General features: G+C 59.2%; 47 protein-coding genes and 1 pseudogene (1 of these 48 cut by a window edge). 26 read left to right on the top strand and 22 right to left on the bottom strand.

Going from position 1 to position 47,558, the window contains the following annotated elements; all coding sequences use genetic code 11:
• The first annotated feature begins 332 nt into the window (after positions 1-332).
• The 10 genes from FFS64_RS19745 to FFS64_RS31745 are packed head-to-tail and all read left to right on the top strand — an operon-like array spanning position 333 to position 7,685.
• Positions 333-824 (top strand): hypothetical protein, encoded by a 492-nt coding sequence (locus tag FFS64_RS19745; protein WP_137806798.1) that lies wholly within the window; start codon positions 333-335, stop codon positions 822-824.
• Positions 821-1,051: a hypothetical protein gene (locus FFS64_RS19740; protein WP_137806797.1), complete on the top strand. Its 231-nt coding sequence runs from the start codon at positions 821-823 to the stop codon at positions 1,049-1,051. Before FFS64_RS19745 ends, FFS64_RS19740 begins: the two co-directional genes overlap by 4 nt.
• Before the next feature lie 34 nt (positions 1,052-1,085).
• Positions 1,086-2,018 carry a hypothetical protein gene (locus tag FFS64_RS19735; RefSeq protein ID WP_137806796.1) on the top strand — a complete coding sequence of 311 codons (933 nt, stop codon included), beginning with the start codon at positions 1,086-1,088 and terminating at the stop codon, positions 2,016-2,018.
• Between the two features lie 2 nt (positions 2,019-2,020).
• On the top strand, positions 2,021-5,353 hold the full coding sequence (locus FFS64_RS19730) for a hypothetical protein (RefSeq protein WP_137806795.1): 3,333 nt from the start codon (positions 2,021-2,023) through the stop codon (positions 5,351-5,353).
• Positions 5,354-5,361: 8 nt separating this feature from the next.
• Positions 5,362-5,550: a hypothetical protein gene (locus tag FFS64_RS31445; RefSeq protein ID WP_218571091.1), complete on the top strand. Its 189-nt coding sequence runs from the start codon at positions 5,362-5,364 to the stop codon at positions 5,548-5,550.
• Positions 5,537-5,779 (top strand): hypothetical protein, encoded by a 243-nt coding sequence (locus tag FFS64_RS19725; protein ID WP_137806794.1) that lies wholly within the window; start codon positions 5,537-5,539, stop codon positions 5,777-5,779. Before FFS64_RS31445 ends, FFS64_RS19725 begins: the two co-directional genes overlap by 14 nt.
• Positions 5,772-6,314, top strand: coding sequence for a hypothetical protein (locus FFS64_RS19720; protein WP_137806793.1), 543 nt, complete (start codon positions 5,772-5,774; stop codon positions 6,312-6,314). Before FFS64_RS19725 ends, FFS64_RS19720 begins: the two co-directional genes overlap by 8 nt.
• Positions 6,311-7,276: a hypothetical protein gene (locus FFS64_RS19715; RefSeq protein ID WP_137806792.1), complete on the top strand. Its 966-nt coding sequence runs from the start codon at positions 6,311-6,313 to the stop codon at positions 7,274-7,276. Before FFS64_RS19720 ends, FFS64_RS19715 begins: the two co-directional genes overlap by 4 nt.
• A 12-nt stretch (positions 7,277-7,288) precedes the next feature.
• Positions 7,289-7,552 carry a hypothetical protein gene (locus FFS64_RS19710; RefSeq protein WP_137806791.1) on the top strand — a complete coding sequence of 88 codons (264 nt, stop codon included), beginning with the start codon at positions 7,289-7,291 and terminating at the stop codon, positions 7,550-7,552.
• A 1-nt stretch (position 7,553) separates the two neighbouring features.
• Positions 7,554-7,685, top strand: coding sequence for a hypothetical protein (locus FFS64_RS31745; protein WP_256660493.1), 132 nt, complete (start codon positions 7,554-7,556; stop codon positions 7,683-7,685).
• A 79-nt stretch (positions 7,686-7,764) separates the two neighbouring features.
• Here the strand turns inward: FFS64_RS31745 and FFS64_RS19705 are convergent, their stop codons facing one another.
• The 5 genes from FFS64_RS19705 to FFS64_RS19685 all read right to left on the bottom strand — a co-directional run bounded on the left by FFS64_RS19705 (position 7,765) and on the right by FFS64_RS19685 (position 12,155).
• Positions 7,765-9,213: a hypothetical protein gene (locus FFS64_RS19705; RefSeq protein WP_137806790.1), complete on the bottom strand. Its 1,449-nt coding sequence runs from the start codon at positions 9,211-9,213 to the stop codon at positions 7,765-7,767.
• Between the two features lie 91 nt (positions 9,214-9,304).
• Positions 9,305-9,544, bottom strand: coding sequence for a hypothetical protein (locus FFS64_RS19700; RefSeq protein WP_137806789.1), 240 nt, complete (start codon positions 9,542-9,544; stop codon positions 9,305-9,307).
• On the bottom strand, positions 9,541-9,909 hold the full coding sequence (locus tag FFS64_RS19695) for a hypothetical protein (protein ID WP_137806788.1): 369 nt from the start codon (positions 9,907-9,909) through the stop codon (positions 9,541-9,543). Before FFS64_RS19695 ends, FFS64_RS19700 begins: the two co-directional genes overlap by 4 nt.
• Complete coding sequence (locus tag FFS64_RS19690; RefSeq protein WP_137806787.1) at positions 9,902-11,653, bottom strand: primase-helicase family protein; 1,752 nt, start codon at positions 11,651-11,653, stop codon at positions 9,902-9,904. Before FFS64_RS19690 ends, FFS64_RS19695 begins: the two co-directional genes overlap by 8 nt.
• A gap of 214 nt (positions 11,654-11,867) precedes the next feature.
• Positions 11,868-12,155, bottom strand: a complete 288-nt coding sequence (locus tag FFS64_RS19685; RefSeq protein WP_218571090.1) for an AlpA family transcriptional regulator — start codon at positions 12,153-12,155, stop codon at positions 11,868-11,870.
• Between the two features lie 104 nt (positions 12,156-12,259).
• On the opposite strand from FFS64_RS19685, the gene FFS64_RS19680 reads away from it, so the two are divergent.
• The 3 genes from FFS64_RS19680 to FFS64_RS19670 are packed head-to-tail and all read left to right on the top strand — an operon-like array spanning position 12,260 to position 19,530.
• Complete coding sequence (locus FFS64_RS19680) at positions 12,260-12,886, top strand: response regulator transcription factor (RefSeq protein WP_137806786.1); 627 nt, start codon at positions 12,260-12,262, stop codon at positions 12,884-12,886.
• Positions 12,887-12,894: 8 nt separating this feature from the next.
• Positions 12,895-16,536, top strand: a complete 3,642-nt coding sequence (locus FFS64_RS19675) for a transporter substrate-binding domain-containing protein (protein ID WP_137806785.1) — start codon at positions 12,895-12,897, stop codon at positions 16,534-16,536.
• 48 nt (positions 16,537-16,584) lie between these two features.
• Positions 16,585-19,530: an HD domain-containing phosphohydrolase gene (locus FFS64_RS19670; RefSeq protein WP_137806784.1), complete on the top strand. Its 2,946-nt coding sequence runs from the start codon at positions 16,585-16,587 to the stop codon at positions 19,528-19,530.
• A 7-nt stretch (positions 19,531-19,537) separates the two neighbouring features.
• Here FFS64_RS19670 and FFS64_RS19665 read toward each other — a convergent pair whose 3' ends face one another.
• A complete protein-coding gene (locus FFS64_RS19665) occupies positions 19,538-20,020 on the bottom strand; it encodes a GAF domain-containing protein (RefSeq protein ID WP_137806783.1) in 483 nt (160 codons plus the stop codon).
• Positions 20,017-20,907, bottom strand: a complete 891-nt coding sequence (locus tag FFS64_RS19660; RefSeq protein ID WP_137806782.1) for an ATP-binding protein — start codon at positions 20,905-20,907, stop codon at positions 20,017-20,019. Before FFS64_RS19660 ends, FFS64_RS19665 begins: the two co-directional genes overlap by 4 nt.
• Before the next feature lie 125 nt (positions 20,908-21,032).
• Here FFS64_RS19660 and FFS64_RS19655 point away from each other — a divergent pair, with 125 nt between their 5' ends.
• Entirely contained in the window at positions 21,033-23,396 is a 2,364-nt protein-coding gene (locus tag FFS64_RS19655; protein WP_137806781.1) for a response regulator, read from the top strand.
• Here FFS64_RS19655 and FFS64_RS19650 read toward each other — a convergent pair.
• From FFS64_RS19650 to msrB, 3 genes are all read right to left on the bottom strand, one after another.
• Positions 23,380-23,841, bottom strand: a complete 462-nt coding sequence (locus FFS64_RS19650) for a MarR family winged helix-turn-helix transcriptional regulator (RefSeq protein WP_137806780.1) — start codon at positions 23,839-23,841, stop codon at positions 23,380-23,382. The two genes, FFS64_RS19655 and FFS64_RS19650, sit on opposite strands and share 17 nt — an antisense overlap.
• Positions 23,838-24,323 carry a glutathione peroxidase gene (locus FFS64_RS19645; protein WP_137806779.1) on the bottom strand — a complete coding sequence of 162 codons (486 nt, stop codon included), beginning with the start codon at positions 24,321-24,323 and terminating at the stop codon, positions 23,838-23,840. The genes FFS64_RS19650 and FFS64_RS19645 overlap by 4 nt, the downstream gene beginning before the upstream one ends.
• 195 nt (positions 24,324-24,518) lie before the next feature.
• Positions 24,519-24,914: a peptide-methionine (R)-S-oxide reductase MsrB gene (gene msrB, locus FFS64_RS19640; protein WP_095196767.1), complete on the bottom strand. Its 396-nt coding sequence runs from the start codon at positions 24,912-24,914 to the stop codon at positions 24,519-24,521.
• Positions 24,915-25,140: 226 nt separating this feature from the next.
• Here msrB and FFS64_RS19635 point away from each other — a divergent pair, with 226 nt between their 5' ends.
• Together FFS64_RS19635 and htpX are read left to right on the top strand one after the other, a co-directional pair.
• Positions 25,141-26,352: a pyridoxal phosphate-dependent aminotransferase gene (locus tag FFS64_RS19635; RefSeq protein ID WP_007983502.1), complete on the top strand. Its 1,212-nt coding sequence runs from the start codon at positions 25,141-25,143 to the stop codon at positions 26,350-26,352.
• 317 nt (positions 26,353-26,669) lie between these two features.
• Positions 26,670-27,560 (top strand): protease HtpX, encoded by an 891-nt coding sequence (htpX, locus tag FFS64_RS19630; protein ID WP_077044600.1) that lies wholly within the window; start codon positions 26,670-26,672, stop codon positions 27,558-27,560.
• Between the two features lie 114 nt (positions 27,561-27,674).
• Here htpX and FFS64_RS19625 read toward each other — a convergent pair whose 3' ends face one another.
• Entirely contained in the window at positions 27,675-28,331 is a 657-nt protein-coding gene (locus FFS64_RS19625) for a thiopurine S-methyltransferase (protein WP_137806778.1), read from the bottom strand.
• Between the two features lie 103 nt (positions 28,332-28,434).
• Here FFS64_RS19625 and FFS64_RS19620 point away from each other — a divergent pair, with 103 nt between their 5' ends.
• The gene (locus FFS64_RS19620) at positions 28,435-29,202 is read left to right on the top strand and encodes a class III extradiol ring-cleavage dioxygenase (RefSeq protein ID WP_137806777.1); all 768 of its coding nucleotides are present in this window, start codon (positions 28,435-28,437) and stop codon (positions 29,200-29,202) included.
• A gap of 165 nt (positions 29,203-29,367) precedes the next feature.
• Here the strand turns inward: FFS64_RS19620 and FFS64_RS19615 are convergent.
• Positions 29,368-31,075: pseudogene (locus FFS64_RS19615) on the bottom strand (DEAD/DEAH box helicase).
• Positions 31,076-31,462: 387 nt separating this feature from the next.
• Between FFS64_RS19615 and FFS64_RS19605 the strand changes: the two are divergent.
• On the top strand, positions 31,463-32,254 hold the full coding sequence (locus FFS64_RS19605; protein ID WP_137806776.1) for a crotonase/enoyl-CoA hydratase family protein: 792 nt from the start codon (positions 31,463-31,465) through the stop codon (positions 32,252-32,254).
• 109 nt (positions 32,255-32,363) lie between these two features.
• On the opposite strand, the gene FFS64_RS19600 is transcribed toward FFS64_RS19605, so the two are convergent.
• A complete protein-coding gene (locus tag FFS64_RS19600; protein ID WP_095196772.1) occupies positions 32,364-33,119 on the bottom strand; it encodes a spermidine synthase in 756 nt (251 codons plus the stop codon).
• 151 nt (positions 33,120-33,270) lie between these two features.
• Between FFS64_RS19600 and FFS64_RS19595 the strand changes: the two genes are divergently transcribed.
• On the top strand, positions 33,271-34,617 hold the full coding sequence (locus FFS64_RS19595; RefSeq protein ID WP_095196773.1) for a class II 3-deoxy-7-phosphoheptulonate synthase: 1,347 nt from the start codon (positions 33,271-33,273) through the stop codon (positions 34,615-34,617).
• A gap of 122 nt (positions 34,618-34,739) precedes the next feature.
• Here FFS64_RS19595 and FFS64_RS19590 read toward each other — a convergent pair whose 3' ends face one another.
• Positions 34,740-35,969 carry a winged helix-turn-helix domain-containing protein gene (locus FFS64_RS19590; RefSeq protein WP_137806775.1) on the bottom strand — a complete coding sequence of 410 codons (1,230 nt, stop codon included), beginning with the start codon at positions 35,967-35,969 and terminating at the stop codon, positions 34,740-34,742.
• 64 nt (positions 35,970-36,033) lie between these two features.
• Positions 36,034-36,249: a DUF1127 domain-containing protein gene (locus tag FFS64_RS19585; protein WP_137806774.1), complete on the bottom strand. Its 216-nt coding sequence runs from the start codon at positions 36,247-36,249 to the stop codon at positions 36,034-36,036.
• Between the two features lie 95 nt (positions 36,250-36,344).
• Between FFS64_RS19585 and FFS64_RS19580 the strand changes: the two genes are divergently transcribed.
• Positions 36,345-37,199, top strand: coding sequence for a LysR substrate-binding domain-containing protein (locus FFS64_RS19580; RefSeq protein ID WP_137806773.1), 855 nt, complete (start codon positions 36,345-36,347; stop codon positions 37,197-37,199).
• Here FFS64_RS19580 and FFS64_RS19575 read toward each other — a convergent pair.
• On the bottom strand, positions 37,189-37,938 hold the full coding sequence (locus FFS64_RS19575) for a sulfite exporter TauE/SafE family protein (RefSeq protein WP_137806772.1): 750 nt from the start codon (positions 37,936-37,938) through the stop codon (positions 37,189-37,191). The two genes, FFS64_RS19580 and FFS64_RS19575, sit on opposite strands and share 11 nt — an antisense overlap.
• 111 nt (positions 37,939-38,049) lie before the next feature.
• Here FFS64_RS19575 and FFS64_RS19570 point away from each other — a divergent pair, with 111 nt between their 5' ends.
• The 4 genes from FFS64_RS19570 (at position 38,050) to FFS64_RS19555 (ending at position 41,292) form a co-directional block, all read left to right on the top strand.
• Positions 38,050-39,006, top strand: coding sequence for a LysR family transcriptional regulator (locus tag FFS64_RS19570; protein WP_137806771.1), 957 nt, complete (start codon positions 38,050-38,052; stop codon positions 39,004-39,006).
• Between the two features lie 69 nt (positions 39,007-39,075).
• Positions 39,076-39,540: a MarR family winged helix-turn-helix transcriptional regulator gene (locus FFS64_RS19565; RefSeq protein ID WP_095196857.1), complete on the top strand. Its 465-nt coding sequence runs from the start codon at positions 39,076-39,078 to the stop codon at positions 39,538-39,540.
• 281 nt (positions 39,541-39,821) lie between these two features.
• The gene (locus tag FFS64_RS19560) at positions 39,822-40,241 is read left to right on the top strand and encodes an organic hydroperoxide resistance protein (protein ID WP_137806770.1); all 420 of its coding nucleotides are present in this window, start codon (positions 39,822-39,824) and stop codon (positions 40,239-40,241) included.
• Positions 40,242-40,278: 37 nt separating this feature from the next.
• A complete protein-coding gene (locus FFS64_RS19555) occupies positions 40,279-41,292 on the top strand; it encodes an alpha/beta hydrolase (protein WP_095196779.1) in 1,014 nt (337 codons plus the stop codon).
• A gap of 190 nt (positions 41,293-41,482) precedes the next feature.
• Here the strand turns inward: FFS64_RS19555 and FFS64_RS19550 are convergent, their stop codons facing one another.
• Together FFS64_RS19550 and earP are read right to left on the bottom strand one after the other, a co-directional pair.
• Positions 41,483-42,052: an elongation factor P gene (locus FFS64_RS19550; RefSeq protein ID WP_137806769.1), complete on the bottom strand. Its 570-nt coding sequence runs from the start codon at positions 42,050-42,052 to the stop codon at positions 41,483-41,485.
• Between the two features lie 48 nt (positions 42,053-42,100).
• Positions 42,101-43,258: an elongation factor P maturation arginine rhamnosyltransferase EarP gene (earP, locus tag FFS64_RS19545; RefSeq protein WP_137806768.1), complete on the bottom strand. Its 1,158-nt coding sequence runs from the start codon at positions 43,256-43,258 to the stop codon at positions 42,101-42,103.
• Between the two features lie 124 nt (positions 43,259-43,382).
• Here earP and FFS64_RS19540 point away from each other — a divergent pair, with 124 nt between their 5' ends.
• Both FFS64_RS19540 and FFS64_RS19535 read left to right on the top strand, forming a co-directional pair.
• On the top strand, positions 43,383-43,793 hold the full coding sequence (locus tag FFS64_RS19540) for a hypothetical protein (protein ID WP_137806767.1): 411 nt from the start codon (positions 43,383-43,385) through the stop codon (positions 43,791-43,793).
• A 2-nt stretch (positions 43,794-43,795) separates the two neighbouring features.
• Complete coding sequence (locus FFS64_RS19535) at positions 43,796-44,278, top strand: GreA/GreB family elongation factor (protein WP_137806766.1); 483 nt, start codon at positions 43,796-43,798, stop codon at positions 44,276-44,278.
• A 16-nt stretch (positions 44,279-44,294) separates the two neighbouring features.
• Here the strand turns inward: FFS64_RS19535 and cysB are convergent, their stop codons facing one another.
• The 4 genes from cysB to FFS64_RS19515 form a co-directional block, all read right to left on the bottom strand.
• Complete coding sequence (gene cysB, locus FFS64_RS19530) at positions 44,295-45,269, bottom strand: HTH-type transcriptional regulator CysB (protein ID WP_008057010.1); 975 nt, start codon at positions 45,267-45,269, stop codon at positions 44,295-44,297.
• A gap of 112 nt (positions 45,270-45,381) precedes the next feature.
• Positions 45,382-45,885 (bottom strand): universal stress protein, encoded by a 504-nt coding sequence (locus FFS64_RS19525; protein ID WP_137806765.1) that lies wholly within the window; start codon positions 45,883-45,885, stop codon positions 45,382-45,384.
• Between the two features lie 94 nt (positions 45,886-45,979).
• Entirely contained in the window at positions 45,980-46,885 is a 906-nt protein-coding gene (locus FFS64_RS19520) for a 5'-nucleotidase (protein ID WP_137806764.1), read from the bottom strand.
• Between the two features lie 25 nt (positions 46,886-46,910).
• Positions 46,911-47,558, bottom strand: partial view of a putative 2-dehydropantoate 2-reductase gene (locus FFS64_RS19515; RefSeq protein WP_137806763.1) — the 3' portion only. The gene runs 309 nt beyond the window's last position; the window shows 648 of its 957 coding nt (coding positions 310-957); the start codon falls outside the window, past its right edge; the stop codon is at positions 46,911-46,913.

The following is a 47,558-nucleotide window of genomic DNA, read 5'->3' as shown; positions in this document are numbered from 1 at the left end:
CACATATTCAGCAGTGTAAAGCCGCAGAATTTTTAAAAAATTCTAAGACCGCAGCCCGCTGTGCCATGTGCGGGGCCTGCGCAAGAGTGATAGAGGTTTAACCCAAACCCCTATGCCCTTAATTTCCCCCGTTAAAAATTTATAAATTTATTAGAGGCTTACGTCGCTAGTTTAGGGTCCGCCGAATTAAACAGCTAAGCGCTAAGCACAGCTTTACCAGCCGCCTGTCGGATTGCTCGCCCATACCACAATAAATTCATTTTGGCCAATATCTAAATGGAATAATAGTTCTTATAATGGCACGTACCAGAAAATCACCGGCCGGGGGGTAGGTGAAAGTGGACAAGCCGCAAGCGCCATCACAAACCGAAGTCGTCACCCTGTCGCAATTGGCCGACCTGGCCGGACTCGACCGGACGTTCTTCAGTGAACACCGCCATGAACTCCCCACGACTCTGCCGATCCACGACGGCAACCAGGGTCGCCCACAGCTGTGCTACCAGCTGCAGCAGCTCGCAGAATTCATCTTGAGTCGTACCGGGTTCCTCAGTGATGTCGAGGCGCGACTTCGGTTGAGCCTTGCGCCTGCCGTCTACCGCAAGAGGAAATCGCCGATGGCCCGCTTTCTTGATGCCCACAGCATGCTCGAGATCGACGGTGTGCTCGAAGTAGTGCCCCGCGACCACAGCCTTCTGACGCCCGAGCTGCGCACCCAGGTGGAAGCGCTGATCCGGCAAGAGCAGACAGACCTCGGCAAGCGTCGCAGTGCTCGCCGCCAGGCCCGAACCCACACCCGAACCACGCCACAGGAAACGCAGCCATGACCCTGACCGAAATGTTCGCCCAGCACCCGGAAGCCACCGACACGCCACTCGCGGGCGCCGAGCAGTTCCTCGCTGCTGAGTTCGCAGCGATAGATGCGGGTAAGTACCACCCGGCCGTGCGGCCCGCTTGTCACGCCGCCCCGGACGCTGACCCATCCACAGCGCAGTACGACCGTGCTATCGCGTCACTGACACCGGCAGCGCCGGACAAACCAACTGTGCATTAGAGACCGGGCGTTTGCCCGATTGGGGGAAAAACTCATGGCCACGATTATGGAAATGCTTAACCAAGGGATCGGTGGGCTGAATACGCCGCTCGGTCAGCTCGGCACCCAGTTGCTTGCGAACTCTGGTCCACAGGCCGGCAATCCCAGCGGCGGTGCTCGTATGGGCCAGGCACTCGCGGGTATGTCCGAGATGCAACGCGCGCAAGCTCTGCAGCAGTACCGCGAACAGATGATCGCCGTGCAACAGCAACAGCAACAGATGGCCCTCCAACAAGCCCAGGCCAAGCAAGAGCAAGCCCAGCGTCAACAGGTCGCGTTCCAAGATCCTGCTCTACAGGCACAGCTGGGGCCGATGGCGAAATACCTGGCGCAGGCTGGGATTGACCCGGACACCATCCTCAAGGCCAACAGCAACGAGGCGCTGCAGGCTCACAGGGCTGCGCAATTGCAGCAGCAACAAGCGCACTTCGCCCAGACCCAAGCCCGGATCGGTGCCGGTGGCGGTGGTGGACAACCACCTGGGCCGAAAGTCCCGACCCCGCGTCAGGTGCTCGAGGAACCGCTCGAAAACGGCATGCTGCAGAAGCACATCTTCGACCCGGCCACCAACAGCTACAAACCCTACGGCAAACCTTATCGTCAGTTCGCGCCCGGCAAGGCAGATCCAATGCAGGCGCTGATTGGCGAAGTCATGCCCGACGACAACGTCGGTGCCGGTCCCGCCGTGCCAGGTCTGCCAGGCTCGAACGCCTCGATGACGCCGCCACCGCGTCAGGGCGCTGAATTGCTCACCTACGCCGGAAGCAACCCGATGGCCCGCAAACCCGCCAGCCCGCCTGCTGCACCTACGGGTGATCTGGCCGCTGCGAAAAGCGCGATCGCTGCAGGTAAGTCGCGGCAAGCCGTGGTTGCTCGGCTCACCCAGGCCGGTTACACACCTGCGCAGATCCAGGCGGCGGGGATCTGATCATGGCCCTGTCCTTCGACGATCTGCCAGACGAAGCGTCAGCGCCTGTGCCGAAAGCCCAGGCCGCGCCGCAATCCGGTGGCCTGTCCTTCGACGATCTGCCAGACGAAGCGCCAGCACCGAAAGCCGGTGGTATGGCTGGTGCGTTAATGGCTGCCCAACCTGCACAGCAGGCGCAAAGCGACATTGACCCGATGCAACTGTACTACGGCGCAGCGCGTTCCGTGGATAACATGGGGCTCGCCTTGGGCAGAATGGTCGGCATTCCCGCAGCGCAGACGTTCGATTGGACACGATCACAGTTCACCGACCAGCCGACCCACATCGCGCAGGAATACCTGAACGACAAGCTTGCACAGTTGCAGGCGCGTGCTGATTCGTTGGCGCCCAAAGAGAACGATTCACTGCCGAACAAAATCATGAATGCTACCGGTGGTTTCGGCGGCAATCTGGCGGCAATGGCTGCGACGGGCGGGCTGTCACGCGCCCCAGCGATGGCCGATGCAGTCGCTACTGGAGCGCTGCCCCGTGTGCTTGGCGACGTCGGTCAGGCTACGCGCGCTATGGCCATCCCGGCGACCGTTGATTCAGTCAACACCGGTCATGACGTGTACGCTGAAACCGGTGATCTGCCCGACGCATTGAAGGCCGCTGCTGTAACTGGGGCGGCCAATGTTGGCATGGGCCTGTTACCCGCAGCTTTACCCGGCAATCTGGCGACTCGCCTGATATCCGGCGCACCCATCGGCGCGCTTACAGGTGAAGGTACGCGGCAGCTGCGTAACATGGCTCTGCCGGAAACCATGCAGCAGCCATTCAATGTGCAGGACGCATTGGTCAATGGCCTGACTGGATCGGTGCTGGCCGGCGCCCTTGGCCGCGCTCCAGAGCGACGCGACGTCACCCCGCAGCCAGAACCAATGCAGCAACCTGCGCAGCAACAGCAAGCCATGCCGGCGCCCGCCACTGTGCCCAGCCCCGCGCCAGCCGCCCCACAGGCGCCCACCACCCCTACGCCAACGCCGTTTGCCGGTAGCCAAGACATCAGTCCATTGCTCGACCGGCTTGGCGTACAGGGCGAACAACGCAACACCACGCTCAAGCTGTTGGAGCCTGTCGAACTCAATGCCGAGGATGCTCGTCGCGGCGTACAGACCAACGCTGAACGTGACCGGTTGGCGCAGTTGATCGGCCTGCAAGGCACTGACGCGAAAGTCTTCAATCGCAAGATCGGCGAAGCCCTGAACGCCGAACAGACGGTGGCTGCCGTCACGAATGTACAGGACCACCTCAAAGACGTGCTGGCCTTACAGCAACGCATTGCCACCGGCCAGGCAAGTGACATCGACCGTGCGAGTTTTATTCAGTCCTTGGGTCAACTGCGCAGCACCTTTGCCGACCTCGCAGGCGCACGCGCTGAAGCTGGCCGTGCGCTCTCTGCGTATAAGCGTCAGGCGATGGACTACAACCAGGCTCAAGCTGTGCTCGAAGCGGTCAACGGTGCCGGTGGTGCCGATAATGCCGCCCTGGCGCTGGGCAAGGCCATGCAGAGCGGTGGACTGTCGAACGCGGCGAAACTCATCCGCCAGCCTGAAGGCAAAATGTCCCGACTGCTGGGTTATTACTACCGTGCGGCCTTGCTTAGTGGTGTTCGGACACATGCGGTCAACATCACTTCGAACACCATGACCCTCGGTAACGAGATCATCGAGCGCGGTATCGCCGCTGGCGTGTCGGGTGTGAAAAACGTTTTCAAACCTGGCTCTGGTCAGACGGTTTTTGCAGAGCCTGTCGATATGCTGGTGGGTATGGCGAAGAACACCATGCAGGCGGGTCGCGCAGCGGGCGATGCTTTCCGCACTGGTGAATCACCGATGCTGGGTGGCGGTAAGCAGGAAACGGACACATCCAGCATGAACAGCCCGCGCCCACCTGGCGCACTGCCCACGGCAGCATGGGCCGCAGACCGAGTCGCCTCCCTCCCTTACCGCGCCCTCGGTGCCGAAGACGCCTGGTTCGCCAGCCTTGGCTATGCCGGGGAAATGCGCACACTGGCCCGCCAACAGGCCGTCGCTGAAAAGAAACTTGGCACGCTACCGCCAGGCATGAAACTCAGCCAGCGCATCGATGCCATTGTGCAGAACCCCACGGCCAAGATGATAGAGGCCGCTGGCGAACACGCCCGGACAGTGACGTTCAACAGTCAGGCGGGTGACTTCACCCAGACGATCATGCGCGCCAAGGCCAAGATGCCTTGGCTAAACCTGATCGTTCCGTTCATTCGTACGCCCGTCAACATCGTCAAGTACGGCGCCAAGCGCACGCCGCTTGCGGGCTTCATGCCCTCGGTGCGTGCCGACATAATGGCCGGTGGTGCCAAGCAGGAACGCGCCATTGCCCGGATCTTGTGGGGTACCTCCGTCATGGTCGGTGCTGGTGCGCTCGCTCAAGCGGGTTACATCACCGGTGCCGGACCCGAGGACAAGGAAGAGAAAGCCGCACTCATGGCGACAGGCTGGCGCCCATACAGCATCAAGGTCGATGACACCTACCACGAATACAGTCGCCTCGATCCGTTCAGCCAATGGCTGGGGCTGGCGAGCGACTTAGCCACGATGGATTACCAGCACAAAGACGCCTCCGACTTGGCGACCACCACGCTGTCATCGCTGGTAAACAACACGATCAACAAGACCTACATGCAGGGCGTTTCCAATCTGGTCGAGTTCCTGCAGGACCCTCAACGCAACGGGAAGTGGTACCTGCGCCAGATGGCCGGGACGCTTGCACAGCCCGTCACCCTGGCCAGCAACATCGCCAGCGAAAACGACCCGTATGCCCGTCAAAGCACCTCAGTGCTGGATGCCATCAAGTACCGGATACCCGGTCTGCGCCAGGATCTGCCGGCCAAGCTCGACCAATTCGGCGAGCCAGTGCCGAATCGCACTTACCCAGGTGGTCCGTTCTCCATCGCTGCGCCGATTGCTCAATCGAAAGAAACGACGGATCCGGTACGCCTGGAGGTTGGGCGCCTTGGTTGGGCGCCGGGTAAAGCCCAAGACCATTTCACCATCAAGAAGCAGCGCTACGACCTCAGTGACGAACAGTTGAACGAACTCGAAGAGCTGTCCGGGAAGCTGCTGCGCAAGTCTATGCAGCGCGCCATGCAGTCCAAGGGCTGGGCGGCGTTGGGGGACGACGAGAAACGCGACTTCCTCGATGCCGAGTTGAAGAAGGCCCGCACGGCTGTGCGTCTTGCGCTCATCCCACTGGTAGCCACCGGCAACAGGCGCGCCATCGACAAACTACGTAATGCAACAGGGGGTACGAAATGAGAACCACGATGGAAAGACTGAAGGCGAAAGAGATAGCGACCCTAGCTCTCGGGAAGGTAAGCGGCCTCGTAGAAGCAGCTGACGCGCTGCGTGGTGATGAGCTGCGGCAGGTGGCTCGACATCTTGTGATCGCGCTTCGAGAGCTAAAGGCTGCCAACGAGCACTGTCGGGAGGTGCTGAGTGATGAACACCCATAACCAACTGGCGGCCGATGCTGCCGCCGAAGTCGCGACCGCTCAAGCGAAGCTCACGGAGCTGCTACGCATAGAGCGGCTCTTGGAAACCGAACTGCCCGCTGCCCGCAGTGCGCTTCAGTCAGCGGAAAAGAAACTCCGTGAAGTGACCAGGCCGAGTAAGGCGGCGATTCGCGCAGCCGAGTTGGAAGCTCTCAACCGCAAACTCAACGAGGTCCGAGAAAATGCTTAACCCCGATCTGCAATACATCCGCGAGGATTGCCGGCTTCTCGGCATCGACACGAAGCGCGCCACCATCAGCACCGCTGCGGATGGCTCTTATATCGTGACCTTCGGCGCCCCTTTGGTCGAGCTCGGGAGCGCCTTGCCAGATCCACCCGAAAGCACTCGGTGCCAAAACGCTGCACAGGCCGAATATGAAATGTTGGTGGGCTGCCGCCGCATCCAGTTGGCCGAGCGCAACAAGATCCGCGCCGGACGTGTGTTTGGCTGGTCAGGCAGCGACATCAACCGTCGGGTAGTGACTCTCGAAGAACTGGCGGAATACAAGGCCGACCTTACACACGCGGCGGAGGTGAAACGCCTGACCCGTGAACTGGCCCAGGTAGTCGAGGCGAACGCTACTGCCGCCAAAGCTGCTGCTGGTAAAACCGACCTCGAATCGCGCTACGACCTGAAACCGGCGAAGGCCGAAGCGAAAGCTCAAGCCCCTGTGCCGATGCCGAACGCCAACCCACGACCAACCCGCGCAAGGAGTAAAGCATGAGTACCGAAGATTTGAGTGAAAGCCTCGCAGCGGAGCTGACCGGCTCGCTCGGTGTGCCTGACGACGCCACGACTGACGATGTGCTGCCGAACGACCTGGCCGATGCTGTCGAGGAGCAGGAGCGTCACCTCGCAGAGCGCGACATCGCCGTCAACAACGACGTCGACGATACTCGGGAAGCCGCCGAGCAACGTGAAGCCGAGCAGGCACAGAAGCCTGGCCGTGGGCAGAAGGTACCGCTGGCGGCTCTGCACGAAGAGCGCACCAAGCGCCAGCAGGCTGAGGAAGCGCTGCGAGCCCAGGCCCTGCAGCTGCAGCAGCTTCAAGCGCAGTGGCAGGCCCAGCAGCAGGCACAACTGCAGGCTCAGCAGGAGGCGGCCATCCCAGAATTTTCTACTGACCCTGAGGGCCATATCGAAGCTGTGAAGGCCCAGTTCAAGCAGGAGCTTGAAAACCTGAAAGGTGGCCCAGCGCAACAGCCACAGATCCATCAGGTCGAACAATTGCAGGCGTTGGTCCACCAAGAAATGGCTATGCTGGCACCCTCGGTGCTCGAAGTGGAACAGCGGTTCATACAGCAGCACCCAGACTACAGCGATGCGTTCGCGCACATGCAGGCCATTGTTGACACGCAGCTGCGGGCGCGGCACCCCAATGCCAGCGAAGCTGAGATCCAGCTGGCGCACCAGGCGGAGCTGGTAGGGCATTTACGGAACTGCCAGGCGCGTAACTTGGACCCGTGCGAGGTGGTCTACACTGCCGCGCAAAAGCTGGGGTTCAAGCCTGCCAACCGTGCACCGAAGCCGCATCACACCAGCCTGAGTGACGCCCACGGCTCCACGCACGCGCCCGATGAACGAAGCAGCCTGCACGCTTCGGACATTGCTGAGATGTCCGAGGCCGAGTTCGACAAGTACTGGAACGACATGAAGCGCTCGTCGACCGTGCGGCCGGCGTTCTGATGGGGGTGGATCATGTACGACTACCTGACACGGGAACAGCGAATCGAGGTGCTGCTGCGCCGACTGCAGGTGGAAGCCGAACGCAGCAAATTCACTGGTGAGCAGCGCCGCAGAAACCGGGCGCTGCTGCGTGGGTTTCGGTCGGCGTTGTGGGCATCGCAGTCAAAGCTCAGTGTGGCCGAACTCGGAGCGCTACTGCGTGAAGAGCTGGGGCTGCCTGCTGTGCTGGGGCAAATACAACCTGTGCCAGTCGGCACAGTGACCGAGGACGAATGAAATGATCGACAAACGCTGTGATACGACCAAGAAACCGGTGAAGCAGCAGGAGTATTTCCCGCAGAGCAACCCGGACCGATTGCCCAGGAACGAACCCGGAAAGAGCGACAAGGTGCGGAAGAGCAAGGATTGAATATGTGCAGCACAGACGAGAGGGCGCCCATGGAGAGCGCCCTCTGCTACACCGCTAAATAACTAGGCCGGACTCAGCGTCATTCTTTGCCTTTTTCTTCAGGCTTCCTGTCGAGCACTTTGGTGATCGCCTTGCTGAGCACGTCATACAGAGGGTGCGAGGCCGCCTCTACAGGTTGACCTTTGGCTGGGCTTGTCCGGATTTCCATGAACACTTCGGCCGTGATCTCTTCCTCGTACTTTGGAGCTTGACGCTTAAAGCCATCAACGGACATAGCGAGTGCAGCTTTATGAGCGTACTCACGCTCCAAGTGAAACAGGTCCGCGTAAGATTTGGTGAAGAACGCGGTGCACCATGTTGCAGGTAATAGCAGCATGATCTTTCCAATAATCGCGTACGGGCTGCTAGATGCTGAAGCATCTACGCCTAGCACCCAGCTACCAAAAAGCCCAGGAAGAAGCTGTGCGGCGAGTGGAATAGAAGATAGAATCAGCAGCGCGACCGCGAAGTAAAAACTCCTCCTGGCAGTGTTCATCCGAGTCTCATAACGGGCACGGGCATCTTCCAAGCTTTTAGCCAGGCCTGCGGTTGTCGCACCTGAGATCATGAAATCTGCCAGTTCTGTTAGGCGGGTGATTTCCTTGTCTTTCGCCTTCAGTACTTGCTCTGTCTCAAGCTTCTCTAACTGAAAATTTTTAAAATCCAAATTGCGATCTTCCAGTTGCTTCTGGAAGGCGTCAAACTTGCTCTGGTAATCTGATATTAAGTTCTCCAGGGTCGATGCGTTCGCGCCGGTAGTTTTGATTTGCTCTACAAGGCTAGTGACATTGCCAACATCAGCGTTTGCTTGAGTTAGCAGCGTTCTTAGCGTCGTAACGATGGTGTCGGTTTCGGTTTCGATATCTTTTACTTGCTTCTCGCTGGTTGCCGCACGTTCGGAGCTTGCCTGTGCAGCAGTTGCGGAAGATTGCGCTTGTGCTTTAAACGCCTCTACTTCGAGAATTGCTAGGCCAATAGCCTCCGCTCGTCTAGAAAGGTCGCTTATCCCTTTCGCTTCCGACAGAGGAAGTATCGACGAGACTATTGAAAGTAAGCCATTAGCTAACTCATCAATTCGTTTGAAATGTGAAGAAAGGTCAAAGCTCGTATACTGAACGCCTTCGTCGGTCAAATACACTGAAAAGTCATCGTTGGTATTAGTGATCGTTGTACTCTCGCGCCAGTGCGGCTGTAATTGCGTCATTATTGCTTGAACTTGCCCCAAAAGCTCCACGGCACTGTTTTTTATAACGTTGAAATGGCTACCGACAACCATTGGGGTAACTTCGTCATCTTCCCTATCGGGAAGCAATCCCAGCAAAGTTTCGAAAACCAAGCGAATTTTGCGTGAGAGTACAACAAGTGGCTGGTCATTTAGAGTTGGATGTGGGCGTGTAAAATCGTATTTTCCCCGATTGAGAAGGACAACTAAATTCTCCCATTCCGTTTGGGCTGCAAGCAATTCCGATTGAAGTTTGTTAAAGCTCATAATGTCCCTACGATGAGAAATTTTATGGCTTTACGATACAAGGCGCGGTGGCAATTTGATACGGGCTATGGTGAATACCTCTTCGGTTTCGCTAGCCCTCGAATTCAGGTTCGGCGCAGGCGTCGTCGGCCACCTTCTGCGCACTGCGGATTTCTTGCCGGGTTGCATCCCCCTGCGTCTCGAGGACTTCCACGTAGGACAGCGCCACGTCGCACATAGCGTCCTGCTTCGCGCTCTGCTGCTGTGCCCACCCGTAGATCCCACCGACCACCAGCACAACGAGCGCGAGCTGCATGCCGTTGGCGTACCAGTCGATCCACTTGCCGCTCACTTCACCACCTTCAAGGCGGGTTTTGCGTCGGGGTACAGCGTCAACACAAGCGCCATGGGTGTGAGCCTCACTGCGAATTCGAGCAAGTCTTGGTATGCGTGTAACACCGTCCCGCGTGTTACCCCAGCAGGATGGTTCCTTGCGCACTCTTCGGCTTTTTCAAGAAGCGTCGTACGGATGTCGGGATTGAGGTGCTGCTCTGCCTCTGAAATCCACACCGTATCGACAATATGATTGCCCGTGGCTTTGGCCTCCTTGTACAGCGGGTTGTCACGCGACATCCTCACAAGTTCACCGCGTAGGTACTTAGCCTCGAGGTTCGCCAGCACGCGCTGGGTGTGGCTGGTGGGTTTACCGTTACTCATGATCAGACACCTCAGTCTTCGAGTAGTCATCAGGGTTTTTGCTGTGGTCGATGTGCTGATCCCAATCGTCTGGGCGTTTGCTGCCCCAGTAGGTGGGCCTGCGCCAGCACCAGGCTTTGTACCTGGCGGTAGTTGCGTTGGGGTTGCCAATGCGTGTAGCGCCCAGTGCCTCCATCACGTTGGCGTATCTGTTTGGAGTGAGTCGCCCCGGTACGATGCCATCACAGGCGACGGCGATAGGTCGCGCCATGCTCGCGTATCGGCCAATGTCCCTGTCGAATGGTGCCAGCCCTTTGTCGAGCATCGGGCTGAGGATCTCCACCATCGGATCAACCGATTGTTGCTGCAGCTCCCGCGCGGCTGCTGACTGAGGCGCAGGGCCGTATGCGTCCCAATCATCCGGGAACACCCAATGCTTCAGCACATTGGCCAGCGCAGCAGGGCCAGGACCATCCCGCCACTCAAGGAAGGCGGCGTAGTAGGCGCGATCGTTCGGCTTGCTGGTGCATCGCAACACCGAATAGCGGCGGTCATTCTCCATCAGTTCGATGGCGTCCTTTTTGTTGCCCGTCAGGACGAAGTGCATGATGTTCTTGTGGGTCTGCGAGTTCCGTCCCTTGCTCTCAAAGTTCACGGTGGTGCCGTCGATCCAATCCTTGAGTGTGCCCGAGACGTCGCCGTTTCGGTCGCGCTCCACCTCATTCACCCAGACCAGGCGGCGACCTTCGAGCCGGGTGGTGAACCCCTGTGACTTGATCAAATCTTTGCCGCTCAATTCAGCGCAGAGTGGCGGACCGAACACGGCAGACAGCAGCGGGAAGATCATCGACTTGCCCACCCCGCCCAGCGGGGAGCTGAAGTATGGGGCGACTGGTTGCTTTTTCTTTTCCGGGAACTGGTACATCCAGGCCAGCCAGCACAGGAAGTGCTGCACTCCGGTTTGATCGTTGTCGCTGAGGAATAGCAGGTGATCTTCAAAGATCTTGATATCGGCGCGGGTGGAATGCCCGTCCGGCTCGACCATTGTTTCTTTGAGGATGTGCCAGCGGTTGAACACCTCGGGGTTTTCGTCGGCGTCCTGATGTGCTGACTTGCTGGTAGGCTCCATGACGATGCGACGGACCACGCGACGCATCGGATCGTTCCAGTCCCACCAGATGTCGCCGGCCGGCGCCTCTTTTTCCACTTCGTTGCCGTCCTTGACCACGGTCATCACGACTTTGCCGTAGTGCGACGCGATGAACTGCCTAAAGCCTTCCTTGCCCATTTCATCGCCTGTGGCGACGTGGTACGCCATCAACTTGGAGCCGCTTGCCAGCATCACGAAGTCTTCCGAGATGTACCTCAGGATTTCACGGGATTCGCGGTCGATACCGCTCTTGGGCTGAACCGCTGGGGCTGTGGCCTGATTGGTAGGCACCACCTGCTGGGTGGTGCTGGGTGGTGACAGCAGTGATGCGACTGGCTGCGACCCAAATGGAATCTCGACGTTTGGCACAGGTGACGGCTGGGCTTCCTCGCGGGCGTTCCTGGCCTCAGTAGCTGCTGCTCTAATCGAGCGCTCGCATTCGACGTCACCGCGCTGCTGTGCATCTTCCATGGCCTGCATAGCGAGGTGGGCAAGTGCGTCCTGCTCCTCGCTGTCTTCCGCCTCCAGGGCCGCGTCGAAGGCAGTCAGCCACGTATCCGCATCCCATGCGGTGGGCTCATTGGCCGGTGGCTGCGGATCGACCTTGAAGGACACGGCAGAGCTAGTCGCCGTGCCTGTCACCGACTGTCGAACTTGTGCCTGTGCAGGCGGCACCGTGGCTTGCTTGGCTGTGTACTGGGCGAAGAGGCTGTGGATATCCTCACCCGGCGTGATAGAATTACTCATCGGAAATACCCCCTTAAGCCCTGGTCGAGCGTCAACTCATCGGGGCTTTTTTCTTGCCTGCCCCACCAGTGCCTGAATCTGATTACGCAGGTTGTCTGGCACCGTCGAAGGCAGCCAGCGGGCTGGCCACGGTTCGGGCTGCTGCTCGCGCAAGAATCCATGCGTCTACCTCGCTTTTCAGCCAGGCGACTTTGCCGGCGCTGCCGTTGCGCCGTGGTGGTCCCACTTCAACTGGTGTCGGAAACCAGCCAGCGGCGACGTACTTGTCCAGGGATGTGCGGCTGCTGATACCCGTGGCGTACATCACGTCTTCCGGCGGCATCAAGGTATCGACGGCTTTAACGACTTCTCGGGTGCGGGCTCTGCTCATTTTCAGATACTCCTGCCGGGGTAGCTTTCGGGGTACATCATCGAGCGGCCAGCTGTAGGAGCCTTGTACTAGAGCGCCTGTTCGCACCTGTGCCGCAGTTGATTATGAACTCCGTTTTTATTGTCGACGATCACCCTGTCATCCGACTTGCCGTTCGCATGCTGCTTGAACACGAAGGCTATAAAGTCGTCGGTGAAACCGACAACGGGGTCGATGCCATGCAGATGGTTCGCGAATGCATGCCCGACCTGGTCATTCTTGACATCAGCATTCCCAAACTGGATGGCCTGGAGGTGCTGGCCCGTTTCAACGCAATGAGTACCCCCCTGAAAACATTGGTACTCACTGCACAATGCCCGACACTTTTTGGAATTCGTTGCATGCAATCCGGTGCTTCAGGATATGTCTGCAAGCAGGAGGACCTCAGCGAACTGGTCAGCGCCATCAAGGCAGTATTGTCGGGTTACAACTACTTCCCGAGCGAGGCACTGAATCCGATGCGCGGTGACGAGGTACGTTGCGCCGAACTGGAACTGTTCAAATCTGTCAACGACCGGGAACTGATGGTATTGCAACTTTTTGCACAAGGTCGCACTAACAAGGAAATTGCCAAGGGCATGTTTCTGAGCAACAAGACTGTGAGTACTTATAAAAAACGTCTCATGCAAAAACTCAAGGCCAGATCTCTGGTTGAGCTCATCGAAATGGCAAAACGTAACGCGTTGGTGTGAGAGAGAGGATGCCCAGTCGCTTGAAGGACTTTCTTATACTGACGGCCGTGGGCCTTGGCCTGAGTACCTCATCGCTCGCGGCACCGAGCAGTGATAATTACGCCTTGATGAGCCGCTCGACCGCCGGGCACCTGGAAATCCAGCTGACCCCATCACAAGAGCAATGGCTCAAGAGCAAACAGGAACTGATCCTCGGCACCTCAGCGCCGGATTATCCGCCCTTCGACCTGACCCTCAGCGGTCAAGACTATGAAGGTTTCACCGCCGATTACGCGGGAATCCTCGGCAAGTCCACCGGTTTACCCATCAGGGTTCAGCGCTTTGCATCCCGTGGGGACGCCATTGAAGCGCTTGAAAACGGTGAAGTCGATCTGCTCGGTAGTGCCAACGGTTTCGAAGCGCGCAATGCCAAAATCGTCCTGTCCATGCCGTACGCCGTCGATCAACCGGTCCTGGTGACCCGCGAAGGCGAAACAAGATCCCTGAACGATGGCCTTGCCGGCATGCGTCTGAGCATGGTGTATCACTACTTGCCGCTGGAGGAGGTCAAGGCCTTGTATCCCAAGGCAATCATCACGTCCTATCCCTCTTACCAGAATGCAATCAATGCGGTCGCGTTCGACCAGGCTGACGTGTTTCTCGGCGATACCATCTCCACCCACTACATGATCAACAAGGGGTATCTGAACAACATCCGCATGGCCAACTTCGGCAAACACGAAGCTCACGGTTTCAGCTTCGCGGTGCGCCAGAACAATCCTGAACTGCTTGGCATCATCAATTCGATGCTCATGGCCATCCCCACCAGCGAGCGAGAAAACATCGCCAAACGCTGGAGTGCCGGCAGTGACATCTTGCTCACCGATCATAAACTGGAGCTCAGCTACAACGAGGAACGCTGGCTGGCGCAACATCCGGTGGTACGCGTGGTGGTCAACGAGGCGTTCGCGCCGCTGACATTTTTCGACAGCGCCGGCAACTTTCGGGGTGTTGCCGCCGATCTGCTCGAGCTGATCAGATTGCGCACCGGTTTGCGCTTTGATATCCAGCGCAGCCGCAGCGATAGCGAAATGATCCAGCGGATCCAGAACGGCGAGGCCGACCTGATTGCTGCACTGCTACCCAGCGCCCAACGGGAGACCCTGCTGAATTTCAGCCGTCCCTATCTGCAAAACTCCTATGTCCTGCTGACGCGCAAGGCTGCGGACAGCCCCGGCAACCTGACGCAGTTGCAGGGCAAAAGCCTGGCCATCGCCCAAGGTCATCCACTGATGGCTTATCTGCGCAGCGAGTTCCCACACATAAAGCTCATCGAAACCCCCGACACTTTCAGTGCCGTGGAAATGCTCGCCGAGGGGCAGGTAGAGGGAACGGTGAATTCACTGGTGATTGCCAACTACTTCATTTCATCGCGACTGTTCGAACATATCCTGCAGATCAGTACCACCATCGGGACCGAGCAGGCAGCCTTTTCCCTGGCGACCAATCGTGAGGCCGATGAGCTCCATGACATCCTCAACAAGGCACTACTGAGTATTGCGCCGGAGGAGCTGGGCATCATCAACAGCCGCTGGCGGGGCTACTCGGCGTCCTCGCAAAGCACCTGGCGCAACTATCACCGGCTGTTCTACCAAATCGTCATCGGTGCCAGCGTTTTGTTACTGATCTCCGTGGCCTGGAACGCCTACATGCGGCGCCAGATCAATCAACGCAAGGCTGCCGAACGCGCATTGAACGATCAATTCGAATTCATGCGCTCGCTGGTCAACGGCACGCCTCACCCGATTTATGTGCGTGATCGTCAGGGCTTGCTGCAAAGCTGCAATGACAGTTACCTGCAAGCGTTCAATGCCAGACGCGAAGACGTCATCGGCAAAAGCGCCATCCACGGCACCCTGAGCAACGCCTTCGAAGCCAGGGAATTTCAGGCTGACTACCAGCGTGTCGTAGCCGAGGGCAGGCCGTTGATTGTCGACCGTCCTCTGCATATCGGCGGCCGCCGATTGACGATCTATCACTGGATTCTTCCGTACCGCGACTCAAGCGGTGAAGTGCAAGGCATCATCGGAGGCTGGATCGACATCAGCGAACGCAGGCAACTGTTCGATGACCTGCGTTGCGCGAAAGAGCGTGCCGATGAAGCCAACCGGGCCAAGAGTACGTTTCTAGCCACCATGAGTCATGAGATCCGCACACCGATGAATGCGGTCATCGGCATGCTCGAACTGACGCTCAAGCGAATTGAACACAACCACCCTGACCGCCCGGCCATCGATGTGGCGTACAACTCGGCGAAGGATCTGCTGGAACTGATCGGCGACATACTCGACATCGCACGTATCGAATCCGGGCACTTGAGCCTGAGCCCGGAACGCGTCGACCTGCGGGAAATCGTCGCGTCGGTGGTGCGGATCTTCGATGGCCTGGCGCGGCAGAAAACGCTCGAACTCATACTGGATTTCAGCCCCGCCGATCCGCCCGTCGATGTCCTGCTGGACCCGCTGCGCTTCAAGCAGGTGCTGTCCAATCTGGTCAGCAATGCCATCAAGTTTACCGAGCGGGGTCAGGTGAGGATTGCCGTCGAGTTGCGTCCGACGGCCAGGCCCGATCAGGTGCAGATGCAGTTGCGGGTCGAGGACACCGGCACCGGGATAAGCGCAGAGGATCAACAACGCCTGTTCGAACCCTTCGCCCAGGTCGATAACGCCGGGCAAACGGCTCGCGGTGGCACCGGACTCGGCCTGGTGATCAGCCGCAACCTGTGCGAATTGATGGGCGGCAGCCTGCAATTGAGCAGTCGGCCAGGCGTCGGTACGCAAGTACAGATTTCACTGCTTCTATCGGCACTGCCAGATAAATGCCGGGTTGAAAAAACTGAAACACAGATCCCCGCCGCCACAGCCTCGTTGAACGTGCTGGTGGTCGATGATCATGCGGCCAATCGCTTGCTCATGTGCCAGCAATTGGAGTTCCTGGGTCATCGATTCAGCGTCGCGGCAGAGGGTCAGGCTGGATTCGAGGCATGGAAAGCCGATGTGTTCGATTTGGTGATCGCCGATTGCAACATGCCGGTCATGAATGGATATGAGTTGGCCCGCGCCATACGCCGACATGAAAAACAGACGCAGCAGCCTCCATGCACAGTCCTGGGCTTTACAGCCAATGCACAACCGGAAGAAGTAGAACGCTGCAAGCAGGCCGGGATGGATGACTGCCTGTTCAAGCCCCTGACCCTGACCGCATTGAGCCAATGGGTGGAAGGCGTAGCGCCGACTGCCCTGTCACCAGCCTTCAACCTGGAAGGGCTGCAGCAATTGACCGGTGGCAACCCGGTATTGAACCAGCGTCTGCTGACCGAATTGCTCAACAGCAACCGTCTGGACCGCCAGGCATTGCTGGCGCTCTGCGATTCCACAGACCCACAGGCCTTTATCGACATCGCCCACAAAATCAAGGGGGCCGCCCGGATCGCCCAGGCCACTCGATTGATCGACAGTTGCGAGGCACTCGAAACAATCTGCCGCGACACCTTCCACCCCGACAAAGTGGCCGAATGTTGCTCGGCAGTGGAACGCGCCTTGCTGGAATTGGACCGGGCATTGCTGCAACAAATCGGGCACAACGACGAAAGCAGAACAACAGAGGCTTAACTATGCTTGGACGCTGAGCAGTGTGTTAACCATCACGGAGGGACCTGCATGCCCAGCCCACTGCGTCCGGATCAACGGCGGTTTCCCCTGCACGTTCATATCAGCGTGATGTTTACCTTCCTGCTGTTGCTGACCGGGGTGGTATTGGGCATTTTCAATTATCGGCAAACCACACAAATCATTCTGTCCAGCAGCGAGAAGCTCTTCAATCGCATAGAGCAGGATGTCCGCCTCGATCTGAAAGCGACCTACGAACCGATTCGTCACCTGTTAAGCCTGCAGATCCTCAACCCCGCTGTTCACGCGCCGGACCTTGAGCAACGCCTGGCGCTGCTCAAACCCTTCAGCCAGTCGCTCACCGACAACCCTGATCTGGCGTCGCTGTACCTGGGCTACGGCAATGGTGACTTCTTCATGGTTCGCCCACTGCGGACCGTCGATGTAAAAAACCTGCTCAAAGCCCCCGAGAGTGCGGTTTATCAAGTGTGGAGCATTGAGCGAAACGGCAGCGGCCAGATGCACTCGCAATCTTTGTTTTTTGATCGGAACCTGGCCTTTATCAGCCGCCAGGACAACCCCGACGACACCTACGATCCGCGTAGCCGTATCTGGTTTACCGGCGCCAGCCGCGACAACGATCAGATCACCACCGAACCCTATGTCTTTTTCTCCACCCACAATGTCGGCACCACCCTGGCACGGCACGGTGGCGAACAGGTCGTGATAGGCGCGGACCTGACCCTGGCCGAACTCAGTGCCACCCTGGCCAAACACGTGGTAACGCCCGCCACCGAGATCGTGCTGTTCGATGCCCAAGGCAATGCCGTCGCCTACCCCGACGCCAGCCGGCTGATCATCGACGATCAGACCGCCCATCTGATCAAGGCCGCCGACCTGAGCCCCAGCCTGGAGGCACTGCTCAATAACCCTCTTGAAGGCAATCGCCTGAATGCCGGCGGTCGTCAATGGATCGTGGCCCGCAGCAGCATGCAGGAAGGTGGCCCCACGGGACTGCAATTGGCCTTGCTGGTGCCGGAAGATGAGTTGCTTGTCGATGCCTACCGCATGCGCTGGCAAGGCGCACTGATTACCCTGGCAACGCTGCTGTTGTGCATACCGCTGGGTTGGTTGACCTCGCGAATGCTGGTCAAGCCCCTGCGCGCACTGGTGCAGGAAGCGGATGCGATTCGCAGTTTCGATTTCAATTTTCCGCTGTCCCGTCGTTCTCCGGTGCTTGAAGTCGATCAACTGAGCGTGTCGATGGCGCGTATGAAAGACACCCTGGCGAGCTTCTTCCAGATCACAGACAGTCTGAGTGCCGAAACCCGATTCGCCCCGTTGCTGCAACGGGTGCTGTTTGAAACCGTGAAAATCGGCCAGGCCCAGGCCGGTCTGATCTACCTGCGCGAAGGCGACGGCGATCGCATGGAACCCCACGGCCTGGTCATAAACGATACCGCGCAGGCCCTGTCGTCATTCGACATTCGGGCCCACTCGATTCAAGACCCGCAGAGCCCCGCCTGGCTGCAGCAGTTGTCGAGCGCTGACAATGTCGTCAGCAATCTCGGTTTCGAGCAGGCGGGGGATTTGCAGAAAGTGCTGCTCGCACTGGAATGCCCGCGGGTTCATCTGATCGGTATCCGCTTGCACAATCGCCATAACGACACCGTGGGCCTGCTGGTGTTTCTGCTGGCTGACAGCGGCAACCAGAGTGACCTGGAAAAACTTCGCCCGGACCGCATTGCGTTTTTGCAGGCCGTGTCCGGTGCGGCCGCGGTGAGCATCGAAAGCCAGCGCTTGCAAGACCGGCAAAAACAACTGCTGGACGCGTTCATCAAGCTGTTGGCCGGTGCCATTGATGCCAAGAGTCCCTACACCGGCGGGCATTGTCAGCGTGTGCCCGCCCTGACGCTGATGCTCGCCCAAGCCGCTGCTGCCAGCAAGGATCCGGCCTTCGGCAGTTATCAACCCTCCGATGATGAATGGGAGGCGCTGCACGTCGCCGCCTGGCTGCACGACTGCGGCAAGATCACCACACCGGAATACGTCGTTGATAAAGCCACGAAACTGGAAACCCTCAACGACCGCATCCACGAAATCCGCACCCGTTTCGAAGTACTCAAGCGCGATGCCTGGGTCAGCTACTGGCAAGCGGTCGCCCAAGGTGGCGATGAGCAAGACCTGGCGCAGCGACGTGATGTCACTTTATTGGAGCTGGATGATGATTTTGCTTTCGTTGCCCGCTGCAATCTCGGTGGCGAGACCATGGCCGAAAGCGATCTGCAACGCCTGCGCAGCGTCGGCCAACGCACCTGGACGCGGACCCTGGATGACCGGCTGGGTGTTTCCTGGGAAGAGAGCCGGCGTCAGGCCCGTACCCCGGAAGCGACACTGCCGGTCACCGAATCGCTGCTGGCGGACAAGCCCGAGCACCTGTTCGAACGCGCCGAGGCCGAACTGATCGCGCCCGATAATCCCTGGGGTTTCAAACTCGATGTACCTCGCTACAAGTACAACCGCGGCGAACTCTACAACCTGAGCATCGGTCGCGGCACCCTGACGAGCGAGGAGCGCTACATCATCAATCACCACATCGTGCAGACGATCCTGATGCTCAACCATCTACCGTTTCCCGGCCATTTGCGCAACGTTGCGGAAATCGCCGGTGGCCACCACGAAAAAATGGATGGCACCGGTTATCCCAAACGTTTGAAACGTGAAGAGATGAGCCTGCCGGCGCGAATGATGGCGATTGCCGATATTTTCGAAGCGCTGACCGCTGCCGATCGTCCCTACAAGAAAGCCAAGTCGTTGAGCGAAGCACTGGGCATCATGGCCACCATGTGCCGGGATGCCCACATCGACCCGGAGTTGTTCAGGCTATTCATCAAGGCGCACATCTATCTGCGGTACGCCGAACGCTTCCTCGATCCACAGCAGATCGATGCGGTAGATCCGTCGGGCCTGCTGATCAAGGCTGGCCTGACGGCATGATCTTGAATCAACAGTCGGTCAGGCGCAGGAAAATCGCCGCCAGTTGCTCGATACCGGCCTGATCCTGCACGGTGAACCGCGCCAGTTTCGGACTGTCGAGGTCCAGCACGCCGATCAGGCGACCGTCCTTGACCAACGGCACCACCAGTTCGCTGTTCGACGCACTGTCACAGGCGATATGCCCGGGGAACGCGTGCACGTCTTCGACCAATTGCGTTTGCAAGGTCGCCGCTGCGGTCCCGCACACACCTCGACCGAACGGAATCCGCACACAGGCGATTTGCCCCTGAAACGGACCCAGCACCAGTTCTTCGTTGCGATTGAGGTAGAAACCGGCCCAGTTCAGGTCATCGAGCTGATTGAACAGGAATGCGGAAAACTGCGCGGCGTTGGCGATGAAATCGCGCTCGTCCGCCAACAGTGACTCAAGCTGCGCGTGCAGCATGCCGTAGCCTTCGAGGCCCTGGCCGCTCTTTTGTAAATCGATCATGCCTTGTGCTCCAACAGTTTCAGCCCGACCCAATAGCGGGCAAATTGATACGCGCAACGTCCGTTTCGATTGCCACGCCCCGTGGCCCAGCGCACCGCAAGGATGTCCAGCTCTTCGGTGCGTTGCCATTCGAGGCCGGCCTTGTCGGCCAGTTGGCCGATCCAGTGTTCGACGACGTTGAGAAAGTGTTCCTGGGTAAATGGATAGAACGACAGCCACAAGCCGAAGCGATCCGACAGGGCGATCTTGTCCTCCACCGCCTCGCTGGGGTGCAATTCGCCATCGACCCTTTTCCAATTTTCGTTATCGCTTTCCTTTTCCGGCACCAGGTGGCGACGGTTGGAGGTGGCGTACAGCAACACGTTATCCGGTGCCTGTTCGAGGGAACCGTCGAGTACACTTTTGAGTACGCGATAATCGCCTTCACCCGACTCGAACGACAGGTCATCGCAGAACAACACAAAACGCTGGGGCAGTCTGGCAATCTGCTCGACCACCCGCGGCAAGTCCGCCAGGTGATCGCGCTCGATTTCGATCAGGCGCAGGCCGGCGTTGGCGTGCTCGGCGAGCAAGGCGCGGACCAGCGAGGATTTACCGGTGCCGCGCGAGCCCCAGAGCAAGGCATGGTTGGCCGGCATGCCATCGAGAAACTGTTGGGTATTGCGTCCCAGTTGTTCCACTTGCCGGTCGACGCCGATCAGGTCGGACAGACGCATGTCGAGACTGACCTGCAGCGGCAGCAGAAAACCGCTGCGCCCTTCACGCTGCCAACGTGCAGCCAGGCAGGTTGTCCAGTCGATGGCTTGCCGAGGGGTGGGCAGTAGCGGTTCGATACGGGCCAGAACGGCATCGGCGCGTTCAAGAAAAGCATTCAATCGGGAATCCACGTCTTCTCCTCGGGCACGTTCACAGTAATGATGGCGATACAGCGACAAAACACAGCGTTTGATGACCGGGCCAGGCCCCCGGTACAAGGGCTCGCGAGAATATCGGCATCCGTGCATGATCGGCTATGCTTGAGCAGCGAAGGGAAACGGAAGTGATCCAGCACCCCATGGATATCAAGTTCACCAACCGGCTGTCTTACAAGCAAGCCCGGCTAACCGTGCTGGTCGGTTTTATTCTCGGCACGCTGCTCAGCCTGCTGCAAATAGGCATCGATTATGCCAGTGAAGACGCCTCCATCAACCGTGAAATCCTGTCTTTGCTGGAAATCAGCCACAACCCTGCCTCACGCATCGCCTATAACATCGACGCCGAGCTCGCGCAGGAACTGACCCTGGGCCTGCTGCGTTCACCGGCGATCATCGGTGCGAAACTGACCGACAACAACGGCAACGTGCTGGCCAACGTCAAGCGCCCCGGCCAGCAAAGCGGCTATCGCGTACTCAGCGACCTGCTGTTCGGCGCCGACAGGCAGTTCGAAGACCGCCTCTATCTGGACCATTTGCCAAGCGAATCCCTCGGCACGCTGCAACTGGACGTCGACACTTACTCATTCGGCTACCGGTTCCTGCGTCGCGCCGAAGTGACCCTGCTCAACGGCTTTGCCCGCAGCCTGATCCTGACCGGCCTGCTGCTGGCGCTGTTCTATGTGATGCTGACCAAACCCTTGGTGCGGGTTATTCGCGAGCTCAGTGGCCGCGACTCGCGCAACGCTGAACCGACCGCTCTGGAATGTCCGGCCGGACACGCCAACGATGAAATCGGTGTGCTGGTGAAGGTCGCCAACCAGCAATTTGAAAATGTCGCCACCGAAATCCAGCAGCGACGCAATGCAGAAAACCGCCTGACCGACTACCTCAGCCAACTGGAAAACATCGTCTCGGCGCGCACTGCCGAACTCAAGGCGATCAACGCCCGCCTCAGTCAATCCAATCAGGAGCTGGAGGTCGCTCGCAGCACCGCCCTGGACATGGCCGAAGCGCGCTCGGTGTTCCTGGCCAACATGAGTCATGAAATTCGCACGCCGCTCAATGGCCTGCTGGGAATGATTGCGTTGTCCCTGGACGGTCCGCTGAACGCAGAGCAACAGCAACAGCTGGCCATTGCCCATGACTCGGGCAAGGTGCTGGTGGAGTTGCTCAACGATATTCTCGATCTGTCGAAATTCGATGCCGGCCAGCTCGAACTCGAACACATCCCGTTCGACCTGGGCTCACTGATCGAAGACACCGCCAACCTGCTGTCGCAGAACGCGGCGCCCAGTGTCGAGCTGACCTGCCTGATCGATCCGCAGTTTCCGGCACTGGTGCTCGGCGATCCGACCCGGGTCCGGCAGATCGTCAGCAACCTACTGTCCAACGCGCTCAAGTTCACTCGTTTCGGGCGGGTCGATGTGCGCCTGTCGACATTCGGAGATGGCGTCAGAATCGAGGTCTGCGACACGGGCATCGGTATCCCCCAGGACGCCCAGGTCAAGATCTTCCAGCCCTTCACCCAGGCCGGCGCCGGGATTACCCGGCAGTTCGGTGGTACCGGGCTGGGCCTGGCCCTGACCTACAACCTTTGCGAAGCCATGCAAGGCCGCCTGACCATCAGTTCGGAAGCGGGTTTCGGCAGCCAATTCTGCGCGGAACTGCCACTGCCCCGCCACACCCGCTCCCTGGTCCCTCCGTCCTTGAAGGGCAAGGTCATCGCCATCACCGCCGCCAGCAGCGGCCTGGCGGAACTGCTAGGCAACGTGTTGCCCGCTTGGGGGCTGGACTATCAGCAGCGCGCCATCGACGACTCGTTGATCGGCCTGCATCCCGATATACTGATTACCGACTGCCCTGAATGCCTGTTCAACCTGCGCCCCACCTTCACCGCGCCGATTCTACTGGTGACCGCCTACGGCAGCTTCATGCCCAGCGAACAAGCCAGCGCCCTCGCCCCCTTGCAGCAGCAGGCACGCCCCTTGGCACGCAATGCGCTGCACCAGACCCTTCGCCGCGTCCTGCAACCGGAAATCGCCACCATCGATGACATCCGGATCGATACCCAATCGCCGCAACGCCGCGCCAGGGTGCTGTTGGTCGAGGACAACCCGGTCAATCAACTGGTGGCCAAGGGCATGCTCGGCAAACTGGGATGCGAGGTAACCGTCGCCGCCCATGGTGTCGAGGCACTGGATCAGCTGGAAGAGAGCGAATTCGATTTGGTGTTGATGGACTGCAACATGCCCGTGATGGACGGCTATGAAGCCAGTCGGCAAATCCGCCGCAGCGGACGCTGGCCGCAATTGCCCATAGTCGCCCTCACCGCCAACGCCATGTCCGAAGAACGCGAACGTTGCCGTGCGGCGGGTATGAGCGACTACCTGGCCAAACCCTTTCGCCGGGAAGAACTCGCCGCGCTGCTGGACGTCTGGATTCCCGTTACGACAGTGTCTTGATTTGCCCCAACAGGTGATCCAGTCCGTCGCGCAGCTCATTCAGGCGATCCAGATCCACCCCGCTGTCACACAGCAGTCGTGCCTTCAACGGCCCGACCTGATCGCGCAACGCCTGGCCTGTTGGCGACAGGCTCAAGTGCACCTCCCGCTCATCCCGGGCCGAACGCCGACGCTGAACCAGTTGCAGTTGCTCAAGTCGCTTGAGCAAAGGTGTCAGCGTGCCGGAATCCAGCGCCAGGCGCTCGCCCAGTGCCTTGACGGTCGGCTGCTCCGGCGCTGACGCCTGCCATTCCCACAACACCAGCATCGCCAAATACTGCGGGTAGGTCAGGCCCAGTTGATCGAGCATCGGCTTGTAGGCCCGGATCACCGCCCGGGAAGCGGCGTACAGTTTGAAGCAGAGCTGGCTGTCGAGGTTCAGGGAATCGACGGACAACGTGTTCATTTGAGCAGGGCTTCGATCTCGCGGCTCAGATCCTGCGGCTTGGTCGCCGGGGCGAAACGCTTGACCAGCTGACCGTCCTTGCCGATCAGGAATTTGGTGAAATTCCACTTGATGCCCTGGGAGCCGAGTACGCCCGGTGCACGTTTTTTCAGTTGCACGAACAGTGGATGGGCACCCGCGCCGTTGACCTCGATCTTTTTGAACAGCGGGAAACTGACGCCGTAGTTCAACTCGCAGAACTCGCTGATCGCCCCTTCATTACCCGGCTCCTGCTTGCCGAATTGATTGCAGGGAAAGCCCAGCACCACCAAGCCTTGATCCTTGTAGGTCTGCCACAGCTCTTCGAGACCTTTGTATTGAGGGGTGAAACCGCATTTGCTGGCGGTGTTGACCACTAATACGGCTTTGCCGGCGAAATCCGCCAGGGTCTTTTGCTCGCCCTTGATGGTGGTGCACGGGATGCTTAGCAGCTTGTCGCTCATGGTGAAGGCTCCGAATTCGGGGATATACACCAAACATAGCGAGCAATTGAATTGTGTGCAATTTATATTATCGAACGCCACCTCAGTGTAGGAGCGAGCTCGCTCGCGATGGTCGTCAACGATAACGCGGGGAGCCTGGTGCCCCGCGTTGGTCTCTATTCCATCGCGAGCAAGCTCGCTCCTACAAAGGGCGTGTTATCCGCGCGGTACCAGGTCCAGGCACACCGAGTTGATGCAATAACGCAGGCCGGTGGGCGGCGGGCCATCCGGGAACACATGACCCAGGTGCGCATCGCATTTGGCGCAGACCACTTCGGTGCGGATCATGCCGTGGCTGACGTCACGGATTTCAGTCATGGCGCTGTCGCCAATGGGCGCATAGAAGCTCGGCCAGCCGCAGCCGGAATCAAATTTGGTCTTGGAATCGAACAGCGGCTCGTTACAGCAGATGCAGTGGTAGATGCCGTCGACCTTGCTGTCGTTGTATTTGCCGGAGAACGGGCGTTCGGTGCCCTTGAGCCGGCACACGTTGTATTGCTCGGGGTCGAGCATGGCTTTCCATTCTTCCAGGGTTTTTTCCAACTTTTCCATCATCACACCTCGGCGGCTGAAAAAGCCCGATCTGTACCTTTTCCACGGATCAGGCGGCACGTATGATTGCGCCTCGTCAAACGCCAGTCTGGCAGCCAGACCACGCGCATTCAAACGGATTTATGAGTGCTGCCTCTCAAGGCGTCAGGCCTGTGTGATTACGCAGGATTCCCAGTACGGTTGTTCATACGCCGCCTGGATCGTTCATTTTCGGGAACACATCGCCATGCAGGTCAGCAAATCGAACAAGCTCGCCAACGTCTGCTACGACATTCGCGGCCCGGTGCTCAAGCACGCCAAACGCCTGGAAGAGGAAGGCCATCGCATCCTCAAGCTGAACATCGGCAACCCTGCGCCCTTTGGTTTCGAAGCACCGGACGAAATCCTCCAGGATGTCATCCGCAACCTGCCGACCGCCCAGGGTTACAGCGACTCCAAGGGTCTGTTCAGCGCGCGCAAGGCCGTCATGCAGTACTACCAGCAAAAGCAGGTGGAAGGTGTTGGCATTGAAGACATCTACCTGGGCAACGGCGTTTCCGAGCTGATCGTGATGTCGATGCAGGCCCTGCTCAACAACGGCGACGAAGTACTGGTGCCGGCGCCGGACTACCCGTTGTGGACTGCGGCCGTGAGCCTGTCGGGTGGTAACCCGGTGCACTACCTGTGCGACGAGCAGGCCAACTGGTGGCCGGATCTGGCTGACATCAAGGCCAAGATCACCCCGAACACCAAGGCACTGGTGATCATCAACCCGAACAACCCGACCGGCGCGGTGTACTCGAAAGAAGTCCTGCTGGGCATGCTGGAACTGGCTCGCCAGCACAACCTGGTGGTGTTTTCCGACGAGATCTACGACAAGATCCTGTACGACGATGCCGTGCACATCTGCACCGCCTCCCTGGCGCCGGACCTGCTGTGCCTGACCTTCAACGGTCTGTCCAAGTCCTATCGCGTCGCCGGCTTCCGTTCCGGCTGGATCGCCATTTCCGGTCCGAAGCACCACGCCCAGAGCTACATCGAAGGCATCGACATGCTGGCCAACATGCGCCTGTGTGCCAACGTGCCGAGCCAGCACGCGATCCAGACCGCGCTGGGTGGCTATCAGAGCATCAACGATCTGGTGCTGCCGCCAGGGCGCCTGCTGGAACAGCGCAACCGCACCTGGGAGCTTCTCAACGACATTCCGGGTGTCAGCTGCGTCAAGCCGATGGGTGCGCTCTATGCGTTCCCGCGCATCGACCCGAAGGTCTGCCCGATCCACAACGACGAGAAATTCGTCCTCGACCTGTTGCTCTCCGAAAAGCTGCTGGTGGTGCAAGGCACGGCCTTCAACTGGCCATGGCCGGACCACTTCCGCGTCGTGACCCTGCCACGGGTCGATGACCTGGACATGGCCATCGGCCGCATAGGCAACTTTCTCAAATCCTATCGCCAGTAAGCGGCCTGTCGCCGTGCGACGCTCACACTCGTCGCACGGTGATTCATTCAGCAACATATGTTTGTACGTTGCGGACTCTCGCAGCCTCAGCCCCCGCCCCACCACACAGAAGCGTTTCTCGCCTAGTAACGGCGGGGTCTGCAACACCCATGGGTCCTACAAACACTTCCCTGTTCAATATCAGAAATGCCCTGCAAGCAGCTAAGCTATTGCCGTAGGACACAGTTTGAAATAGTCACCCGGTTGAATACCCCGGTGCAGCACCTTATATACCCCGCAGTACGCTACATCTTTAGCATAAGGAGATTTCTACAACCATGATGCGCATCCTGCTGTTTTTGGCCACTAACCTGGCGGTCGTGCTGATTGCCAGCATCACCCTGAGCCTTTTCGGCTTCAACGGGTTCATGGCGGCCAACGGGGTTGATCTCAACCTCAATCAGCTGCTGATTTTCTGTGCGGTCTTTGGTTTCGCCGGTTCCCTGTTCTCGCTGTTCATCTCCAAGTGGATGGCGAAGATGAGTACCAGCACCCAGATCATTACCCAGCCACGTACTCGTCACGAGCAATGGCTGCTGCAAACCGTCGAGCAACTGTCCCGTGAAGCCGGGATCAAGATGCCCGAAGTCGGGATTTTCCCGGCCTACGAGGCGAACGCCTTCGCCACCGGCTGGAACAAGAACGACGCACTGGTCGCGGTCAGCCAGGGCTTGCTCGAGCGTTTCTCGCCGGATGAAGTGAAAGCCGTTCTGGCCCACGAAATCGGTCACGTGGCCAATGGCGACATGGTGACCCTGGCGTTGATCCAGGGCGTGGTGAACACCTTCGTGATGTTCTTCGCACGGATCATCGGCAACTTTGTCGACAAGGTCATCTTCAAGAACGAAGAAGGCCAGGGTATCGCCTACTACGTGGCGACCATCTTCGCAGAATTGGTCCTGGGCATCCTGGCCAGCGCCATCGTGATGTGGTTCTCGCGCAAACGGGAATTCCGTGCCGACGAAGCCGGTGCAAACCTGGCCGGTACCGCCGCGATGATCGGCGCCCTGCAACGCCTGCGTGCGGAACAAGGTCTGCCTGTGCACATGCCTGACACCCTGAATGCCTTCGGCATCAACGGTGGCCTCAAACAGGGCTTCGCCCGCATGTTCATGAGCCACCCGCCGCTGGAAGAGCGTATTGACGCGCTGGCCCGTCGTCGGGGCTGAGTAATACCGAGGTAAACAAGAAGGCCCGCAGAGATGCGGGCCTTTTTTTGTCTGTTGATTGTCGGGGTGATCACTCTGGCCTGCTCGCGAAGGGGCCGGAATAATCAACAAAAACTACCGGCTGGAAACCCTATAAACCCGCTCTTCAAGCCGCGTGACACCGGCCTCCAGAAACTTCCCGCTCTCGCTCAGCACATCCTGATCCTCCAGAACTTTCAATGCCCACGAAGCCCCGAACAACCGCTGTACTTCATCATCAAGCACGGCGAACGGCGGGCCGGACATTTGATCCTGATCGTAGTCCAGCGTAATCAACAGCCCCTGAGAACCCTTGGGCAGAATCCGATTCAAATGCACCGCATATTCCTCACGCATCGCCGGTGGCAACGCAATCAACGCAGCGCGATCATAAAGCGCGGAGCAATCAGCGACATCGCCAGGCGTCAACGCAAAAAAATCCCCACACCACAGCTCGATGGAACCGGCCCGATAGACATTGAAAGGTCCTTGCTCACTGACAGCCGGATCCAGTTGATGCTCACTGAAGAAATCCTCAACGGCCTTTTCCGACAACTCGACACCCAGCACCTCATGCCCGCAGTGCGCCAGCCATAACAGATCCAGGCTCTTACCGCACAACGGCACCAGCACCCGCGCACTGTCTTCCAGGTCCAGCTGTGGCCAGAACCGTTGCAGATAAGGGTTTACCTGCGGCAGGTGAAAGCCGATCTGATTCGACGCCCACTTCTTGTGCCAAAACTCCGGCTGCATAAATAACCCCAAAAATTCGATCAAAACACCCTAAAACTTATATTAGATTTAGATCAATGATCTGACTGAAGATGGGGCCATCTTAACTCTCAGGAGCTCATTCATGTTCCCCAGCCTCTACATATCCCATGGCTCTCCCATGCTTGCCCTGGAACCTGGCGCCAGCGGACCCGCCCTCGCTCGCCTGGCGGCGGACATGCCCAAGCCCAAAGCCATTGTGATTGTTTCTGCGCATTGGGAAAGTCATGAACTCCTGGTCAGCGCCAACCCCCGGCCTGAAACCTGGCACGACTTCGGTGGTTTCCCGAGGGCGCTGTTCGAAGTGCAATACCCGGCCCCCGGCGATCCCCGGCTGGCGGCGGAGGTTGTCGAACTGTTGAACGCAGCCGAGCTTCCCGCGCACATCGACAGACAGCGGCCGTTCGACCATGGCGTTTGGGTGCCCTTGTCATTGATGTATCCGCAGGCCGATATTCCGATTGTCCAGGTCTCCCTGCCCTCCCGTGGCGGGCCTGCCCTGCAAACCCGCGTCGGCCATGCCCTGGCCAGCCTGCGCGAACATGGCGTGCTGTTGATCGGCTCCGGCAGCATTACCCACAACCTGCGGGAACTGGACTGGCATGCCGGCCCCGAGAATGTCGAACCCTGGGCGCAGGTATTTCGCGACTGGATGATCGAGAAACTTGAGGCCAATGACGAAGCGGCTTTGCATGATTATCGTCAACAGGCACCCAACGCCGTGCGCAACCATCCCAGCGATGAGCATCTGCTGCCACTGTACTTTGCCCGCAGCGCCGGGGGAGATTTCAGCGTTGCCCACAAAGGCTTCACCATGGGTGCACTGGGAATGGATATTTACCGCTTCGGCTGAGCGGAAATCGAGTCGCGTCCTTCGCGAGCAGGCTCGCTCCCACAATGGATGCGTGTCACTCACAAATCCCCTGCTCGCGAAGGGCACACCGCCGATTGAGAGGCAAAAAAAATCCCCGAACCAGTCGGGGATTTTTCATGTTCGATCAATCAGCCCGAAAGCGGATCAATCTTCGCGATAGCGACGCAGCTTCAACTGCTTACCGGCAACGCGAGTGTCCTTCAGTTTGGTCAGCAGACGCTCCAGACCATCCTCCGGCAGCTCGACGAGGCTGAAACTGTCACGCACCTGGATGCGACCGATAGCCTCACGAGCCAGACCACCTTCATTGAGGATGGCGCCCAGCAGGTTCTTGGCGGCGATACCGTCACGCGCGCCCAGCGCGGTACGGCAACGGGCACGACCTTCGGCCAGCGGCATCGGAGCACGACGCTCGCGGTCGCCACGCTCAGGACGGTCACCGGAACGCTCTGGACGATCGCCACGCGGTGCGTTGTTCGGCACCAGTGGACGCTCTTTCTCGATAGCGGCCAGGTTCAGCGCTTGACCGTTGGTAGCCTTGCGCAGCAGGGCTGCGGCCAGGGCACGCGGGCTGCAACCGATATCGGCGGTCAGGCGATCGAGCAGATCACCGTGAGTCGATTCGGCGTCAGCCACCAGCGGCGACAGGCTGTTGGTCAGTTTCTTGATGCGTGCATCCAGAACGGCTTGAGCGTCCGGCAGACGAACTTCAGCAACCTTCTGACCGGTTACACGCTCGATCACTTGCAGCATGCGGCGCTCGCGTGGAGTCACCAGCAGCAGTGCACGACCTTCGCGACCGGCACGGCCGGTACGGCCGATACGGTGAACATAGGATTCCGGGTCGTATGGCATATCAACGTTGAACACGTGAGTGATGCGCGGTACGTCCAGACCACGAGCAGCAACGTCGGTCGCCACAACGATGTCCAGACGGCCATCCTTGAGGGAGTCGATCACGCGCTCACGCTGGTTCTGGGCAATGTCACCGTTCAGCGCAGCGGCTTTGTAGCCTTTGGCTTCCAGGGCGCTGGCCAGGTCCAGGGTCGCTTGCTTGGTACGCACGAACATGATCAGCGCGTCGAAATCTTCCACTTCCAGCAAGCTGAGAACGGCAGACGTCTTCTGGTCAGCGTGAACCAACAGGTGAGCCTGTTCGATCGCGGTAACGGTCTGGGTCTTGCTCTGGATCTTCACGTGCTTCGGATCGCGCAGGTGGCGCTCGGCGATGGCACGGATCGACTGCGGCAAGGTAGCCGAGAACAATACGGTCTGACGGGTTTCAGGCATGGCCTTGAAGATGACTTCCAGGTCGTCCATGAAGCCCAGTTTCAGCATTTCGTCTGCTTCGTCGAGAACCAGGTGGTTCACGGTCGCCAGAACTTTTTCGTCGCGACGCAGGTGGTCGCACAGACGGCCCGGAGTGGCGACAACGATCTGTGCGCCATTACGGATTGCTTTCAGTTGTGGGCCCATCGGCGCGCCGCCGTAGACAGCCACAACAGTTACGCCCGGCATTTGTTTGGCGTAGGTTTCGAAAGCAGTTGCAACTTGCAGCGCCAACTCACGAGTTGGGGCCAGGATCAGAGCTTGCGGCTCGCGCTTGGACGGATCAATGCGGTGCAGGATAGGCAGGGCAAAGGCAGCGGTTTTACCGGTACCGGTTTGCGCCTGACCAATCATATCGTGACCGGCGAGAATGATCGGGATCGACTGCTGCTGAATGGCCGAAGGCTCTTCATAGCCGGTAGCGACTACTGCAGCGACAATATTGGGATGAAGTTCAAGAGCGGCGAAGCCGCCGATTTCCTGGGTCATGGGTCTGCCTCTAAGTGCATCCGCAAAGACCCATGCTCCAAAGCTGCGCATGCCGTGTTGAGACTCAAGAGTCGCCCTGGCAGCTTTGTCGGCGGGGATTTGCGAAAACGAATGAATGAAAAGAATCGTCAAGGAAGAGTCCGCAGTACGGACGTGCAGCCGAAGCTGACTTCGGGGAATTGCTCTACCTAAACGCGGCCCGGCTAAAGGCCGGCGCGCACTATACCGGAATTTGCCGAAAAAGGGAGCCTTTTTTTAACGCATAAAACCCGCGTACGGCGTTCTGTCACAGGCTTTGCGGATAATCGTGCGAGCGTCTATTTTTCAAAGGCCCGGCCCTGCGGGCTATAGCGCTAAAACGGTTCACCCTGAACGCACGGACCGTCGGTCCGACTCCCCTTTGCGCCCGAGGAAATGCCCCATGAAAGAGCTCGACACCAGCCGTGTGAGCCGTGAAAAGCGCGGTCATGTTCTGTTGATCGGCCTGGATCGGGTCGCCAAACGCAACGCCTTCGACCTCGACCTGCTCAACGAACTGAGCCTGGCCTACGGTGAGTTCGAAGCCGACAGCGAGGCACGTGTGGCGGTGGTGTTTGGTCATGGCGAGCATTTCACTGCCGGGCTGGATCTGGTGAGCGCCAGCGCAGCACTGACCGAAGGCTGGCAGGCACCGCCCGGTGGCTGCGATCCATGGGGCGTATTCGCTGGCCCCAGGGTCAACAAACCGGTGATCGTCGCCGCCCAGGGTTACTGCCTGACCATCGGCATCGAGTTGATGCTGGCGGCCGATATCAACCTGTGCGCCAGCAACACCCGCTTCGCGCAAATGGAAGTGCAGCGCGGCATTTTTCCCTTCGGCGGTGCCACGCTGCGTCTGCATCAAGTGGCCGGTTGGGGGAATGCCATGCGCTGGATGCTGACCGGCGACGAGTTCGATGCCCACGATGCCTTGCATCTGGGGCTGGTGCAGGAGGTCATGGCCAGTGAGGATTTGCTGCCACGGGCGCTCGAGTTGGCCGAGCGAATTGCCCGGCAGGCGCCACTGGCGGTGCAGGCGACGCTGATGTCTGCCCGACAGGCGCGTTATGAAGGGGAAACCGCCGCGGCACAGGGGTTGCCGGCGCTGGTGAAGAAGTTGCTGAGTACTGAGGACGCGCGGGAGGGTGTGCGGTCGTTGGTGGAGCGGCGGCCCGGGGTGTTCAAAGGGCTTTAATTCGGTATTGGTCGTTAGAAAGCTTTCGCGAGCAGATTCGCTCCCACATTGGATCACGGACAAATGTGGAAGCGAGCCTGCTAGCGAAGAGGTCCTCACAGGCACCGGCTTATGTCGCCGGTCGAATCGCCTTGATCAACGACTGCAACGAATACCCCAACCGCGGCGCCAGGGCTTCGGCCCGAGCGGCCAACCCTTCCATATCCAGCACCTGATCCAGCTCAGAAGGTACGATCAGGATCACGTTGCCTTCCTTCACTGGCAATTCCCAGTAGTGGCGATGGTAGAGACCGCGCAGCAATGCGGCGCCCAATGGCTTGCCATCATCGGTGGCCCATTGATTGATCACCAGCCAGCCACCCGGATTCAGGCGTTTCTGGCAGTTCTCCAGGAAGGTCCAGGCCAGGTGCCCGACACCGGGGCCGACGTCGGTGTAAAGATCGACAAAAATCAGATCCGCAGGCTCGGCGGTGTCGAGCAGTTCCAGCGCATCGCCCACGCGGATGTACAGGCGCGGATCGTCATCCAGTCCCAGGTATTCGATGGCCAGGCGCGGCACATCGGGGCGCAATTCGATGGCTTCGACATCTTCCAGCGGCAGGAACTTGAGGCAGGCCTGGGTCAGCGTACCGGCGCCAAGCCCGAGAAACAGCGCGGTTTCCGGCAGCTCGTGACACAGCGCACCAATCAGCATCGCCCGGGTGTAATCGTATTCGAGCCAACTCGGGTCGGCGGTGAACACGCAGCTTTGCTCGATGGCATCGCCGAATTCGAGAAACCGGTAATCGGCCACTTCCAGCACGCGAATCACGCCAAATTCGTCCTGCACCTCGGCGAGCAAATGCTCGACGCGCTCCTCAGTCATTTCGTCTCCCGATCGTCACCGTGGCCGGCAACGCAATAACACCGCGAACAGGGTGCGGCAAAGGCACGATTGTCCTTGAAGCGACGGGAACAGGTCACGCACTAATTTGCTGATAACATGGTTGTCCGAGCGTAAAACATTAGAGACTGTGATGAGCCAACCCTGGAGCCCTGACAGCTGGCGCGCCCTGCCGATCCAGCAACAACCCCAATACCCCGACGCGGCGCATTTGCAGCACGTCGAGCAAACCCTGGCCAGCTACCCGCCGCTGGTGTTTGCCGGTGAGGCCCGGGAATTGCGCCGTCAGTTTGCCGAAGTGACCCAGGGCCGCGCGTTTCTGTTGCAGGGCGGCGACTGCGCCGAAAGTTTCGCCGAGTTCTCCGCCGCGAAAATCCGCGACACCTTCAAAGTACTGCTGCAAATGGCGATTGTCATGACCTTTGCGGCCGGTTGCCCGGTGGTCAAGGTCGGGCGCATGGCCGGGCAGTTCGCCAAACCGCGCTCGGCCAATGACGAAACCATCGACGGCGTGACCCTGCCGGCCTACCGCGGTGATATCGTCAATGGCATCGGTTTCGACGAAAAAAGCCGTGTGCCGGACCCGGAGCGCCTGCTGCAGTCCTATCACCAGTCCACCGCCACCCTGAACCTGTTGCGCGCTTTCGCCCAAGGCGGGTTTGCCGACCTGCACCAGGTGCACAAGTGGAATCTGGACTTCATCGCCAACTCGGCCCTGGCGGAAAAGTACAGCCACCTGGCTGACCGCATCGATGAGACCCTGGCGTTCATGCGCGCCTGCGGCATGGACAGTTCACCGCAACTGCGCGAGACCAGTTTCTTCACCGCCCACGAAGCGCTGCTGCTGAACTACGAAGAAGCCTTCGTACGTCGCGACAGCCTGACCAACGATTACTACGACTGCTCGGCCCATATGCTGTGGATCGGCGACCGCACCCGTCAGCTCGACGGCGCCCACGTCGAATTCCTGCGCGGGGTGAACAATCCGATCGGGGTCAAGGTCGGTCCGAGCATGAACCCTGAAGAACTGATCCGCCTGATCGACGTGCTCAATCCGGACAACGATCCCGGCCGTCTGAACCTGATTGCGCGAATGGGCGCGAACAAGGTCGGCGATCATTTGCCGCAGCTGATCCGTGCCGTGCAGCGTGAAGGAAAGAAAGTGCTGTGGAGTTCGGACCCGATGCACGGCAACACCATCAAGGCCAGCAGTGGCTACAAGACCCGCGACTTCGCGCAGATCCTTGGCGAAGTAAAGCAGTTCTTCCAGGTGCACGAAGCTGAAGGCAGTTATGCCGGCGGCATTCATATCGAAATGACCGGACAGAACGTCACCGAGTGCATTGGCGGGGCGCGGCCGATTACCGAAGACGGTTTGTCGGATCGTTACCACACCCATTGCGACCCGCGAATGAATGCCGATCAGTCGCTGGAGCTGGCGTTTTTGATTGCCGAAACCCTGAAACAAGTCCGGCGCTAGTTTTTAAGGGCCTGAGCGGACGCCTTCGCGGGCAAGCCCGCTCCCACAATGACCGCGTCGGATACAAATCATGCGAACGACGCAATCCCTGTGGGAGCGGGCTTGCCCGCGAAGAGGCCAGTTCATTCACCGCTGATCTGAGCCAACGCCACTCGCAACCGCCCCGCACTCGCCCGCGGGCAATTCAACTGAACCCGCTCCAACCCCAACCAATCCGCCATCTGCCGCAGATTGACCGCCAGCGCCAGCATCCCTTCATCATCCAGCCCCGGCTCTTCCTCGTGCACCGCATGCACCGCCAGGCGCCCCGTCGCCCGTTCGGCGCGAAGATCCAGCCGCGCGGCAATCCTTTCCTTGTGTAAAAACGGCAACACGTAATAGCCATAGACCCGCTTGTCCGCCGGCGTGTAAATCTCCAGTCGATAGCGAAAACCAAACAGACGCTCGGTGCGGCTACGCTCCCAGATCAGCGAATCAAAAGGTGACAACAACGCGCTGGCCTCGACCTTGCGCGGCACCTTGGGCTCGGGCAGGCAATAAGCCGGCTGCCGCCAGCCCTGAACCTGGCAGACGAGCAAATCGCCCGCCTCGACCAATTCTTCAAGTCGAGGACGACTGTCAGCGGGATTCAAACGGAAGTAGTCGCGCAAGTCTTTCTCCGTGCCCACACCCAAGGCTGTCGCGGCATGCAGCAACAAACCACGCTGCGCCTCGGACTCGCTGAGCCAGGGTTGCGCCAGAATGGCCGAGGGGATCACCCTCTCAGGCAAGTCATAAAGCCGCTCGAACCCGCGCCGGCCGGCGACGGTCACTTCTCCTGCGGCGAACAACCATTCCAGCGCATGCTTTTCCGCGCTCCAGTCCCACCAGGGCCCTGCCCGCTCCTGGCGAGTCGACAGGCTGCCCGCGCCCAACGCACCCTGCTCCTGAACGCAGGACAGCACCCGTCGAATCGTGTCCTGCTGCTCACGACCGAACCGCGCCAGTTGTTGATAGATATCTTCGCCCCGCATCGCTCGCTGCATGCGCCAGCGCATCAAGGGGTACATCGACAAGGGCAGCAGAGAGGCTTCATGCCCCCAATATTCAAACAAGGTGCGACGCCGGCCCTGACTCCAGGCAGCCTGATCCAGCAAGTCGGAAGAGTAATTACCGAAACGGGAAAAAAGCGGAAGGTAGTGCGAACGCACCACGGCATTGACGGAATCGATCTGCAGAATGCCCAGCCGCTCGATCAAACGGTTGAGCTGAACCGGTTTGATCGTCGCCGGCGGCTGGCGCCCGTTGAATCCTTGGGCAGCCAGCGCCAGACGCCGAGCCTGTTTGAGGGAAAAGGACTGTGTTGCGGGCATGAGCATCTCCTTGTCTGCTCGCAACCTACCTCACCGAAAGTCGGTTTGTGTAGTTGTGTATTGCTCATTTGTGCATCGGGTCATCCCAGAACGGCCGGATGGTCTCGTGCTCGACATCCGCACGACTGAGCCCGATGTCTTTCAACGCTTCATCACTCATGCCCGCCAACATTTCACGTTCACGGTGCAGTTCGTACCAGCGGTTAAATTTGTGCAGCAAATCGGATATCAGGTGGATGGAGTGTTTTTCTGCATCGACGAAGCCTTTTTGACCTTTCATCTTGTTGCCCTCCGTTTGGATGGCTCAAGTTTCTCGCCGGAGCTAAGATCAATCCAACGAATGTTTCTGATGTCACATATCTCGGAGATTGATGAATGTCCGCCTACCCGAGTATCGACACCGAAGTGCTGCGCACCTTCGTCGCCATCGCCGACCAGGGTGGATTTACCCGCGCCGGGGAACTGGTCAATCGCACCCAGTCTGCCGTGAGCATGCAGATGAAACGGCTGGAAGAAGATGTGCTGCAGCGGCAACTGTTCCAGCGCGACGGCCGGCAAGTGCGGCTGACGGCGGAAGGCCAGGTGTTGCTCGGATATGCCCGGCGCATCCTCAAGCTGCACAGCGAAGTGTTCAATACCCTGCGTGAGCCGCACATGGTCGGCATGGTGCGCATCGGCACGCCGGACGACTACGTGATGCGGTTTTTGCCGGGGATTCTGCGGCGGTTTGCCCAGACCTATCCGCTGATCCAGATCGAGGTGCACTGCGAATCATCAAAACAATTGCTATTGCGCCAGGATCTAGACCTAACCATCGTCACCCGTGAGCCAGGCAGTGAAATCGGTCAGCTATTGCGCAAGGAGCGATTTGTCTGGGCCGAGGCGCAATGCTTCAGCGCCCACGAACAAACGCCGCTGCCGTTGGCGATGTTCAACAGCGATTGCTTCTGCCGCTTGTGGGCCTGCAATGCCTTGGACGCCATGGGCCGCGATTACCGCGTGGCCTACAACAGTGACAGCCTGTCAGCGATCTTGGCTGTGGTCAGCGCCGGCCTGGCGGTGACTGCGCAACTGGAAAGCCTGGTCACCCCGGACATGCGTATCCTCGGTGAAGCCGAAGACCTGCCCGTATTGCCCGAGGCCAGCATCATGCTGGTGCGCAACCTGCACAATCCGTCGCCGATCACTGAATGCCTGGCCGAACACATCGTCGAAGGCTTCAAACTTTAAAGGCGAGCATCACCGCGCAGAACACCAGAAAACCGCAGAACAGTGCGCGCAGCACACGCTCCGGCATGGCGTGGGCGATCTTCACCCCCCAACTGATGCTCATCAGGCCGCCGACCGCCAGGGGCAGGCCGATCGTCCAGGCCACCTGATGATGCACCGCATAGGTGACCAGCGTGACGCCGGTACTCGGCAGTGCCAGCGCCAGCGACAGGCCTTGGGCAACCACTTGGGTGGTGCCAAACAGGCTGGTCAACACCGGCGTCGCCACCACGGCTCCACCCACCCCAAACAAACCGCCCATGGTGCCGGATGCCGCGCCGAGTACCCCCAGCCATGGCCATGAATGGTTCATCTGCGCAGAAGCATGAGTACTGGCCAGGAACATGCGCGCCAGGTTGTAAACCGAAAGCGCGATCAGGAACGCGACGAACCCCAGACGCATGGTTTGCGCGTCAATGCCCACCGCCCAGATCGAACCGATCCAGGCAAAACAGAAACCCATCGAAGCCAGCGGCAGCGCGTGACGCAATTCGATACGGTTGCGCTGGTGATAACGCCACAGCGCCAGCATCACGTTAGGCACCACCATCACCAGCGCCGTGCCCTGGGCGATCTGCTGATCGAGTCCACACAACACCCCCAGCAGCGGAATGGCGATCAATCCACCGCCGATGCCGAAGATACCGCCAAGGGTTCCCAAAGCAGCGCCGAAGACCAGGTACATCAAGAACTCAATCACAGCCTTTTCCCCATCACGTCAGGCGTTTCATCCTACGCAGATGCTGCTGGCGGGGAAACGCACAGCAACGCACAATGGCTATGCCAACTTCGCACAAGCATTGAGCACACCATGAATCCCAATCAACTGACCGACCAATTGGGTCTCTTTCTCGACGTGCTGGAAACCGGCAGTTTTTCCGCCGCCTCACGTCGCCACCCTCTGACCCCTTCGGCAGTGGCCCGGCGTATCGACAGCCTGGAAAGTGCCGTCGGCAGCCAGCTGTTCATTCGCAGCACCCATGCCGTTCGCGCGACGCCGGCGGGCCTGGCGTTTGCCGAGCGCGCGCGACGGATCGTTGCCGAGTTGCGCCTGGCCAGGGCCGAGGCCGTGTCCCTCAGCAGCGCACCGGAAGGCTTGATTCGGGTGGATGCGCCGGCTGCCTTCGGTCGACGGCATCTGGCGCCGGTGATTGCCGATTTTCTGATGCTCTACCCAGGCCTGGATGTGCAACTGCACTTGATCGACAGCTTTGTCGACATGCAGGGCTTGAATCTGGGCAAGGTGGATCTGGTGCTACGCGCCGGGTTGTTGGCCGATACCCGATTGGTGGCGACGCCGCTGGCGAGCATGGTGCGCATTGCCTGCGCCAGCCCCGACTATTTGCAGCGCCGCGGCGTGCCAAGTGATCCGGCGCAGTTGAGCGAGCACGACGGCCTGGACTGGGATGGACTTGCCCCGCCCTTCGCCTGGCGCTTCGAGCGCGATGGTCAGATGCAACTGCATCGCCCGTCGCGCGTGCGCATGAGCGCCAACAATGCCGAAGCACTGGTCTGCGGCGCGCTGGCCGGCCTGGGTATCGCGCACTTACCGACGTGGCTGGCCAGTGAGTACCTGTTGCGCGGCGAACTGTTGCCGCTGTTCTGCGAACGCGGCTTACCCAAACCGGAAAGCGCCGGGATCTATGCCCTGCGGCTGGAGCAGCAACCCAATTCCCGCAGTCGACTGCTGCTGGAATACCTGAAAACCCGTTTCAGCCCGATCCCGCCGTGGGATCTGGTGCTGCAAACGCACCTGGACCACCACTAGTCTAGAATTGTCTGGTGCATTAAAGATTTGCCCGCTAGATTCATGACGATCATTGATCAAGGCTTCGAAATGACCACCGAGCGCAACACCCCGGACAACTGCGACGACCTGCTTCTGGATAACCAGGCCTGCTTCGCCCTGCATTCCACGTCGCTGATGATGACCAAAGTCTATAAGCCCTTGTTGCAGGCCTTGGGGCTGACTTATCCACAGTACCTGGCGATGATGGTGCTGTGGGAGCAGGACGGCCTTACCGTAGGCGAAATCAGCACTCGCCTGTTGACCGACCCCGGCTCGCTCACCCCGCTGCTCAAACGCCTGGAAGCCGAAGGTGTGCTGAGTCGCACCCGCAGCCGTGAAGACGAGCGCGTGGTGATCGTCGAGCTCACCGAACAAGGCCGCGCCCTGCGCGACAAGGCGCGGGGCATTCCCCAATGCATCCTCGGCGCCAGCGGCATGACCCTGGAGCGGCTGCAAAAACTGCAAGCGGAACTGCAAGAGCTGCGGCGGCATTTGCAAGACAGCCTGAACTAAAGAACACCTTCCATCCCTGTGGGATCGTCGCACCGCCGCTCCCACAGGGATTGTGTCTGAGGCTCAAACTTCGCCCCCCCCAAAAAAAAATTAGTTAACCCCCTCCAACAGCTCTAAATCAATACTTCCAGCCGACGTCTGTGCATCGTGGCGTTGGTTGAATTCATTTTTTCAAAAAATTATCTTGCGCGCTAATTATTTGCGCGATACATTTATCTCGCACTTACTTAGCGCGCAAACATTTAGCGCGAAACAATCAAATCCCGAACGAGGCTTTCACCATGCAAACTCTCTACACCGCAATCGCAACTTCCACCGGTGGCCGTGACGGTCGTGCGATTTCCAGTGACAGCATTCTCGACGTCAAACTCGCCACCCCGAAAGAACTCGGCGGTGCTGGCGGCGCGGCGACCAACCCTGAGCAATTGTTTGCAGCCGGCTATTCCGCCTGCTTCATCGGTGCACTGAAGTTCGTCGCCAGCCAGACCAAACGCAAAATCCCGGACGACGCCTCGATCACTGCCCATGTCGGCATTGGCCAGATCCCTGGCGGCTTCGGTCTGGACATCGACCTGCACATCAGCCTGCCGGGTCTTGAACAAGCCGATGCGCAAACATTGGTCGATGCAGCCCACCAGGTCTGCCCGTACTCCAACGCCACCCGTGGCAACGTCGAAGTACGTCTGCACGTAACCATCTAACCTCAGTTATCGACTCAGGCCCGAACAGGAAATGAACATGAACACTTTCAGCAAAGTCTTGACCGGTACCCTCCTCGCCCTGTCCGTCCACAGCGCATTTGCCGGCGACGTTGAACACAACACCCAGGCGTTTCTCGATGTGCTGAACGCCGGCACCGGCAAACCGATGGAACAGATGACGCCCAAGGAGGCCCGCGCCGTGCTGGTGGGTGCGCAATCCGGGGTGAAACTGACACTGCCGAAAGCCGATGTCAGCGAGAAGACCATCCAGGTCGACGGCCAACCGCTGAGCCTGACCATCGTCCGGCCGGCTGGGGTCAAAGGCGAGCTGCCGGTGTTCATGTTCTTTCACGGTGGCGGCTGGGTACTGGGAGACTTCCCGACCCACGAGCGGCTGGTTCGTGACCTGGTGGTGGGTTCGGGTGCGGCGGCGGTTTTCGTCAACTACACGCCATCGCCGGAAGCGCATTACCCGGTGGCAATCAACCAGGCTTACGCCGCGACCAAATGGGTGGCCGAGCACGGTAAAGAGATCAACGTCGATGGCAAGCGCCTGGCGGTGGCCGGCAACAGCGTTGGCGGCAACATGGCGGCTGTGGTCGCGCTGATGGCCAAAGACAAAGGCACACCGGCCATCAAGTTTCAGGTGTTGCTGTGGCCGGTGACCGATGCCAACTTCGACACCGGTTCCTATAACCAGTATGCCGAGGGGCACTTCCTTACCCGCAACATGATGAAGTGGTTCTGGGACAACTACACCACCGACGCCAAGCAGCGTAACGAGATCTACGCCTCGCCATTGCGGGCAACCCCTGCGCAACTCAAGGGCTTGCCACCGGCGTTGGTGCAGACAGCCGGCGCTGACGTATTGCGCGATGAAGGTGAAGCCTACGCCCGCAAACTCGACGAAGCCGGTGTGCCGGTGACCTCGGTTCGCTACAACGGCATGATCCACGACTACGGCTTGCTCAACGTGGTGAGCCAGGTGCCGGCGGTGCGTTCGGCGATGTTGCAGGCGTCCGAAGAGCTCAAGCAGCACCTGAAGAAGTAACGCAGTACCCCATGTGGGAGCGAGCCGGCTCCGGGCGGCGTTCCGACGAAAGCGGTTTGCCAAACACATCATCATTGCCTGACACGCCACTTCGCGAGCAGGCTCGCTCCCACAAGGGTTCATCGTAGATTCAGACAGGCACAAAAAAGCCCGACTCAATGGTCGGGCTTTTTCATTCCTCAAGCAGTGCTTATTTGGCACGGCCTTTGTAGGAACCGCCTTCGCGGGTATCAATCTCGATCATGTCGCCGATATTGATGAAGTCAGCAACCGACAGTTCGGTACCGTTCTTCAGTTTGGCAGGCTTCATTACCTTGCCGGAAGTGTCGCCGCGAGCGGAACCTTCGGTGTAGTCAACCTGACGCACGATGGTAGTCGGCAGCTCTACGGAAACCAGGCGACCTTCGAAGAACACGGCTTCGCAAACGTCGGTCATGCCTTCTTCGATGAACGGCAGAACGCTTTCGATGTCTTCGGCGTTCAGCTCGTACATGGTGTAGTCGGTGGTGTCCATGAACGTGTAGGAGTCGCCGCTGATGAAGGACAGGGTCGCTTCTTTGCGGTCCAGGATCACATCATCCAGCTTGTCGTCCGCACCGTAAACGGTTTCGGTCTTGTAGCCGGTCAGCAGGTTCTTCAGCTTGGTCTTCATGATCGCGCTGTTACGACCGGACTTGGTGAATTCAGCTTTCTGAACCAGCCAAGGATCGTTGTCGATACGGATCACGGTACCGGGTTTGAGTTCTTTACCAGTTTTCATTGCGAATATCCGAATTTGGATGGGATTTACAAAAATCTAGGCCGCGTATCATATCCAATTTACATAAAACTGTACCAGCGCTGCGGCGAGATCGGCTTGTGAGGCCTGTTCCAGACACCACGTCTCGGCGTGCTTTTGCAGCTCCGGCCAGTGTTTGCGGGTCGATTGCCAGTGGTCGGTCATTTTCTCACCAGCGTTCCACGCCCGCCAGAGACCGCTGATCGCCTCGCGTGCAGGCGCCGAAAGGTCTTTCACATAGAGCGTCAGGAAGGCTTCAAGCTTGTCGAGGTGGACGTCTTCCTCCTGCTGATAGATGTGCCAAAGCAACGGCCGGCCGGCCCACTGGGCACGAACAAACGAGTCCTCGCCGCGCACGGCATTGAAATCACAGCTCCATAACAACTGGTCGTACTGGTCCTGTCGGACGAACGGCAATACCTGCACGGTCAAGGCATCGCGTAGGTGTAACGCACCCGCCTTCAGCCCATCTACGCCGAGCCAACGCTCGACATCACCGAGAATCCGCCCTTCCGGCACCAGCAGATGAGTGGCTGTCGAATCGCCCGCCAACGCATCCAGCCAACTGGCCAGCCCGGCGTTTTCGTAGGCAAACAGCGAGATCAGTTGCGCACCCGGAGCAGGACTTATCCCCAGACCTTGCAGGAACTCGCGCTGCATTTCCGGACTTTGCTGAAACGTCCGACGTCGTTCCAGCAGTCCGCTTTCACGCAACAAGCCACCCGTGCCTTTCTGAAACCCCGGAAAGAAGAAGAATTTCTGTACGTGCTTGTACTTCACCGAGGGCAAGCCGTGGCAGCCGACCACCCAGTCCTCGGCGCTCAGGTAGTCGAGATTCATCCACAGCGGTGTTTTTTCCCGCTCGGCCATGGCCTCCATGTAGGCGCTCGGCAATTGGCAGGCGAACGCGGCGACCACCACATCCGCGGCTTCAACAGGCTGCCAGTCGGCCGCCCAGTGACGCACCTCGACACCCTGCTGCCATTGCTGCGAAATGTGGATGTCGATGTCCGGGCACATACGCTCGAAGGCACGCAGGTCATCGACCCACAAACGCACCGCCACCCCATGTTCGGCAACCAGTTGCCGAGCCAGGCGCCAGGTCACGCCGATGTCGCCAAAGTTGTCGACCACGGTGCAAAAAATATCCCAGCGCCTGTTTGTTTTCATTTGAGGCAGTTCAGGCATTCCAGGCTCCCGTTGGCAAAGGCAGCGATTGTCCGCATAAATTACCCCGTGCAGAAGAGCCGACGACGATTAATCTTCGTGCGACAATCGCCACTACCCCGCGACCCACCGCCAGGAGGCAGCCATGCCCTACCGTCCCAATCCTCGTCGCCCGTTGCCGATCCAGCTCAATGCCCTGCAATTGACCGGCTGCATTGCCCTGGGTTTGTGGCTCGGTTTTCTCGCCATCGCGCTGACCTGCTGGCTCGTTGCCCGGTTGTTTTTCAACGAGCAACTCGCCCCCGTCGCGGCAGCGGTAGAACAGCTCGCCAAACCTCCCGTGGTGACGCAACCGGTGCCGGACATTCCTCCACAAAGCCCGCTGTTCGAACAGTATGAAGAGAACCTGCGCAAGAACGAGCAGGCGCAACGGCTCGATCAGGCGCGCAGCAGCAACCGCAATCTGTCGAACGCAAAATGCCAGTTCTGGCTGCAACAAGACCAGACGGCACCGAGCGAAAAAAGCCGCGCCAACGTCCTGCAATTCTGCGATTGATCATGAACAAACAAAACATCCACCAGTTGATTCTCGACAAGCTGCGCATTGACCTCGACATCGCCGAACGCGCTGCGCAAACCGCTTACGAAACCGCGACCCACGAAGAGAACATTGCCGAAAACAAGTACGACACGCTGGGTCTGGAGGCGTCCTACCTGGCTGCCGGGCAGGCCAGACGGGTCGAAGAAATCCGGCAGTCACTGGCGCTTTGCCAAAACCTGATCCTGCGTCCTTATGACGAGCAGCGTGGCATTGAAGTCGGCGCGCTGCTGGGGCTGGAAGACGAAAAGGGCCGCGAACAGTGGTTGTTCCTGGCGCCGGATGCGGCGGGCCTGAAGGTCGACCTGGTGGGGCAAACCATTACCGTCATCACCCCGCGCTCACCGCTGGGCAAAGGCCTGCTGGGCAAGTTCGAAGGCGATGAGGTGGAGATTCTGGTGGCGGGCGCTCGGCAACAGTTCGCTGTCACCGAGGTGGTCTAGGCCGCTGTCGGGCTGATCAGTGAACCGGCAGTTCGACGCCGTCGAACAGCTCTTCCAGTTCCTGTTTGTTGTGGCATTGGATGGCCTTGGCCATGACTTCGCGGGTCAGGTGCGGGGCGAACTTTTCGATGAAGTCGCACATGAAGCCACGCAGGAAGGTACCGCGACGGAAACCGATCTTGGTCACGCTGGATTCGAACAGCTCGCTGGCATCAAGCACCACCAGGTCGTTGTCGAGCTTGGTATCGACTGCCATTTTCGCCACGATCCCTACACCCAGGCCCAGGCGAACATAAGTCTTGATCACGTCGGCGTCGGCGGCGGTGAACACCACTTTCGGCGTCAAGCCACGGTGACTGAAGGCTTCGTCGAGTTTCGAACGGCCGGTGAAACCGAACACATACGTCACGATCGGATATTCGGCCAGGGCTTCTAGGGTCAGCTTCGACAGTTTGGTCAGTGGGTGTCCCTGAGGGACGACCACGCAGCGGTTCCAGCGATAGCACGGCATCATCACCAGATCGCCGAACAGCTCCAGCGCTTCGGTGGCGATGGCGAAGTCCACTGTGCCGTCAGCGGCCATTTCGGCGATCTGCATCGGCGACCCCTGGTGCATGTGCAGGGCAACGTCCGGGTACTGCTTGATGAAATTGCTGATCACCGGCGGCAACGCATAACGCGCCTGGGTGTGGGTGGTGGCAATCGACAGGGTGCCTTTCTTCTCGTTGGAGAATTCCTGGGCGATCTGCTTGATGCTTTCGACCTTGCGCAAGATCTCGCCGGCGGTGGTAATGATGCGCTCGCCGGCCGGGGTGACGCGGGTCAGGTGCTTGCCGCTGCGGGCGAAGACCTCGACGCCCAGTTCGTCTTCCAGCAGGCGGATCTGTTTACTGATGCCCGGTTGCGAGGTGTAAAGGCTTTGGGCGGTAGCGGAAACGTTGAGGTCGTGGTGCGCCACTTCCCAGATGTAGCGCAATTGTTGAAGCTTCATATGAATCCCTCAAAGCAGATAGAGGCCACGGGCATCAGCGACGGTATATAACTATATTAATGGTTTGAAGAATAAATCTAGAACTTTTTATCAGTTTCCCACTATTCGTGTTCTAGCGATCCCCTTGGCGACGACGTTGCACCAGCGGCACCAGGTAAACCGGCACCTTTGACAGTTGCAACACGCGCGCGGCGGTCCGGCCCAACGGCGTTTCCGCACCAGCACCATGGCTATGACTACCTACGATCAGCAAATCCACAGAGAGTTTCTGCGCCTGGTCGAGAATCACCTGCGACGGATCACCCTGCAGCACCCGCACCGCCTGAATCCGCTCCAGATCCTGCTCACCCTCGTCCCCCAGCTCTTCACGAAAACTGTCGAGTACCCGCTGCTCGATACTGGCGATGACCGTGTTCAGCCCCTGGCTGTGAAACTCGTTCAGCGCCTGCTCATCGAGATAACTCTGAAGCACCGATTCGGCGAACAGTCCCATCGGTTCCACCGCATGCACCACGTACAAGTCGGCATTGAATGTCCGGGCCAATGCCAAGGCATGCTGCATCACCAAAGGTGCATACAGGCCGAGGTCAGTGGCATAGAGCATCGAGCGAATCATATGACCTCCTCGATTGCCAACATGGCGGAGATTGATTCAGCTTAGCAGTGCCTTGAGGAGTACGACGTCCGGCGCAACACGTTGATCGGCGGGCTTAAACCTTTTGCTCGTTGCTTATGCCATGCGGCACATGACCGGTAGCGACGACTTCCCGGGCCGACTCGCAGTGACCGGTCTGATCATCGAAAAACACATCGGCGGCGAAGGCTTCGAGAAACGCCGACTTGGTCAGGCCACCGAGGAACAGCGATTCATCCAGCCGGATGTCCCATTCGCGCAAGGTGCGGATCACCCGCTCATGGGCCGGCGCCGAACGGGCCGTCACCAGCGCCGTGCGGATCGGGCAGGCGTCATCCGGGAACTCGCGCTGCAACAGGTTCAGCGCCGCGAGAAAACCTTTGAACGGCCCACCTCGCAAGGGTTCGCGGGCGGCTTCACGTTCATTGGCCTGAAACGCCTCCAGGCCACCGGCCTGATAAACGCGCTCGGATTCGTCGGAAAACAGCACCGCATCGCCATCGAAAGCAATGCGCAATTCATCGCTGGCAGCACGACTCGCGCCTCCCGACAGGATGGTCGCCGCGGCAAAACCGGCGTCCAGTGCGCTGCGCACGTCTTCGGCATGAGTCGACAGAAACAGGTCACAGCCAAAGGCCTTGAGATAGGGATAAGGACTGCGCCCGCCGACGAACGCCGCGCGGGAAATTGCCAATCCATGGTGATTGATTGAGTTGAACACCCGCAGGCCGGTGTCGGCGCTGTTGCGCGACACCAGGATCACCTCGACCCGGGCGCGGCCGAGGCTGGCATTGAGGTTGAGGAGTTTCTGCACCAACGCAAAGGCGTCCCCGGGTTCGAGGATTTCGTCTTCGTGCTCGATCTGATACTGCCGGTAGGCTTCAACGCCACTCGACAGGTAGACCTTGTGGCTTTCACTCAGGTCGAACAGTGCACTCGACGAAATCGCCAGCACCAGTTTGTCGTCGATAGACTTCGCCATGCCCTTCCCCCTCAGGTTGATCGACTCAGCGATTGCGTCGATCGATAAATCCCAGACTGCGATACAAGGCCTCGATCCTCGGCAATTCGCATCCCGCAGCCTTTGCCGCCGCCAGAGGCCGGCCATAAATGGCGTCCAGCTCCAGCGGTCGCTTGTGCAGAAAATCGTGGTACATGCTCGGCCAGTAGTCGGGCATTTTCTCGGTCACCATGAACAAATGCTCGGCGTACCCCGCCGGAACCTCCTGACCGCAAGCGATTGCCCCCTGGACCACTTCGGCCATCAGCGCCTTGATCAGCTCACGGCTATCGGCATCGGCCATCAACGGCGTGGTGCTGGACCCCAGCAACACCGACAGCCCGTTGTAAGGGATATTCCAGACCAGTTTTTGCCAGCGCGCCTGGTGCAAGTTCGCCATGGCCTGGGAGTCGATGCCGGCGGTACGGAACAGCCCGACGCCTTCCTCGACGATTGAGGCGCGTGCCGCCCCATCGGCGGCCGGACCACTGTGGTAGCCAACGTGCACCGCACCGAGCGCCTGGTGGGTGACGACGCCGGGACCCTCGCGATGGACGCAGATATAGCAGAGCCCGCCCAGCACATGCAGCGAATCGGGCAACAACTCACGCAGGCCGTCTTCGACATCCAGGCCATTTTGCAAAAGCAGTACCTT

This window comes from Pseudomonas sp. G(2018) (genome assembly GCF_005502415.1).
Taxonomy (GTDB): domain Bacteria; phylum Pseudomonadota; class Gammaproteobacteria; order Pseudomonadales; family Pseudomonadaceae; genus Aquipseudomonas.
The sequence above is the reverse complement of the archived record's forward strand: the minus strand, read 5'-3'. Positions and strand labels throughout refer to the sequence as shown.

Excerpts from the sequence above, each read along its gene's own strand:
- FFS64_RS19740 (WP_137806797.1), top strand. The coding sequence starts at position 821 with ATGACCCTGACCGAAATGTTCGCCCAGCACCCGGAAGCCACCGACACG.
- FFS64_RS19735 (WP_137806796.1), top strand. The coding sequence starts at position 1,086 with ATGGCCACGATTATGGAAATGCTTAACCAAGGGATCGGTGGGCTGAAT.
- FFS64_RS19730 (WP_137806795.1), top strand. The coding sequence starts at position 2,021 with ATGGCCCTGTCCTTCGACGATCTGCCAGACGAAGCGTCAGCGCCTGTG.
- FFS64_RS31445 (WP_218571091.1), top strand. The coding sequence starts at position 5,362 with ATGGAAAGACTGAAGGCGAAAGAGATAGCGACCCTAGCTCTCGGGAAG.
- FFS64_RS19725 (WP_137806794.1), top strand. The coding sequence starts at position 5,537 with ATGAACACCCATAACCAACTGGCGGCCGATGCTGCCGCCGAAGTCGCG.
- FFS64_RS19720 (WP_137806793.1), top strand. The coding sequence starts at position 5,772 with ATGCTTAACCCCGATCTGCAATACATCCGCGAGGATTGCCGGCTTCTC.
- FFS64_RS19715 (WP_137806792.1), top strand. The coding sequence starts at position 6,311 with ATGAGTACCGAAGATTTGAGTGAAAGCCTCGCAGCGGAGCTGACCGGC.
- FFS64_RS19710 (WP_137806791.1), top strand. The coding sequence starts at position 7,289 with ATGTACGACTACCTGACACGGGAACAGCGAATCGAGGTGCTGCTGCGC.
- FFS64_RS31745 (WP_256660493.1), top strand. The coding sequence starts at position 7,554 with ATGATCGACAAACGCTGTGATACGACCAAGAAACCGGTGAAGCAGCAG.
- FFS64_RS19705 (WP_137806790.1), bottom strand. The coding sequence starts at position 9,213 with ATGAGCTTTAACAAACTTCAATCGGAATTGCTTGCAGCCCAAACGGAA.
- FFS64_RS19695 (WP_137806788.1), bottom strand. The coding sequence starts at position 9,909 with ATGAGTAACGGTAAACCCACCAGCCACACCCAGCGCGTGCTGGCGAAC.
- FFS64_RS19685 (WP_218571090.1), bottom strand. The coding sequence starts at position 12,155 with ATGAGCAGAGCCCGCACCCGAGAAGTCGTTAAAGCCGTCGATACCTTG.
- FFS64_RS19680 (WP_137806786.1), top strand. The coding sequence starts at position 12,260 with ATGAACTCCGTTTTTATTGTCGACGATCACCCTGTCATCCGACTTGCC.
- FFS64_RS19675 (WP_137806785.1), top strand. The coding sequence starts at position 12,895 with ATGCCCAGTCGCTTGAAGGACTTTCTTATACTGACGGCCGTGGGCCTT.
- FFS64_RS19670 (WP_137806784.1), top strand. The coding sequence starts at position 16,585 with ATGCCCAGCCCACTGCGTCCGGATCAACGGCGGTTTCCCCTGCACGTT.
- FFS64_RS19665 (WP_137806783.1), bottom strand. The coding sequence starts at position 20,020 with ATGATCGATTTACAAAAGAGCGGCCAGGGCCTCGAAGGCTACGGCATG.
- FFS64_RS19655 (WP_137806781.1), top strand. The coding sequence starts at position 21,033 with ATGCTTGAGCAGCGAAGGGAAACGGAAGTGATCCAGCACCCCATGGAT.
- FFS64_RS19650 (WP_137806780.1), bottom strand. The coding sequence starts at position 23,841 with ATGAACACGTTGTCCGTCGATTCCCTGAACCTCGACAGCCAGCTCTGC.
- FFS64_RS19645 (WP_137806779.1), bottom strand. The coding sequence starts at position 24,323 with ATGAGCGACAAGCTGCTAAGCATCCCGTGCACCACCATCAAGGGCGAG.
- msrB (WP_095196767.1), bottom strand. The coding sequence starts at position 24,914 with ATGGAAAAGTTGGAAAAAACCCTGGAAGAATGGAAAGCCATGCTCGAC.
- FFS64_RS19635 (WP_007983502.1), top strand. The coding sequence starts at position 25,141 with ATGCAGGTCAGCAAATCGAACAAGCTCGCCAACGTCTGCTACGACATT.
- htpX (WP_077044600.1), top strand. The coding sequence starts at position 26,670 with ATGATGCGCATCCTGCTGTTTTTGGCCACTAACCTGGCGGTCGTGCTG.
- FFS64_RS19625 (WP_137806778.1), bottom strand. The coding sequence starts at position 28,331 with ATGCAGCCGGAGTTTTGGCACAAGAAGTGGGCGTCGAATCAGATCGGC.
- FFS64_RS19620 (WP_137806777.1), top strand. The coding sequence starts at position 28,435 with ATGTTCCCCAGCCTCTACATATCCCATGGCTCTCCCATGCTTGCCCTG.
- FFS64_RS19605 (WP_137806776.1), top strand. The coding sequence starts at position 31,463 with ATGAAAGAGCTCGACACCAGCCGTGTGAGCCGTGAAAAGCGCGGTCAT.
- FFS64_RS19600 (WP_095196772.1), bottom strand. The coding sequence starts at position 33,119 with ATGACTGAGGAGCGCGTCGAGCATTTGCTCGCCGAGGTGCAGGACGAA.
- FFS64_RS19595 (WP_095196773.1), top strand. The coding sequence starts at position 33,271 with ATGAGCCAACCCTGGAGCCCTGACAGCTGGCGCGCCCTGCCGATCCAG.
- FFS64_RS19590 (WP_137806775.1), bottom strand. The coding sequence starts at position 35,969 with ATGCCCGCAACACAGTCCTTTTCCCTCAAACAGGCTCGGCGTCTGGCG.
- FFS64_RS19585 (WP_137806774.1), bottom strand. The coding sequence starts at position 36,249 with ATGAAAGGTCAAAAAGGCTTCGTCGATGCAGAAAAACACTCCATCCAC.
- FFS64_RS19580 (WP_137806773.1), top strand. The coding sequence starts at position 36,345 with ATGTCCGCCTACCCGAGTATCGACACCGAAGTGCTGCGCACCTTCGTC.
- FFS64_RS19570 (WP_137806771.1), top strand. The coding sequence starts at position 38,050 with ATGAATCCCAATCAACTGACCGACCAATTGGGTCTCTTTCTCGACGTG.
- FFS64_RS19565 (WP_095196857.1), top strand. The coding sequence starts at position 39,076 with ATGACCACCGAGCGCAACACCCCGGACAACTGCGACGACCTGCTTCTG.
- FFS64_RS19560 (WP_137806770.1), top strand. The coding sequence starts at position 39,822 with ATGCAAACTCTCTACACCGCAATCGCAACTTCCACCGGTGGCCGTGAC.
- FFS64_RS19555 (WP_095196779.1), top strand. The coding sequence starts at position 40,279 with ATGAACACTTTCAGCAAAGTCTTGACCGGTACCCTCCTCGCCCTGTCC.
- FFS64_RS19550 (WP_137806769.1), bottom strand. The coding sequence starts at position 42,052 with ATGAAAACTGGTAAAGAACTCAAACCCGGTACCGTGATCCGTATCGAC.
- earP (WP_137806768.1), bottom strand. The coding sequence starts at position 43,258 with ATGCCTGAACTGCCTCAAATGAAAACAAACAGGCGCTGGGATATTTTT.
- FFS64_RS19540 (WP_137806767.1), top strand. The coding sequence starts at position 43,383 with ATGCCCTACCGTCCCAATCCTCGTCGCCCGTTGCCGATCCAGCTCAAT.
- FFS64_RS19535 (WP_137806766.1), top strand. The coding sequence starts at position 43,796 with ATGAACAAACAAAACATCCACCAGTTGATTCTCGACAAGCTGCGCATT.
- cysB (WP_008057010.1), bottom strand. The coding sequence starts at position 45,269 with ATGAAGCTTCAACAATTGCGCTACATCTGGGAAGTGGCGCACCACGAC.
- FFS64_RS19525 (WP_137806765.1), bottom strand. The coding sequence starts at position 45,885 with ATGATTCGCTCGATGCTCTATGCCACTGACCTCGGCCTGTATGCACCT.
- FFS64_RS19520 (WP_137806764.1), bottom strand. The coding sequence starts at position 46,885 with ATGGCGAAGTCTATCGACGACAAACTGGTGCTGGCGATTTCGTCGAGT.